Source organism: Agrobacterium deltaense RV3, assembly GCF_900013505.1.
Taxonomy (GTDB): domain Bacteria; phylum Pseudomonadota; class Alphaproteobacteria; order Rhizobiales; family Rhizobiaceae; genus Agrobacterium; species Agrobacterium leguminum.
In genome coordinates, this window is the sequence record NZ_LT009746.1 from 1,211,065 (window position 1) to 1,267,448 (window position 56,384).

A 56,384-nucleotide genomic window follows, 5' to 3' on the forward strand; every position below is an offset into this window, starting at 1 on the left:
ACGGACGACCGACCGGCCGACGACACGACGTAGTCGACGTCCTACGTACGTTACGTTAACGAAAGTAAACGGCGCGTACGTCGTACACGCGCTTTTTTGTTCATGCCCGTTTGATCAGGAAGCGCCGGCGCCGCGTGTGCGGGCAACGCCGTCGAGTGCGGGCTTGTATTTCGGGTCGAGCCGGGCGGCATGTCCATAGGACTTGGCGGCCTTGGCCATCTCGCCGCGACGCTCATAAACAAGCGCCTGGTTGGCCCAGGATTCCGCCACATTGCCATCCAGCGAAATGGCGTGGTTGAAATCGGCAAAGGCGTTCTCATCGTCGTTCAAGGCGACATAGGAAAGGCCGCGGCCGTTATAGGGTTCCGGCGAGGTCGACGACAGCGAGATTGCCTTGGAGAAGTCCTCGATGGCCTGGGCATGCTGGTTGCGCAGCTGGTAGATCAGGCCGCGATTGTGCCAGGCGCGTCCATCGGTGGTTTCAAGCTCGATGGCGCGGGAGAAATCGTTGAAGGCTTCGTTCACACGCCCGGACTGGCGGTAAAGATTGCCGCGGCCGATCAGCGCCACATCGTAGCTCGGATTGATTTGCAGGGCGGCGTTGTAGTCCTGCAGGGCCTGCTGCTGCTGCCCGGAGTTGCGATAGACCAGCGCGCGGTTGGCATAGGCCTGATAAAAGCGCGGGTTGAGCTGCAGCGCCTTGTTGAAATCCTCGATGGCGCGGCGCGAATCGCCGGCGCGGCCGTAAGCCGAACCGCGGACGTTATAGCCTTCGGGATCCTGCGGATTGGCGTTGATGACCGAGGTAAGCGAGGCGATGTTTTCCTGCGAACCCTGGGCACGGTCGATCCTGAACACATCTTCCGTCTGGTTGGATGTCGCGCAGCCGGAAAGACCGGCAAGGACGGTACAGACGACCAGAGAAGCGCGGAACCCTCTGTTGTTTTTCAATGGCACCCGGCGCGTTGAGGCATCGGAGTTTTTCACAACACAGGCGTCGACAGCGATCATTCGGTGTGGGTTCCCTCGCAGGCCGGTCTCACGGTCGTTTTCAAGAGCGTTCTCCGGCCACAAACACAAAGAGCGGCGGCGAATTGATCGCCCCCGCCCAACAAGCATTCAAAAACGTCCAAAAGACGGCCTATTAACGGCCTGCGCGGGGGCCTGCAACCAGACCTTCGCGCTGTGCACGCTTGCGTGCCAGCTTGCGAACGCGGCGAACGGCTTCAGCCTTTTCGCGAGCGCGCTTCTGGGAGGGCTTTTCGTAGTAATCGCGCATTTTCATTTCACGGAAAATGCCTTCGCGCTGCATCTTTTTCTTCAGGGCGCGGAGCGCCTGATCAACGTTATTGTCGCGGACTAGTACCTGCACGTGAATCCCGTTCCTTTGGTTTGGTTAATTTGCTATGTGAATAAGGCATTCGCACGCAAATAAAAAATCGTTCGTTCGGCTGTCGAGCCGGGCGATTGGTGACGTGCAATAACAGATCATTTGAGCCAAGTCCAGCCGGTAGCGCATAATCACCCAGCAAAATGCGGCTTGCCCGGAATTCTGCCTGCGATGTCGAAACAAAATCATTGCGGCGTCGCAAAATGGATATTGCCTCCCATCCCGATTTGCCATGTGTATGATAAGGGCCGGAGCCATGTTTCCGGCTTCTGGCCGGTTCTTGAGGAGCAGATTGCGAATGCGCAAATATTCCGTTTTTGCCGTGGCGCGTGAGGCGCTCAGGGGTCATAAGGGGTGGGATGCGCAATGGGCCTCGCCCGAGCCGCGCAAGGATTACGATGTCATCATCATCGGCGGCGGCGGCCATGGGCTGGGGGCTGCCTATTATCTTGCCAAGGAACACGGCATTACCAATGTCGCGGTTCTGGAAAAAGGCTGGCTTGGCGGCGGCAATACCGGCCGCAACACCACCATCATCCGCTCCAACTATCTCTATGAAGAGAGCATGGATATTTACGAGCATTCCCTGAAACTGTGGGAAGGCCTGAGCCAGGATCTCAATTACAACGTCATGTATTCGGCGCGCGGCGTGATGATGCTGTCGCACAATATTCATGACCGGCAGTCCTTCAGCCGCCATATCAATGCCAACCGTCTTTACGGCATCGACAATGAGTGGCTGACGCCGGAGCAGGCGAAAGCCTATTGCCCGCCGCTCGATATATCAGGCAATGCGCGTTATCCGATCAACGGCGCTGCCCTCCAGCGCCGCGGCGGCACGGCGCGCCACGATGCTGTGGCCTGGGGTTATGCCCGCGCGGCCTCCGACCGCGGCGTGCACATCATTCAGAACTGCGAGGTCACGGGCATTCGCCGCGGGCCGGACGGGGCGGTGACGGGTGTGGAAACCAATCGCGGTTTCATCGGTGCGAAGAAGATCGGCGTTTCCGCCGCCGGTCATTCCTCCGTCATCATGAAAATGGCGGATGTGCGCGTTCCGCTGCATTCCAACCCGCTGCAGGCGCTGGTTTCGGAACCGCTGAAGCCGATTTTCCCCTGCGTGGTGATGTCCAACACGGTCCACGCCTATATTTCGCAATCCGACAAGGGCGAGCTGGTCATCGGCGCGGGCACTGATCAATATAACTCCTATTCCCAGACCGGCGGCCTGCAGATCATCACCCACACACTCGACGCGATCTGCGAGCTGTTCCCGATCTTCCGCCGCGTCAAGATGATGCGCCAATGGGGCGGCATTACCGACAACACGCCCGACCGCTCGGCGATCCAGAGCGTGACGCCGGTGCAGAACCTCTTCGTCAATTGCGGCTGGGGCACGGGCGGCTTCAAGGCGACGCCGGGTTCGGCCAATCTTTTCGCGCATCTCATCGCGCGGGGTGAACCGCATCGTCTGGCGGCGGGGCTGACGCTCGACCGGTTCCGCACCGGCCGTCTTATCGATGAGGCTGCCGCTGCCGCGGTGGCGCATTGATGCTGGCGGCGGCCATGCTTGCGATCAACATATCAGGCGCGGCCGTGCCCGTGCCCGTCGGCCGCGTCATTCCCGAGGCCAGGGATTTTCGCAGCCAGAAGATTGCGAAGATGCAGGGGGAGAAAGACTGGCCCTTCATGGCGGAAAAAGGCCTGCTTCTCTGTGCTCCAAGTCTCGCGAACAAGATGGTTTATTTTGTCGGCGAGAAGGAGGATGGCGGGCAGGATTACCCCTTCGCGATCGACACCGACATGATGGCGGTTGCCATCGTCAATATGGGCCGGGCCTCGGCGCTACGCCCTTTCGATAATTTCGAGCAGCTTTTAAAGCGGCTTTCCCCTTTCGTAGCCATGGGAAAGCGGCTGTGTGACCAACCCGCCGGAACGATCCTTCCGGAAAATTCTCTCTAGGTGGAGCGACGATGCTTCTGATCCATTGCCCCTATTGCGGGGAAGACCGTTCCGAACTGGAATTCCGCTGGGCGGGCGAAGCCCATATCGCCCGGCCGGAAAACATCGCCGATATTTCCGACGAGGCCTTCGCCGAATATTTCTTCATTCGCGACAATGACAAGGGCCTCGTTTTCGAGCGCTGGCGTCACATTCACGGCTGCGGCCGCTTCTTCAACGCCGCCCGCGATTCGGTCAGCGACAAATTCCTGATGACCTACAAGGCGGGTGAGCCGAAACCCGATACTGAGACGGTCCTTTCCGCAGAAAAGGGAGCCGGGCAATGAGCGGCGATTATCGTATCAAGGGGGCCGGTCGTCTCACCCCGGCCAGAACCGCGCGCTTCACCTTCGATGGCAAGATTTATCAGGCGCTGGAGGGGGACACGGTCGCCTCCGCGCTTCTGGCGAATGGCGTGCATCTGATCGGCCGCTCGTTCAAATATCACCGGCCGCGCGGCTTCCTTTCCGCCGGGCCGGAAGAGCCGAATGCGCTGATCGACGTTTCCCGCGACAGTCTGCGCAAGCAGCCCAATGTGCGTGCCACGGTGCAGGAAGTGTTCGACGGCGCGATCATCGCCTCGCAGAACCGCTTTCCGTCGCTATCCTTCGATCTAAGCGCCATCAACGATCTCCTGTCGCCGATGTTCGCGGCCGGTTTTTATTATAAGACCTTCATGTGGCCGAAGGCCGCCTGGCACAGGATTTACGAACCGCTGATCCGCCGCGCCGCCGGTCTCGGCAGGGCGCCGAGCGAGCCGGATGCGGATCATTATTCCGGTCGTTATGCCCATTGCGATGTGCTGGTGGCCGGTGCCGGCGTCGCTGGTCTGACGGCGGCGCTTGCTGCCGCGAAAACCGGCGTCAGCGTCATTATGGTCGATGAAAATGCCGAAGTCGGCGGCGCGCTGCGTTTCGACACTGGCACGGTTATCGACGGTCTGCCCGGTTACGAATGGGCGCAGAAGGTTTTTGCCGAACTGAAGTCCCTGCCCAATGTGCGGGTTCTCACCCGCACCACCGCTTTTGGTTATTACAACCACAATTTCGTGGCGCTGGCCGAGCGGGTGACCGATCATCTCGCCACGCCCGCCAGACACCAGCCGCGCGAGCGGCTGTGGCAGGTGCGCGCCAAAAAGGTCGTGCTGGCGGCGGGTGCGATCGAACGTCACATGGTCTTTGCCAATAATGACCGCCCCGGCATCATGCTGGCCTCGGCCGCACGTACCTATCTCAACCATTACGGCGTCGCCGTGGGTCAAAATGTCGGGGTCTACACCGCCCATGATTCGGCCTATGAGACGGCCTTCGATCTGAAGAAGGTCGGGGTGAAAATCGCTGCCATCGTCGATTGCCGCGAGAACCCGGATCAGCGCCTGCTGGATGAGGCGCGGGCGCTCGGCATCGAAGTGCTGGCGGGCCATAGCGTTTACAATACCGCCGGCCGCCTGCGTGTGTCTTCCATGACAGTTGGCCGCAATGGCGGCTCCAACAAGCGCAAGATCGCCATCGATGCGCTTGTGGTTTCGGCCGGCTGGACGCCATCGGTGCATCTCTTCTCGCAATCGCGCGGCAAGCTGAAGTTTGACGCGGCTAACCAGCGTTTCCTGCCGGATATCCATGTGCAGAACGGCGTCTCCATCGGCGCCTGCAACGGCACGGACGATCTTTCCGCGCTGATTGCCGAGGCTGCGGCTGCCGGTGGCGGCGGCGTCGAGTTTTCCGGCGAGAATGCCAGGACCTGGACCGGTGGCATGATCGGTGCGGCCGAAGGCGCGGGTGAGGGCACCGGCGTCAAGGCCTTCATCGATTTCCAGCACGATGTCTGCGCCAAGGATATCCGCCTTGCCGTGCGCGAGGGCATGCATTCCGTCGAGCATATCAAGCGCTTCACCACCAATGGCATGGCGTCCGATCAGGGCAAGATGTCCAATATGCACGGCCTTGCCATCGCATCGGAGGCGCTTGGCCGGGATTTGCCCAAGGTCGGTCTCACCACCTTCCGTCAGCCCTATACGCCGGTCACCTTCGGCACGCTCATCAACCATTCGCGCGGCGCGCTGTTCGACCCGGCCCGCAAGACGCCGATGCACGAGGAAGAGCTGGCTGCAGGTGCGGTGTTCGAGGATGTCGGCAACTGGAAGCGCGCCTGGTTTTTCCCGCGGGCGGGTGAAGACATGCATGAGGCGATCAACCGCGAATGCAAGACGGTTCGGACAAGCGTCGGCGTGTTCGATGCCTCGACGCTTGGCAAGATCGAGGTGGTCGGCCCGGATGCGGCGAAGTTCCTGAACCTCATCTACACCAATGCCTGGGACACGCTGAAACCCGGCCGTTGCCGTTACGGCATCATGACCCGCGAAGACGGTTTCGTTTACGACGACGGCGTCGTCGGGCGTCTTGCCGAAGACCGTTTCCACGTGACGACCACCACGGGCGGCGCGCCGCGCGTTCTCCAGCACATGGAAGATTATCTCCAGACCGAATTCCCCGATCTCAATGTCTGGCTCACCTCGGCCACCGAACAATGGGCCGTGATTGCCGTGCAGGGGCCAAAGGCGCGCGAGGTTATCGCTCCCTTCGTCGAGGGCATCGATCTCTCGCCGGAGGCCTTCCCGCATATGGCGGTGGCCGAAGGCACCTTCTGCGGTGTGCCGACACGGCTCTTCCGCGTGTCCTTTACCGGTGAACTGGGTTTCGAAATCAACGTTCCGGCCGATTACGGCGCGGCCGTCTGGACCGCGATCCGCGAAAGGGCGGAAGCCGTCGGCGGCTGCCTTTATGGCACCGAGACCATGCACATTCTGCGTGCGGAAAAGGGCTATATCATCGTCGGGCAGGATACGGACGGCACGGTGACGCCAGACGATGCCGGGCTTGCCTGGGCCGTTTCCAAAAAGAAGACGGATTTCGTCGGCATTCGCGGTCTGAAACGTCCCGATCTCACGCGCTCCGGCCGCAAACAGCTTGTCGGCCTGAAGACGAAAGACCGGCTGACCGTTCCGGACGAGGGCGGCCAGATCGTTGTCGATCCAAACCAGCCGAAACCCATGACCATGCTCGGTCATGTCACCTCCGCCTACTGGTCGGAAAATCTCGGCCATTCCATCGCTTTCGCGCTGGTGGCGGATGGCAGGGCGCGCATGGGCGAAACGCTCTACATTCCGCTCGCCGATAAAACCATTGCCGTCGAAGTGACCGACATGGTCTTCCTCGACAAGGAAGGAGCCCGTCTCAATGGCTGACAAACTTCACGCAAAACGCAAATCCGTGCTCGAGGATTTTCACGGCGGCTCTCCCTTCGTTTCGCTGAAACCCGCTGCTTCCGCCTCGCGGCTGTCGCTGCGCGCCCGGGAAAGCGCCCTGCCGGCACTTTCGGAAGCGCTCGGTCTTGCCCTGCCTGCCCGCCCGAAAAGCTCCGTCACCTCGGGCCTGCGGTCCGCTTTGTGGCTCGGCCCGGATGAATGGCTGGTGATCGATCAGGGCGAAAGCGACCTGGTGGCGGCTCTCGCCGGCGTTTCCGGCCTGTTTTCTGCAACCGATATTTCCCACCGCAATACGGCCGTCATCGTCTCCGGTGCCGGTGCGGAAGCGGCACTCAATGCCGGCTGCCCGCAGGATCTTTCTCTCGCAAAGTTCCCGGTCGGCGCGTGCTCGCGCACCGTTTTCGGCAAGGCGGAAGTCGTGCTGCTGCGCACGGCGGACGATACGTTCCGGGTGGAATGCTGGCGTTCCTTTGCCGAATATGTCGGCGGGCTGTTGCAGGAGGCGGCTGAGGACGTGGCGGTTTAACCCGCCATCCACCCCCGCCATTCCACCCACCGCCCATGGAAATCGGCCCGGCCGATTTCCTGTTTCTCGCCGGTCGGCCAGATCTGCAGGGTAATGGCGGCACCGCCCGGCGTCGCATCCGCCTCCATTTGCAGCCGGGCAAGCGGGGCATCCGGCGTGGCGCGGGTTCCAGCTTCGGCAATCACAACCTCGCCTTCCTGTTTCAGTCCATCGGGCAGATATTGCCAGGCGACCGAGTGATAGACGACATGGACAGCACCCGCATATTGCGTGGCGAGGCGGCATTTCAGCCAGTCGACCGCGTCCGCCTTCTCGACATGCAGACCATGCTCCACCGCTATCCGCAGGGCGGCGGCGGTTCGCTCCAGCCTGTCTGTCTGGTCGGCCCAGACATAGGACATCAGCCGCAGGTGATCTTCGGCGGATGACGGGTCGAGCGGGTTGAGATCGCAGCCGGCGCGCTCGATAACCTCGATCCGCTCATGGGCGGGCGTGTCGCCGCGCCATTCCGGTGACAGGAAAACATCGGATTGCTCACCCCAGGCGAGATCGCCGAGGCGATATCGGTAACGGTCGAATTGCAGGTTGAGGCCAGCGCTGGCTCCAACTTCGGAAAGCACCAGCGGCTTGCCGGTCAGTGCCGCAATCGAAAGAAAGCCCGGCAGCAGAACGGCGGAACGCCGAACCTCGTTGGTCTGCGGCGGTGATTTCAACCTTTCGAGGATGAAGGGGGAATGAAAACGCAGGGCGCTGGCGCAGGCCTGCCAGAGCGCTTCTTCGTCTTCCGGCGGGATATCGGCAAGCGGCGCGATCTTTTCCTCTATGGCGAGCGCATGCAGGGCGCCCGCCAGCCGGAGGGGAACGGAATCGCCCGAGGGGCCGACATCGCCGGGCCAGGACAAGATCCGCTCGCCCACCTCGGTATGGCGGTCGAGTCGTCCTGCCATGGCGCGGCAGAGCCGTGCGGTAAAGGGCGAGCCGAGGCTGTCGCAGGCTCTTGCCTGCACGAGAAACGCATTCTTTACGGCTTCGTCATGCATGCGGTCTCTCCCTTGCGGCAGTTTCAGGCGTCTTCCGGCCTGTCCTCCGGGTTGAACTGGCTGATGGTGGTCCAGCGGGCGGTAAGCGCCGGCTTTTTCTCGTTTTCGATGTCCACCGTCACGTCATAGGTCGTCATCAACATGGCCGCGCCGCGAAAACGCGCCTCCGCCAGTGTGAAGCGGCCGCGCACCCGCGCACCGCTTTTGACCGGCGTAACGAAACGAACGGCATCGAAGCCGTAATTGATGCCCATGGTCTGTTCGCGGATGCGGGGCAGGGCATCGTAATTCAGCGCCGAAAGCAGAGACAGCGTCAGGAATCCATGCGCGATGGTGCCGCCAAAGGGGCTTTCCGCTTTGGCGCGTTCCGGGTCGGTGTGGATGAACTGTTCATCCAGCGTCGCCTTTCCGAAAGCGTCAATCATCGTCTGGTCGACGGTGATCCAGTCGGAGACGCCCATTTCCGTGCCGACCAGATGTTTCATCTCCGCCAGCGCAATTTCTTTTGTCATGTTACCTCGTCCGCATTGTTTCGAGGGACTTATACGGCTGGCGACGCGAAGGGATCAACTGCGCAGATAAAACACCACGGAACGGGCGGGCAGGAAGGCGGGATTGCCGAAATCCGTGCCGATGGCGCACCAGCCATCACCGGGCAGCGTGAAAGGAACGATCTCGCGACCGCGATTGATGAGAACCGCAAGCTCGACCTCGACGCCCGTTTCGCGGTCCGACGTTGAAAGCACCATGGCGAAGGCGGGTCCATTCGGGCTTTCCCAGTCCGCAATCGTCATGGGCTCCCCGCCCGGGGCAAGCCATGTCACATCGCCGCTGCCGGAAAAGAAGCCGGTCTCGGAAAAGACGCCGAAGCGTTTGCGAAGCACTGCGAGAAATGCCGTGTGATCGATCAGTTCGGGCACAAGCGAAGACCAGTCGACCCAGGTGATGTCATTGTCCTGACAATAGGCGTTGTTGTTGCCATGCTGGCTGCGGCCGCCCTCATCGCCGGCGGTCAACATCAAGACGCCGCGGCTGACGAACAGGGTGGAAAGCAGCGCCTTCACATCCGCAATGCGGGCGTCGACAATGGCAGGGTCATCCGTCAGGCCTTCGAAACCATTGTTCCAGGAGTGATTTTCATTGTGGCCGTCGCGATTGTTCTCGCCGTTTTTCTCATTGTGCTTGTGTTCGTGGCTGACGAGGTCGAACAGGGTGAAGCCGTCATGGGCGGCGAGAAAGTTGACGCTGCGGCTGTTCGCTCGGCCATGGCGGGAAAAGATCGGCGAAGACCCGGAAAGCGCATCGGCCAGCGCCCCGGTGGTGCCGGCGTCGCCGCGCCAGAAGCGGCGCATATCGTCGCGGGCGCGGTCGTTCCACTCCAGAAAGCTTTCGGGGAAATTGCCGAGCTGATATCCACCGGGGCCGATATCCCATGGTTCGGCGATCAGCAGGCGGTCGTAAAGTGCCGGGTCCGAATGCATGGCCGCGAGCGTTTCGCTTGCCATGTCAAAGCCATTGGCCGTTCGCCCGAGCACGGGCGCGAGGTCGAAACGGAAGCCGTCCACCCCGGCGTTCAGAACGAAATGCCTGAGGGAATCGACGATGAGCTGGCGAATATAGGGATGGTCGCAGGCAACCGTATTGCCGGTGCCGGTATCGTTGACCAGCACGCCCGGTTTTCCCGGCGGGTGGCGAAAGGCAGTGAGGTTATCGAGCCCGCGCAACGACAGGATCGAACCTTCGATATCGCTTTCGCCCGTATGGTTGAAGACCAGATCGAGAATGACGCCGATGCCCTCCGCGTGCAGCACGGCAATAGTGTCGCGCAATTCCCGCACGCCGCCGGGGCAGAGGCGCGGATCGAGCGCCATGAAGCCGACGGGATTATAACCCCAGGCGTTGGAAAGGCCGAGCGGCGGCAGGTGGCGCTCGTCGATCCAGGCGGTGATCGGCATCAATTCCACCGCGTCGACGCCGATCTTTTTCAGGTGCGCGATAATGGCGGGATGGGCAAGTGCGGCAACGGTGCCCCTGATCTCTTCCGGCACTTCAGGATGCAGCTGGGTGAAGGATTTGACGGCGAGTTCGTAAATCAGCCCGCCTTCGGCAAAAAACGGCGGTTGACGCCGGACCGGCTCATGCTGCGAAAGGATCGCCTTCGGCATGATCCCGCCGGTATCCGCACCAAAGGCGTAAAGCGCGGGATCGTGCCGGAAGGGGCGGTCGATCTCCGTGGCATAGGGGTCGAGCAGCAGCTTTGCAGGATCGAACCAGAGGCCGTGTTCGGGAGCGTAAATGCCGTGAGCGCGAAAGCCATATCGCGTGCCGGGGCCGGCATCGGAGACGGTCAACCGGTGAACGTCATCTTCACCGCGCGTCATCGGCAAACGCGCCGTTTCTTTTTCGCCGTTCGCATCGAAAAGGCAGAGATCGATCTGCGAGGCGTGCCGGGAATAGACCGTGAATTCCGTTCCGTTTTCCGTCTGGATTGCGCCTTTGGGGAAAACGGAAGGTGTCTGCATGGTCTGTCTCTCCGTGAATAGTTGTTTCTTCTTCGTGAGGGTAGAAGGTGGCCGGTAATGGAAGGCGGGTATGCGTCCGCCTGTGATCGATGGCGAACCCAAAACCTCTCCTCCGTCATGCTCGGGCCTGTCCCACTGCTGTCCGGTTTAAATTTGGTGGACATGGCGCACGGTGTTGCTCCTCTTTCGTGTCCGAGATCGTCGCCAAACGCTCGAATACGAGTAGAATCAACACCGTGCGCCATGTCCACCAAATTTAAACCGGACAGCAGTGGCACAAGGCCGAGGATGACGTCGAGTTTGGAGAGAGGTCTGTTACTACTCTCAGACGGCCTTGTGGCCGCCTCCCGTCTTTTCGATTCTGCGCCTCTCCAGCAGCAACGGCGGATGCAACTGAACAAAACCTCAGGTAATAACGCTCGGCTCGCTACGGCCGGTATGGGCCTTGATGCCGGCGATCGTATCGGCAACGGAAATCAGGTCGGCAAGCGCCTCCTGCGTTTCGATGCCGTGGCGGGCCGCATCCGGCTCGTAACGCTCGACATAAAGGCGAAGTGTGGCGCCCGCAGTGCCCGTGCCGGAAAGGCGCAGCACGATGCGCGAACCGCCTTCGAACAGGATGCGGATGCCCTGATTTTTGCTGACCGACTGATCGACCGGATCGTGATAGGCAAAATCATCCGCCGCCGCGACCTTCAGATTGCCGTAGCTGGTGCCGGGAAGCGTGGCGAGTTTTTCGCGCAGGGTTGCGACCAGCGTGTTGGCGGCGTCCGAATCCACTTCCTCATAGTCATGGCGGGAATAATAGTTGCGGCCATATTCGGCCCAGTGTTTTGTGACGATGTCCTTCACGCTTTCCTTGCGCGCGGCGACAATGTTCAGCCAGTAGAGCACGGCCCATAGGCCGTCCTTTTCGCGCACATGGTTGGAGCCGGTGCCGAAGCTTTCTTCGCCGCAGATCGTCACCTTGCCGGCATCCATGAGATTACCAAAGAATTTCCAGCCGGTCGGCGTTTCATACATGCCAAGGCCAAGCTTTTCGGCCACACGGTCCGCTGCCGCACTCGTCGGCATCGAACGGGCAATGCCGGAAATGCCGGCGGCATAACCCGGGGCCAGTTTGGCATTGGCCGCGATGATGGCGAGGCTGTCGGACGGGGTGACGAACATGCCCTTGCCGACCACCATGTTGCGGTCGCCATCGCCATCGGAGGCCGCGCCGAAATCGGGGCCTTCCGGGCTCATGACGTCGTCATAAAGCTCCTTGGCGTGGACAAGGTTCGGGTCGGGATGATGGCCGCCGAAATCCGGCAGCGGCGTTGCGTTGCGGACGGAGCCCTTCGGCGCGCCGAGGCGCTTTTCGATGATTTCCACGGCATAGGGCCCGGTGACGGCGCTCATGGAATCGACCACGACCTTGAAACCGCCGGCGATCAGCGCGCGGATGGCGGCGAAATCGAACAGTTCTTCCATCAGGGCGGCGTAATCGGCAACCGGATCGATCACCTCGACCGTCAGTTCGTCCACCTTGAAGCTGCCCACCTTGTCGAGATCGATATCGGCGGCGTCGGAGATTTTATAGCTGTCGATAACCTTCGAGCGGGCATAGATCGCATCGGTGATCTTTTCCGGTGCGGGGCCGCCATTGCCGATATTGTATTTGATGCCGAAATCTTCGTTCGGGCCGCCGGGATTGTGGCTGGCGGAAAGCACGATGCCGCCAAACGCCTTGTATTTGCGGATGACGTTGGAGGCGGCAGGCGTCGAGAGAATGCCACCCTGACCGACCAGAACCTTGCCGAAACCGGCAGCGGCGGCCATTTTGATCGCCTTCTGGATGACTTCGCGGTTGTAATAACGGCCGTCGCCGCCGATCACCAGCGTCTGGCCCTGAAAGCCCTCAAGCGCGTCGAAGATCGACTGGATGAAATTCTCGGCGTAATTTTCCTGTGCGAAGACTGGCACCTTCTTGCGCAGGCCGGATGTGCCCGGCTTCTGGTCCTGATAGGGCTTCGTCTGAACGGTCTTGATCATTGTTTCAATGGCCTTTCGAAATAAGCTGGCTGTAAAGCGCGGCGTAAAGACCGGCGCTCTTTTCCCAGGAAACATCGGATTTCATTCCGAGTTTCTGCATTTGTGTCCATAGTTTCGGGTCGTGGTAATAACGGACGGTCCGGCGGATCGCCTGTTTCAGACCATCGAGCGTAACGGGTGAAAACTGCACGCCGGTCGCCGATTTATTGGCGATGGCGGCGTGGTTGGCGTCGATCACCGTGTCGGCAAGGCCGCCGGTGCGGGCGACGACCGGAATGCAGCCATAGCGTAGCGCATAAAGCTGGGTGAGGCCGCAGGGTTCGAAACGCGAGGGAATGATGATCGCATCGCAGCCCGCCTGCATCAGATGCGACAGCGGCTCGTTGTAACCGACAGCAACGCCGACGCGGCCATGGTGGCGGGATGCCGCCGCCAGAAGCGCGCCTTCCAGCGCCACTTCGCCGGCGCCCAGCACCACCAGACGGCCGCCGAGGGAAACGATCTCGTCCACGGCTTCCGCCATGAGGTCGATGCCCTTCTGCCAGGTGAGGCGGGAGATGATGCAGAAAAGCGGGCTGTCATCATCGTCGATGCGGAAATGTTCGGCGACAGCCTTCTTGTTCAGCGCGCGGTTCTTGAGATTGGTGGCCGAATAATTGTCGTGGATCAGATGGTCCGTCGCCGGGTTCCAGACATCGGCATCGATGCCGTTGACGATGCCGTGCAGCACATGGGCGCGGCTGCCGATGACGCCGTGCAGGCCCATGCCGAATTGCGGGGTGAGGATTTCCTCGGCATAGGAGGGGCTGACGGTGCTGAGCGCTGTTGCCGTCTGCAGCCCGCCCTTCAGGAAGCTCACATCGTTGTAATATTCTATGCCTTCCATGCCGAAGGCATGGGCGGGCAATGCAAGCTTGCTGAAGATATTCGCGCCGAACTGGCCCTGAAAAGCGATGTTGTGGATGGTGAGAAGGCTCGGAATCTCGGGCGTTTCGGCATAACGCATATAGACCGGCGCCATGGCGGCCTGCCAGTCATGGGCATGCACCATATCCGGCCGCCAGCCGGGAAGCGCGCCGGCGGCAATGCGGGCCGCAGCCAGCGAAAGCGCCGCGAAACGCTTCCAGTTGTCAGGGTAATCCTTGCCGGTCTGGTCGAGATAAGGGCCGCCGGAGCGCTCGTAATAGGCCGGCGCATCGAGAATGAGGAGGTTAAGCCCCTCATGCCGCACTTCGAGCACATCGGCGTTTTCGCCGAGCAGATCGGTAAATTCGAAACATTTGACGGGGTCCGTCACGGCGGCTTTCACCGCCGGATATCCGGGTATCAATGTGCGCGTCGTGACACCATGGGCTTCCAGCGCGATGGGGAGCGCGCCGGCAACGTCGGCGAGCCCTCCGGTCTTGATCAGGGGATAGATTTCGGATGAAACCGAAAGGACATTCATGGGCTCTACAGGTCCAGCTTGTCGATCATCGATTGGGTGATAAGGCAAATGCCGTTTTCGGTGCGGCGGAAACGTTTGGCATCCAGTTCTGGGTCTTCTCCTACAATCAGTCCTTCCGGAATGACCACGCCATGGTCGATGACGACATTGCTGAGCTGGGCGTGACGCCCGATCTTCACACTCGGCAGTACTACGGCATTCTCAAGGCGGGAGTATGAATTTGCGCGCACCCCGGTAAACAGCAGGCTGCGCTGCAGGGAGGCGCCGGAAATGATGCAATCGCCGGAGACGACCGAAGACACGGCCGAGCCGCGGCGATTCTCGTCATCGTGCACGAATTTCGCCGGCGGGGTGATTTCCGCATAGGTCCAGATCGGCCAGGACTTGTCGTAGATGTCGAGGTCCGGCACCACATCCGTCAGGTCGATATTGGCCTGCCAATAGGCGTCGATGGTGCCGACATCGCGCCAGTAAGGGCCATGCTCGAAATCCGAACGAACGCAACTATCGGCGAAGCGATGGGCGACGGCTTTGCCGTGTTCGACGATATAGGGAATGATGTCCTTGCCGAAGTCGCGGCTGGAAGTCGGGTCGGCGGCGTCGCGGCGCAGGGCTTCCATCAGGAATTTCGTGTGGAAGACATAGATGCCCATGGAGGCGAGCGCGAATCCTTCATTGCCCGGAATGCCCGGCGGATCGGCCGGCTTTTCAATGAAATCGATGATTTCGTCTTTTTCATTCACATGCATCACGCCGAAGCCGGTCGCTTCCATGCGCGGCACTTCAAGGCAGCCGATCGTCACGTCCGCACCGGAATCGACATGCTGCTGCAGCATGTATTCGTAATCCATTTTGTAAATATGGTCGCCGGCGAGGATGACCATATATTCCGGCGCATAGGGCTCGATGATGTCGATGTTCTGGTAGACGGCGTCGGCCGTGCCTTCATACCATTGCGTTTCGGAAACGCGCTGGGAGGCCGGCAGAATATCGAAGCTTTCGTTACGTTCAGGGCGGAAGAAGTCCCAGCCGCGCTGCAGGTGCCGAATGAGCGAGTGCGCCTTGTATTGCGTGGCGACGCCGATGCGGCGAATGCCGGAATTGAGCGCGTTGGAGAGCGCAAAATCGATGATGCGCGCCTTGCCGCCGAAATAGACGGCGGGTTTTGCCCGGCGGTCCGTCAGCTCCTTCAGGCGGCTTCCTCTGCCGCCTGCGAGGACATAGGCCATTGCATCGCGTGCCAAAGGCTGAACTCTTTTTTCCGACATGGTGTCCTCCCTCTCTGTCTGTCAGTTTTCCGGCTCGAGCATGATCGTTGCGAGTGGCGGCAGGACGAGCATTGTCCCGATGTCTCCCCCGGCATCGACCGCCTGAACGCGTCCGCCATTTCCCTTGCCGCTGCCGCCATAAATTTCGGCGTCGGTGTTGAGAATCTCCCTCCACCGCCCCGCAAGCGGAAGCGGCACATAATAGTTTTCCCGATAGACCGGCGTGAGATTGCAGATGACCGCCACCGGCTTTTCACCCGGCGCCATGCGCAGCCAGGCGAAGACGGAATTGTCGTGGTCATCCACCACAAGCCAGCGGAAACCTTCCGGTTCGCAGTCGCGGGCGTGCAAAGCGGGTTTTGAACGGTAGGTGAGGTTGAGATCGCGCACGAGGCGGCGCATGCCCTCATGCATCGGATATTGGCGCAGGTTCCAGTCGAGCGAGCCCTTTTCGCTCCATTCGCTCCATTGTGCGAATTCCTGTCCCATGAACAGCAGCTTCTTGCCGGGATAACCCCACATGAAGGCGTAATAGGACCGCAGATTGGCGAATTTCTGCCAGTCGTCGCCGGACATCTTGGCGATCAGCGATCCCTTGCCGTGCACCACCTCGTCATGGGAAAGCGGCAGCACGAAATTTTCGCTGAAGGCGTAAAGCAGGCCGAAGGTCAGCTCCTGATGGTGGAACTTGCGATGCACCGGCTCGCGCGAGAAATAACTCAGCGTATCGTGCATGAAGCCCATATTCCATTTGAAGCCGAAGCCGAGGCCGCCCTCGTGGACCGGCTGCGACACTTTCGGCCAGGAGGTGGATTCCTCGGCAATGGTCATGACGCCCGGATGGGTGCCGTAGACGAGGGAATTCATCTTCTGCAGGAAGCGGACGGATTCGAGATTTTCCCGCCCGCCATATTCGTTGGGGATCCACTCGCCTTCCTTGCGGGAATAATCGAGATAGAGCATCGAGGCGACCGCATCCACGCGCAGGCCGTCGAGATGGAATTTTTCGGCCCAATAAAGCGCATTGTTGATGAGGTAGGACATCACCTCGATGCGGCCGAAATTATAGATGGCCGTGTTCCAGTCGGGATGAAAACCCTGACGCGGATCGGCATGTTCGTAAAGCGCCGTGCCATCGAACCAGCGCAAGCCGTGCTCGTCGGTTGGAAAATGCGCCGGAACCCAGTCGAGCAGGATGCCTATGCCGACCTTGTGAGCGCCATTGACGAAACGCGCGAAGCCCTCCGGATCGCCGAAACGGGCGGATGGCGCATAAAGCCCGGTCGTCTGGTAACCCCATGAAGGGTCATAGGGATGTTCGGTGATGGGCAGGAACTCGATATGGGTGAAGCCCATATCGGTACAATAGGGAATGAGCTGGGCGGCCAGTTCATCCCAGCTCAGGAACGTGCCGTCCTCGCGCCGCCGCCAGGAGCCGGCATGCACCTCGTAAATGCTGATCGGCTGGCGGCGCTGGTCCACCTTCGCCCAATGTTCCCGGTGTGCCTGATCTTCCCATTTCTGGGTAAGTTCCGGCGCGGTAACAGAGGCGTTCTTCGGCCGCAACTCGGCGCGCCGCGCATAGGGGTCTGCCTTCAACGGCAGAAGCTCGCCGTTTGCGCCGAGGATTTCGAACTTGTAGGCGCAGCCGGCATAGACGTCAGGCGCGAAGATTTCCCAGATGCCGGTATCCTTGCGGAACCGCATGACATGCCGGCGGCCATCCCAATTGTTGAAATCGCCGACGACGGAAACGCGCCGCGCATTGGGAGCCCAGACGGCGAAGTGGAAGCCCTCGACGCCCTCGAGCTTCAGAGGATGTGCGCCCATCCTGTCGAAGAGCCGCAGATGCGATCCTTCGCGGACGAAATAATCGTCCATGGGGCCGAGAACTGGGCCGAAACTGTAGGGGTCGGTCACCGCCCATTCGGCGTCGTCGCGGCTGGCGCGATACCGCACAGGCTGTCGCTTCGAAAGATCGATCCGGCCTTCGAAAAAGCCATCCGGATCGAGCCGCTTCAATTCGCCCACGAAATTTCCGTCCAGCGTCAGGACGGAAACCTCCTCTGCGCCCGGAATGAAACAGCGGGCGGAAAACCCTTCCGGCGTTTCGTGAACGCCGAGAAGGGCAAAGGGATTGGAATGCAAACCGCTCTTGATCGCCTCGATTTCAGCCTTCGTGATGTCGCCAGTCTTTTTCTCTTCGGCCGAATTGAGCGGTTTTTTCATCAGGCTCTCCAGATCTCGGTGGCATATTGGCGGATTGTCCGGTCGGACGAGAACCAGCCCATACGCGCCGTGTTGCGCACTGTCTTGGCATACCAGCTGTCCGGATCGCTCCAGATCGCGTCCACTTCCCGCTGCGCATTTGCATAGGCGTCGAAGTCGGCGGCGACCATGAACCAGTCGCTGTTGTAGATACCGTCGATCAGGCCGGCGAAACGGGAGCGGTCATCGGGCGAGAAGACGCCGGAGGCGATGGAAGACAGCGCCTGCGACAGCTCGGCCGATCCTTCGATGATCGCGCGGGGATTGTGGCCTTCGGCGCGCGCATTGGCCACTTCATCCGCCGTCATTCCGAAGATGACGATATTCTCCGCGCCGACATGATCGCGCATTTCGACGTTGGCGCCATCGAGCGTGCCGATGGTGAGCGCGCCGTTGAGTGCGAATTTCATGTTGCCGGTGCCGGAAGCTTCCATGCCGGCCGTCGATATCTGTTCGGAAAGATCGGCGGCGGGAACCATGATTTCCGCAAGCGAGACGTTATAGTTCGGAACAAACACCACTTTCAGAAGCCCGCGCACGGCCGGATCGTTGTTGATGACCCGGGCAATATCGTTGGCAAGCTTTATGATCAGCTTCGCGTTGTGATAACTCGGCGCCGCCTTGCCTGCGAAGAACTTAACGCGCGGCACCCAATCCAGTTCCGGGTGAGAACGGATCTGATCGTAAAGCGCGACCGTTTCCACGAGGTTCAGAAGCTGACGCTTATATTCATGGATACGCTTGATCTGGATGTCGAACATGGCCGAGGGATCGACGCGGATGCCCATGCGCTGCGCGACAGTATTGGCAAGCCGCACCTTGTTCAGACGCTTTACCTCGGCAAACTTCTCGCGGAACCCGGCATCGTCGGCGAAACGGTCAAGTGCTGTCAGCTTTTCCGCATCGTCGAGGAAATCGTCGCCGATTGCTTCGCGCAGCAGGCTGGTGAGGCCCGGATTGCACTGCATCAGCCAGCGGCGCGGTGTGATGCCATTGGTCTTGTTGTTGATACGGTCAGGATAAAGGCTGTGAAGGTCGGCAAAGACCGTTTCCTTCATCAGGTCGGTATGAAGGGCGGAAACGCCGTTGATGGAATGCGAGCCGATGAAGGCGAGGTTGCCCATGCGCACGCGGCGTTCGCCGCCTTCATCGATCAGCGAGATCGAACGGATCTGCTGATCCGCCATCTTCTTTTCCTTGCGGGCGTAAACCAGCGTGTTGGCGTTTATCGCATAGACGATCTGCATATGTCTTGGCAGAAGACGCTCGAGCAGCGGCACCGGCCAGCTTTCCAGCGCCTCCGGCAGAAGCGTATGGTTGGTATAGGAGAACGTGCCCTGCGTGATCTTCCACGCTTCCTCGAATTCCAGACCGTGCACATCGCACAGAAGACGCATCATTTCGGCGATGGAAATGGCCGGATGCGTATCGTTGAGCTGGATCGAGACCTTCTCGGGCAGCGAGGTGAAATCGGGATATTGCTGCAAATGGCGGCGCAGAATGTCCTGCAGCGAGGCGGAGGAGAAGAAGAACTCCTGGCGCAGGCGCAGTTCCTGACCGGCCGGCGTCGCATCGGCGGGGTAGAGAACCCGCGTCAGGCTTTCCGCCTTGTTGCTTTCTCGCAAGGCGCCGATATAGTCGCCGGCGTTGAAGGCGGCCAGCAGAATGGGGTCGATAGGCTGCGCCGACCACAGGCGAAGCGTATTGACGCGGGTGCCGCGCCAGCCGACGACCGGTGTGTCGTAAGCCATGGCGATCACGCGTTCTGCCGGTTTCCAGACGAAACGCTGCGGATCTTCATAACCGCCGATGGTTTCCACCGAGCCGCCGAAGCCAACCTCATAGGAGCTTTCGCGGCGCTCGAATTCCCAGGGGTTGCCGTGTGCCAGCCAGGTTTCCGGCAGTTCCACCTGCCAGCCATCTGCCATCTGCTGGCGGAACAGGCCATGCACGTAACGGATGCCGTAGCCATAGGCGGGAATGTCCACGGTCGCCATGGATTCCATGAAACAGGCCGCAAGCCGGCCGAGACCGCCATTGCCGAGCGCCGCATCCGGCTCCAGACCGGCGATGACATCCAGATCGACGCCGAGCGAGGACAGGGCATCGCGGATTTCGTGCATCAGGCCGATATTGGAGATGGCGTCGCGCATCAGGCGGCCGATCAGGAATTCGAGCGACAGATAATAAACGCGCTTGGAATTATTGGCATAGGCCTTGCGGGTGGATTCCATCCACTTGTCGATGATGCGGTCGCGGACGACGAGGATGGTTGCGGTCAGCCAGTCATGCGGCTTGGCAACCTTGACGTCCTTGCCGATACGGTAGGTGAGGCGTTCGATGATTTCCGACGCCATGATTTCCGGGTTGGAACTGCGCGGGGCGGGACGGGGAAGATCGGCGGCGTTAAGATTATTGATCATTGGTCGGTCAGCACCTTGGTGGGAGGAGAGGGTCTGAGAGGTTGATCCGGCTTGCCTTTGCTGATGCCAGTTTATGCATCGATATGGAGGCGTGGCAACAGCATTTTTTTCGGAAAATTGAACAGCTTAGCGCAATGAAAAATAAGTGTTTTTCTCGGCGCCCAAAGGATCGCCGAAGGCATCGATCGCCCTGTCTGCGCCGTTCTTCAGCGAATTTTCTTGGTCCTTGCGATGCCGGGCATCGCTCGTAAAAGGGGAAGAGGCTGCAATACTTCTGAAATGGTTCACCGGTCCTGAAATCTGTTTCGAACTATCGGATCACACACTAGCCTTCGCGGTTGCGAAAATTCAATGAAAATAAACAGGGCAGCGCTGCCGCCGCGCCGACCTGTCGTGGCGCGGGTGTAAAAACCGGCTGCGATCGTCGCCAATGGCGCTGTTTACGGCAGGAGAAAAGGCTCCATCGCCATCTCGCCAGCGCGGATCGTCACCCTGGTATTGGGGGGAACGGCGCACCAGGGCGCGCAATCGAAGGAAAAGGGTTCGGAACTCAATGCGATGCCGTCATCAAGCCCGCGCCAGTAGAGTGTCGGCGGCTTGTCGTCGCTCGACCAGCGGAAGGCATGCAGGCAATCGCCATCCATAAGAACTGCGCTGAATCGCAGTGCGGAAGAAACACCTGCCGCCATCATCTTTTCCTGGCAAAGCTGCAGCGCGGTGGAAATGGCGCGAACCGGCTCGGTATCGAGGCCATGCCCGGCGGCGATGAGGAAGATCGCTTCGCTGTCGCCGGTGCCGCGTCGCGACGCATAGATATCGTCGGGGATGAGGGAATCGATGTCGCGCCTGATCTGCTCGTAACCGCCGATCTGGCCGTTATGCATGAACAGGTATCGCCCATGCGCAAAGGGATGGCAGTTGGCGCGGGACACTTCGCCTGACGTGGCAGAGCGGACATGGGCCATGAACATGCCCGAGCGGAGCTGGTGGCAAAGCGCTGCCAGATTGGCGTCGGACCAGGCGGGCCTCGTATCGCGAAAAACGCCGGGCGTTCCGCGTTCGCCATACCAGCCAAGACCGCAGCCATCGCCATTGACGACGGTTTTCGCTTCCCTTGCGGCCATGGACTGGCTGACCAGCGATGCTTCCGGCTCGATCAGCAGACTGTCGAGCCAGACCGGCTTACCGGAATAGGCAAAGAGGCGGCACATTCATGCGGCTCTGTTCAGGGCCTTGTTTCCGAGCGCGAAGCCGACGGCGGCCTTCGCGTGAATGGCGGTCGAATCGTAACCCGGCAGCGGCAGGGTATCGGGATCGATCAGCAGCGAAATCTCGGTGCAGCCGAGAATGACGGAATCGACGCCGAGTGCGCGGGCCTTCTCGATGACCGCGAGATAACGCTCTCGCGAGCAGGACTTGATTTCGCCCTGGCAGAGTTCGCCGAAAATAATGTCGTGGATCGCGGCGCGGTCTTCCGCATCGGGCACAACCACCTCGACGCCATGGCGGCGCATGCGGTCGGTGTAGAAACCATGTTCCATCGTGTAGCGGGTGGCGAGCAGCAGCGGCTTGCGGCGTCCATCCGCCTTCAGGGCTGCGGCGGTTTCATCGATGATATCGATCAGCGCCACGCCGGACATCTTCTCCACGGTGTCCGCGACCAGATGCATGGTGTTGGTGCAGATCAGCACGCAATCGGCGCCCGCATTGGCAAGCCGCGCGCCGGCAGCGCCCAGAAGGGCACCGGCCTCATCCCAGCGATCGGCCTTCTGAAGGGCGACGACCTCTGAAAAATCGAGCGAATGCATGACGATGTCGGCCGAAACCAGCCCGCCGCGGCTGTCACGCACGGCCTCGTTGATCATGCGGTAATAGGTTGCGGTAGATTCCCAGCTCATGCCGCCAATCAGGCCGATCCGTTTCATAAGAGTTCCCTTATCAAGTTTGATTGAAATTATAATGCCATCCTCTGGGCGAAAACGGCATGCGTTTTTGCAGGGATTTCGCGGCGTAGATGCAAAATTGGGGCGCACTTTATCTAAATATCGCAAATTTCTTGCGCTGTTGCGCTAACCTGTGCATCCTTCGCCGATGATTGATGACCGTGACCGCCGAATCCTTGCGATTCTCCAGGAAAACGCAGAAACGCCGCTCGCCGATATCGCGGAGGAAGTGTCGCTGTCGCTATCCGCCTGTTCGCGGCGCATTACGCGGTTGCGGGCGGAAGGTTATGTAACGGGTACGATGGCGCTGCTCGACCGACGCAAGATCAACCTGCCGACCACGGTTTTCCTGCTGGTGAGAACCGGCCTGCATGCGGAGGACTGGCTGGACCGGTTCCATGCCGCCGTCAGCACGATACCGGAAATTGTCGAGGTTCACCGGCTGACCGGCAATTTCGACTATATTCTGAAACTCGTGCTGCCGAATGTTGAATATTACGACACGATCTACAAACAGATCCTGCGCCGCGTCGAGCTTTACGACATGTCCGCCTATATCTCGATGGAAACGGTGAAGCTGTCGTCTTCGCTGCCGACGACACATATCTGAGCGATCATCGAGCCTTGATCAGCGCCCCGTCTCGAAACGAACTCCGAAGCGGAAGCTTCGCGTCTCGCCCGGTTGCAGCGCAATCGCATCCGCGAGTTCCGGCTGGTTGAAGGCGTTGGTCGGCGTTTCCACCGGTTCGAGCGCGATGGATTGGCGCCTGTCGCGGGCCAGCGTATCGCCGGTGAAGACATGCATGTGCCCGCGCTCCTGCCATACCGTCAGGCTCGAACCGTCGTGCCGGTTTTCCAGCCTCGTCTCGTAAAGCCCGTTTTCGGATGCGATGAGGTCGGTGAAGCAGACATCGAGCACATGGCCGGCCAGCGGCGCATGGAGAAAGCGGGTGCCGTCCCGTTTGACCATCCCGCCCTGTGGGTCCCGCAGGGGGATCAGGTCTTCGTCTGTTTCAATCGCCGTTCGCGAGGGCAGCGTGAGGAGAAGATCGTCGATAGACGTCGTGCCGGACAGCCGGAAATAGGGATGCCAGCCGGCGGCGAAAGGCAGGGGCCGGTCATCGCGATTGATGCCGCGTATGTCGATGGTGACCCCATGGCCGGCGAAACGATATTCCACCTCGATGGCAAGCCGATAGGGATAACTCTTGAAATCCGCAGGCGCTATTTCGGCGCGGAAGACGAGAATGTGAGCGCCGTTTTCCTCGAAAGACTGGGCAAGTGCGAAGGGCAGGGCTCTCGCAAATCCGTGGAAGACGAGGGCTTCATGGGCAAGCACCGGCTCAATGCGGTGCATCTGCCCGCCAAAACTGAACCGACCATCCGGGATGCGATTGGTAAAGGGGGCGAGAATGCCGTTTCTCACGCCATTTTGCGACTGCATTTCGGCAGGCGTCGAATATCCGTCGACAAGATTTTCACTTTTGCCGCCATCGGCAGAGACCGGCCGCCAGCTTAAAAGCGTCGCGCCCTCGTAAGCGATTTCGGCAGTGAAACCGTTTCCAGAAACGGTCAGACCGGCAATCCCCGTGCCTGTGGTGGAGGGTGTCATCGGGAAATTGTCCTTTGCATGCATGCGTCTGCGGTCATCGGGGCAGCTGCCGTGCCGATTCGCCCGATCATCATCGCTGAAGGACAATTTCGCAATGGCCGTTAAGGGCCCGCAAGGGCTGTATCAACAGGCTCCTGCCATCCATGTCTGCCGGGCAATCAGTCGGGAAAGGTGCGTTTCGCGCCGGTGAAATATTCCATCAGCGCGGCCTGATCCTCCCCACCCAGCCCGGCCGCCGTCAGCATGCGGTGCACCTCGGCGCAAACCGCCGTCAGCGGCATAGCCGTGTTGGTGCGCCGGGCGAGATCCTGCGCGCCGTTGAGGTCTTTTACCATATTGTCGATGCGGCCGGTGCGGCGGTAATCCTTCGCCACGTAGCGCGGCATATATTCCTGCAGGATAGCGCTGTCGGCGCGGCCGCCCTTCAGCGCCTGCGGTATTTTGGCGGCATCGACGCCGGCATCCAGCGCAAGCTGCGTTGCTTCCGCCACCGCAAGGAAGTTCAGCCCGCACAGAACCTGGTTGATAAGTTTTGTCGTCTGCCCCGCGCCGCAGGGTCCCATGTGGGTATAATTGCTGGCCACATGCCGCAGCACGCGGTGGGCATCGGCCACATCCGTTTCGCTGCCGCCGGCCATCAGCGTCAATTGCCCGATGAGCGCCTTGGGCGCGCCGCCCGAAAGCGGGCTGTCCACCCAGCGCAGGCCTTTTTCGGCGGCATCGGCCGCCAGTTCCTTCGTCGCTTCCGGATCGATGGAGGACATGTCGATGATGAGCGTGCCGGGCTTCGCCCCCGCCGCGACGCCATCCTTGCCGAAGACGGCGATGCGAACGATTTTCGGCGAATTGAGGCTGAGGATGACCACATCGGAAACCGAAGCCGCTTCCGCCGCCGTACCCGCGCTCTGTGCGCCAAGGCTCGTCAGCGCCGCCACCTTTTCCGCATCCAGATCGAAAACCGTCAGCTGATTTCCGGTCTCGGTGAGCCGTGTGCCGATTGCCCCGCCCATGGCGCCGGCGCCGATGAGGGCGACTTTGTTCTTCTCGGTCATGGTGTTCACGGCCTCCTCCCAAAGTGTCGTGGTATCGTCGGTTCAAAACCGGATGGCGGCCGCAGCCGGCCATCCGATTTCGGTGTTTTTAAAGCGAAGCGGTGATGCCGCCGTCGACATAGAGAATATGTCCGTTCACGAAGGACGAGGCATCGGACGACAGGAAGATGCAGGCGCCGACAAGCTCTTCGACCTTGCCCCAGCGACCGGCGGGCGTGCGCTTTTCAAGCCATGCCGAGAAGGTCTCGTCCGCCACCAGTGCCGCGTTGAGCGGCGTGTCGAAATAACCGGGTGCGATGGCGTTGCATTGCAGGCCGTATTTGGCCCAGTCCGTCGCCATGCCTTTCGTCAGGTTGCCGACGGCGCCCTTGGTGGCGGTGTAGGGCGCGATGCCGGGGCGGGCAAGGGCGGTCTGAACGCTGGCGATGTTGATGATCTTGCCACGGCCGCGGCTGATCATGTGGCGCGCGGCCGCCTGTCCGGCATGGAACACCGAGGCGATGTTGGTCTGCAACAGGCGCTCGAAGGCATCTGCCGGAAAATCCTCGAGCGGCGTGCGGTGCTGCATGCCGGCATTGTTGACCAGAATATCGATGGGACCGACTTCCGCCTCGAAACCGTCGATGGCCTTGCGCACCGCTTCATGATCGGTGGCGTCGAAGGCAAGCGTTTTCGCGCTCTTGATGCCGGCTGCGGCAGCTTTCAGCTTCGCCTCGTCGCGCCCGTTCAGCACCACTTCCGCTCCTGCTTCCGCCAGCCCTTGCGCCAGCGCGAAGCCGATGCCCTGGGACGAACCCGTGATCAGGGCGCGGCGGCCGGAAAGATCGAACAATTTAAGGCCCACTGTTTCCTCCAGTCTCTCGACATTGCATTCATACAGGTTTATGTTATCGATAACATTCATCCCTTTCAGACGTGGATGTCAAGGCTTAAACGCCCGGTTTCGGTACGGATCGGGCGGGCGGGGAGGCGGCACGACGTGCAAATGCACGGCAGGCGGCGGTGACAGGGATGCGGATTATTTTGTCGCGCCGCTCAGGCGCGATGTCGAACGGGAGATATTTATGAGAGCGATTGTTGCCCATGGGGCGAAGGATGTGCGCATCGAGGAGCGGCCCGAGGAAGCGCCGGGACCGGGAGAAGTGCGGCTTCGTCTGGTCCGGGGCGGAATATGCGGCAGCGATCTGCATTATTACAACCATGGCGGCTTCGGCGCGGTGCGGCTTCGTGAACCTATGGTGCTCGGCCATGAGGTCTCGGCCGTCATCGAAGAACTGGGCGAGGGCGTGGAAGGGTTGAAGGTCGGCGGTCTGGTTGCCGTTTCGCCTTCCCGCCCATGCCGAACCTGCCGCTTCTGCCAGGAAGGCTTGCACAACCAGTGCCTCAACATGCGCTTTTATGGCAGCGCCATGCCTTTCCCGCATATTCAAGGCGCTTTCCGTGAGGTTCTGGTGGCCGACGCCCTGCAATGCGTGCCGGCCGATGGGCTTAGCGCTGGCGAGGCGGCCATGGCGGAGCCGCTGGCGGTAACGCTGCATGCCACGCGCCGCGCTGGCGATTTGCTGGGGAAACGCGTGCTCGTCACCGGCTGCGGCCCTATCGGCATTCTGTCCATTCTGGCCGCGCGCCGCGCCGGCGCCGCTGAAATCGTCGCCACAGACCTTTCGGATTTCACGCTCGCCAAGGCGAAAGAAGCGGGTGCGGATCGTGTTATCAACAGCAAGGATGAGCCCGACGCACTTGCCGCTTACGGCGCGAACAAGGGCACTTTCGACGTTCTTTACGAATGCTCGGGCGCGGCCGTGGCGCTTGCCGGCGGCATTGCGGCGCTTCGTCCGCGCGGCATCATCGTCCAGCTCGGCCTTGGCGGCGATATGAGCCTGCCGATGATGGCGATCACCGCCAAGGAACTGGATCTACGCGGCTCTTTCCGCTTCCACGAGGAATTCGCCACCGGGGTCGAATTGATGCGCAAGGGCCTGATCGACGTCAAGCCGTTCATCACCCAGACCGTCGATCTCGCCGACGCCATCTCGGCCTTCGAATTCGCCTCGGACCGCAGCCGTGCGATGAAGGTGCAGATCGCTTTTTCGTAAGTAAGGTTTCTACGCGCGAATGCGCCGACGTTTTGATCGGCGGCGGGTCATCCCGCCGCCGATTTTTTCGACGGGTTCTTGCCCGTGGAGACTCGTGATGATGTTATCGATATCATCAACTGCTTTAGGTACGTCATTCCGGCCTTGAGCCGGAATCTAGTCGACGCGCGTCTGCGCGGCGAGAGAGTCCTTTCAGCCCAAGGACTTGGGCTGGCTGGATTCCGGCTCAAAGCCGGAATGACGGTGGGAAAGTGACGGACGCCAGCAAACGCCCCAGCCTGTCATACCCCTAACGCCACTGCCGCATATTTTGCCCCGGGCTGCACCCACGACCGTCTTTACCGAGGTCGTCTCTGCCCGTTTGCACATTTTGACGCAGGTCAAAAAGGTGATTTGCTGCTCGTCGTTTTTTGCGTTATCGAAATTTCAGAAATTACTGAAAATTCAGGAAACGTAAAAATGCCAACCAGCCTGTCCCCGCTCGTTCAGTCCTTCGTGCTGCATTTCGGTGAGATGGGCAGCCGCTGGGGCATTAACCGCACCGTCGGCCAAGTCTATGCTTTGCTTTATATTTCGCCGCAGCCATTGTGTGCGGACGAGATTGTGGAGGCGCTCGGCATCTCCCGTTCCAACGTGTCGATGAGTCTGAAGGAGTTGCAGGCGTGGAACCTTGCAATTCTCAAGCATTTTCCCGGCGACCGGCGCGATTTTTTCACGACGCCTGACGATGTCTGGCAAATTCTCCGCACCCTTGCCGAAGAGCGCAAGAAGCGCGAGATCGATCCCACGCTCAGCGTGCTGCGCGAAATTCTGATGGAGACGCCGGAAAACGAAGATGAGCGGCATGCGCAAAAGCGCATCGACGAGATGAAGACGCTGATCGAGCAGCTGACCGGCTGGTATGACGATGTGAAGCGGCTGGAGACGGAAAGGCTGGCTTCGCTTCTGGCGCTCGGTTCGAAGGTTACGAAGCTTCTGGAGGCCAAGGACAAGATCGTCTCCCTCGCCAGACCCCGTGGCGCTAAGAAGGACGGGTGAGGAGATCGGCCGTGAGCATGTCCGTGGAAATACGCCAGGGGACCAATGGTGACGGGTCAGTCTGTCCCGCTCCGGTTGGCGTCTCGCCCGACGCGACGCGGCGGCGCTTCTTCAGCAAGGCCAATCGCAAAACCTCTCGCGACAGAGCGGCCGGGCGGGCGAAAATGACAGGCGCGCCGGCGGTTGGGAGATCCGTTGCCTTGCTGCATGTGCTGGCGGCTTTGCTCTGGCTGCCGCAGGCAGGTTTGCTTGCCTTTTCAGTCGGAAGAATTGCCGATGGCGCGCCGATGATGGCGATTGTGCCGGCTGCGGCTGCGGTTCTCATCCTCGGCCTCATCAAGGCATGGCTGGAAAAGATCGCGGCGCGGCTGTCGTTTCGCGCTGCCCGTACCGTGCTGTCGCAGCGGCGGCTGGAAGCGCTGCAGGCTGTGGCGAAGGTTTCCCCGCTCGATCTGTCGCGCACTGCCTCCGGTGAGGCGGCAGGCGTCGTGGCCGAGGCGGCGGAAGCGCTGGTGCCTTATCTTTCCCGTTTCCAGCCGGCGCGGATGAAGGCGACCATCGTGCCGCTGGTTTTCGTGCTGGCGATCCTGCCCTTTACCTGGATTGCGGCGCTGGTGCTGCTGCTCGCCATGCCAACCATCCCGCTTTTCATGGCGCTCATCGGCTGGCAGGCCAAGGCTGCCAGCGAAAAGCAGCTTGCCGAGACGGGCAATATGAATGCCTTCCTGCTCGACCGCCTGCGCGGACTGGAAACGATCCGCACGCTGAAAGCCGTCGATCTGACGGCGGAACGTCTCAGCGCCGATGCGCAGAACCTGAAGACGCGGACGATGGCGGTGCTCAGGATCGCCTTTCTCTCCTCGGCGGTGCTGGAGCTTTTCGCAGCGCTCGGCGTTGCCATGACCGCCGTTTATATCGGTTTTCATCTGCTCGGTTTTCTCAATTTCGGCGCCTGGGGCGAGAAGCTGACACTTGCCGAAGGTCTTTTCATCCTGCTGCTGGCGCCGGCCTTTTTCGAGCCGCTGCGGGAACTCTCCGCCGTCTGGCACGACCGTGCGGCCGGTGAAGCAGCGCTTGATGCGCTCGGCAAATTGACGGCCGGCGGTGCGGCCATCGCCGGCGAGGGCGCGGATATGGCGTCTGTCCCATCCCCGACGCCCGGTCTGCTGGAGATCGACGATCTCTCCTTCGCTTATCCGAATGCTCCACCTGTCATCCAAAATCTCAACCTGACGGTTCAGCAGGGTGAGAGAGTTGCGATTCTCGGGCCTTCCGGTTGTGGCAAATCCACTGTACTCTCGTTGATTGCCGGGTTGGCCGAGGCTGGAGAAGGCTCGATCAGGATCGGCGGCGTCAAGCTCGATAATGCGACGGCGGATGGGCTGCGCAGGACCATCGGCTGGGTCAGCCAGAAGCCGTTCTTTTTTGCCGGTTCGCTGAAGGCGAATATTCGCTTCGGCCGTTCGGTTGTCAGTGACGGTATGGTGGAAGAGACGCTGCGCCGCACCGGGCTCGATGGCTTGTCGCATGCACGCCGGTATCTGCAGATCGGCGATGGCGGATATGGAGTCTCGGGCGGGGAGGCGGTGCGGCTTGCCATTGCGCGTGCTTTCGCAGACCCCGCAACGCAGCTTGTTCTGGCCGATGAGCCGACAGCCCATCTCGACCGGGAAACGGCTGCTCTCGTCACGGAAAACCTGCTGCAACTGGCAAATGGCAGGACATTGATCGTCGCGACCCATGATCCGGTGCTTGCGGCGCGCATGGACAGGATCGTGGATATGACGGCGATCCATTCGAGGGGGCAGCCATGATCGCGCGTTTTGCGATATTGAGACCCATTATCGGCCTGTTCTGGTCGGCACGGCGCGGCATGCTGCTGGCGGGCGCGGCTCTGGCGGTGACGACGGTGCTGGCGGGCATCGGCCTTCTCGGCGTTTCCGGCTGGTTCATCACCGCAACGGCAATTGCCGGTCTTCTGCCGGCAACGGCCTATGCTTTCGATGTCTTTGCGCCTTCGGCCGCCATTCGTCTTCTGGCGCTGGCGCGCACCGCCGCCCGTTACGGCGAACGCATGACGACCCATGACGCCACGCTTTCCGTGCTTGCAGCACTTCGGGAAAAGCTGTTTCGCGGGTTTGCCGCGCCGCAGGCTGCGAAATCCCTGGAGGCGAGGCCCGCGCGCCTGCTGAACCGGCTGACGGCGGATATCGATGCGCTGGATTCGCTTTATCTGCGCGTGCTGGTTCCCGCTGCCGTGGCGATCCTTGCCGCAATCGCGACAGGTCTCGGGCTTGCTTTTCTCCATCCTCTGGCGGGCATTCTGGCGGCGGTTTTCCTCGTCGCGGCGGGGCTTGGAATTTCGCTGCGCGCCGCCTTGCGGGCGGAAACATTCTCGCGCCGCCGGGCAATCGGGCTGGGAGCCCTTCGCGCCCGCACGGCCGATCTCGTGAGCGGGCAGACGGAGCTCTTGACCACCGGCCGCCTTTCCGCGCAGGTCGTGGCGGTGAAACGGGCGGATGATTACCTCTCTGCCTGCGATGATACCCTGAACCGCATCGAGACCAGTGCCGGTTTTTCCTTCGGGGTTTCCGCGGCCGTTCTTTTGAGCGCCGCCCTTCTCGGCATGGCCTGGCTTGCGGAACAGGGGGCGGTGAACGCGCCGACCGCGGCTCTCGGGCTGCTCGTCTGTTTTGCCGCGCTGGAGCCTTTTACGGCGCTGCGTCGTGGAGCGATGGAACTTGGGCGCACGCTGTTTTCCGCAAGGCGCATTGCGCCGCGTCTTTCGGCAACGTCTGAAGGCCGCTGTCCCGTCTCGCCGGTCGACGGCATGGCGGCAGAGCTAAAAAACGTGCGTCTGGAGCGGGAAGGGAACGACAATCCGGTCCTGACGAATATCAACCTTGCAATCGCCTCCGGGGAACGGGTTGCCATCATCGGCCAGAGCGGTGCGGGTAAGACAAGCCTCATCCAGCTTCTGGCGGGTGAATTGCGGCCGGCTGCGGGCACGGTCAGCGCCCTGCCGTCCACCCTGATGACGCAGCGAAGCCAGCTTTTCCGCGACAGTATCGCCGACAATTTGCGGCTGGCGAAGCCCACCGCAACCGGGGCCGAATTATGGGACGCGCTCGAGGCGGCAGGCCTTGCCGAACACGTCAAATCCCTGGCCGCCGGGCTGGAGACAAGGCTTGGCGAGGCGGGGCAGGGGCTTTCCGGCGGTCAGTCGCGCCGGCTGGCGCTCGCCCGTTTCCTGCTCGCTGATCGGCCGCTCTGGCTTCTTGACGAGGTGACGGAAGGGCTGGATGGCGAAACCGCCCGCGACGTGCTCACCCGGCTGTTTGCGGGGGCGCAGCGAAAGACTGTCGTGATGATCACCCATAATCGCCGCGAGGCGGAATTTGCCGATCGCATCATCGTGCTGAAAGAGGGGCGTCAATTTGATGAATGTCAAAGCGGCACCCCGGAATACGGCGTAGTGCTGGAGACACTGCGCCCGGACTGAGATTTTTTGAGAGCCGGCGTCGTCTTTGAAATGGAAGGCCGGCCTTCCGGAAAAGGTGGATAGGACTATGGAACTCGACATAGTGGCGCTGTCGCGCCTGCAATTTGCAGTGACGGCTTTATATCACTTTCTGTTCGTTCCCCTGACGATCGGACTATCGGTAGTGATCGCCATCATGGAAACGGTCTATGTCATGACCGGCCGCACGGTCTGGCGGCAGATGACGAAATTCTGGGGCACCTTGTTCGGCATCAACTTCGTGCTCGGCGTTTCCACCGGCATTGTCATGGAATTCCAGTTCGGCATGAACTGGAGTTACTACAGCCATTATGTCGGCGATATTTTCGGTGCGCCGCTGGCGATCGAAGGCATGATGGCCTTCTTCCTGGAAGCCACCTTCGTCGGCCTGTTCTTTTTCGGCTGGGACAAGCTGTCGAAACTCGGCCATCTCGTCGCGACATGGTGCGTGGCGCTCGGTTCGAATTTCTCGGCGCTATGGATATTGATCGCCAATGGCTGGATGCAGAACCCCACGGGCTCCGCTTTCAATCCCCAGACCATGCGCATGGAAGTGACTGACTTCTTCGAGGTCCTGTTCAACCCGGTGGCGCAGGCGAAGTTCGTCCACACGGTGTCTGCGGGTTACGTGACGGCCTCCATCTTCGTGCTCGGCGTTTCGGCCTGGTATGTGCTGAAAGGCCGTCATGTCGATCTCGCCAAGCGCTCGATGACGGTCGCCGCCTCCTTCGGTCTGGCGTCCGCGCTGTCGGTCGTCGTGCTGGGTGATGAAAGCGGCTATCTCTCCACCGAACACCAGAAGATGAAGCTCGCCTCCATCGAGGCCATGTGGGAAACCGAGCCGGCACCGGCGCCCTTCACGGCCATCGGTTTTCCCGATCAGGAAGCACGCGAAACGCATTTCGCGGTTAAGATCCCGTGGGTGATGGGCCTCATCGGCACCCGCTCGCTCGACACGCAAATTCCGGGCATCAACGATCTGATGGAGCAGGCCAAGACCCGCATCCGCGACGGTATCAAGGCCTATGACGCGTTGATGCAGATGAGGGCCACCGGCAAAGGCGCGGAGTTGCCGGAAGAGGTGCGAGGCACCTTTGCCGAACTCGGCCATGAGCTCGGTTATGCCCTGCTGCTGAAACGATATGTCGACGATCCGCGCCAGGCGAATGAAGAGCAGATCGCCAAGGCGGCGGCGGATACGATTCCGCATGTGCCGACCCTGTTCTGGTCGTTCCGCATCATGGTTGGTCTTGGCATCTTCTTCATCCTTCTGACGGCGACATTCTTTTATCTTTCGGCCCGCCGCCGGCTGGATCATTATCCGTTGCTGCTGAAAGTGGCGGTCTTCGCCATTCCCCTGCCGTGGATCGCGGCGGAAATGGGCTGGGTGGTGGCCGAATTCGGCCGCCAGCCATGGATCATCGAGGGCGTGCTGCCCACGGCCGCGGCCGTCTCCAGCCTCAGCGCCTCCACGGTCCTCATCACGCTCCTGTGTTTCATCGCCATCTACACGGTGCTGTTCATCGTCGAAATGGGGCTGATGCTGAAGGCGATCCGCAAGGGGCCCGAGCCGGACCATGAGCCGGAAGCGCCGCTCGTTCCTGAAAAACTCGTCGCTGCGGAGTAAACGATCATGATATTGCACCAACTCATCGACTACGAAATCCTCCGCGTCATCTGGTGGCTGCTGCTTGGCGTGGTGCTGATCGGTTTTGCCGTGACCGGCGGTTTCGATCTCGGTACCGGCGCGTTGCTGCCCTTCGTGGCGAAAACGGATATCGAGCGGCGTGTCGTCATAAATTCCATCGGCCCCGTCTGGGAAGGCAATCAGGTCTGGCTCATCCTTGGCGGCGGCGCGATCTTCGCCGCGTGGCCGCCGCTTTATGCAGTGTCGTTTTCAGGGTTTTACCTGGCGATGTTCGCCACCCTGTTTGCGCTGATCCTGCGGCCGGTCGGTTTCAAATATCGCTCCAAGCGGGAAAGCGCCGCCTGGCGCACCGGCTGGGACTGGGCGCTCTTCATCGGCGGCTTCGTTCCGGCGCTAATCTTCGGCGTGGCCATCGGCAATGTGCTGCAGGGCGTTCCCTTCCACCTCAATGACGACCTCAGGATTTTCTACGATGGCACGACGCTGTTCGAGCTTCTGAACCCTTACGCCATCCTCTGCGGCCTCGTATCCGTCGCCATGCTCGTCATGCACGGTGCCGCATGGCTGGTGCTGAAGACGGATGGTCCAGTCGCGGCCCGTGCCCGCGGTTTCGGCAGCATCGCGGCGCTTGCCACCACCGTTCTTTTTGCGCTCGGCGGCGTCTTTCTGTGGCTCGGTGTCGATGGTTATCGCTTCACCTCGGAGGTCGTCACCGACGGTCCGTCCAATCCGCTGTCGAAGACGGTAGAGGTTGCGGGCGGTGTCTGGTTTGCCAATTATGCGGCGCATCCCTGGATGATGCTGGCGCCGGCGCTCGGTCTTGTCTTTCCGCTCGTCGCTTTCGTCTTGCTCCGCGCCCGCAGGGAAGTGCTGGCGCTGCTTTCCAGCTCGCTCGCGATTTTCGGCATCATCGCAACTGTCGGGCTGACGATGTTTCCCTTCATCCTTCCGTCTTCGGTCGATCCGAAATCGAGCCTGACGGTGTGGGATGCATCTTCCAGCCATATGACGCTGTTCATCATGCTGGTCGTCGCCCTCATCTTCATCCCGATCATCGTTGCCTATACGTCATGGGTCTATCGCGTGCTGTGGGGCAAGGTGGATGAAAAGGCGATCCGCGACGACAGCGGTCATGCTTATTGATTGAGAAAGAAGGAGATCGAACATGTGGTATTTCGCCTGGCTGCTCGGCCTGCCTCTCGCCGCCATCTTCGCCGTCATGAACGCCATGTGGTATGAGCTGATGGAAGAAAACGCGAAAAAGGCCGAAGCGAAGCTGGATAAATAGGGCTTTGGCGGAATCCTCTCCCCCGTCATGCCGGACTAGATCCGGCATCCAGCCACGGCGCGTCTGCGCCGTGAAAAGAGTTTCTCGCGATCAAGGCCTTGATCGCGCTGGACCCCGGATCTGGTCCGGGGTGACGGAGTGCGGATGATGCAACTCCGCCAAATATACAAGGGCGGCATCCGGTTTGGATACCGCCCCTTTTGCTATAACTGCCGTGCCTGCGACGCGCGGCGTCAGTGGATCGCGATGCCGCGCTTGTCCGCTTCTTCCTTGATGATGTCTTCGACGATGGCCCTCTTGAGATTTGGATTTCCCAGAAGATAGTCGTCGGCGATCTCGAAGATCGATTTCGGATTCTCGGTCCTGTGCAGGGTGTCGAGGTCCTGGCCGATCTGCTCTCGAAGGCTGGAATAGTCGTCCATCACGGCGCTCCCGTTTATCGGTTCAATCCAGAAGGTCGGCCGGAACCTTGCCGCCGTTTTCGGACAGTTTCTTGATGACGGCCTTGTGCAGCCAGATGTTCATGGTCGCGGAATCCGAGGTGTCGCCGGTATAGCCGAGTTCGCCGGCCAGTTCCTTTCGGGCGCTGAGGCTGCTGTCCAGATTGAGCGCTTTCAGAAGGTCGACGATCGAATGTTTCCAGTCGAGTTTCTGGCCGTTCTGCTTGACCGCCGCATCCAGGATTGAAGCGACGTCGACATTGCCGGTGGGAGCCGGAGCCGCGGCTGTCGGAGCGGGTGCGGCCGGTGCGGCCGGGCTTGCCGTGGCTGCCGGCGTGCCGGCCGGAGCCGAAGTCTGCGGTGCGGCTTCGGCCTTGCCGAAAATAGCGTTCTTGATCTTGTCGAAAAAGCTCATGGTGTCCTCCCCTTAGCGGCGAAATGCCCGCCCGACGGCGATGAGAATGCAGGCGCCGATGAAGCCGGCGATGAGATAGCCAATCCAGCCTCCGAGCGAAATGCCCACGAGCCCCAGAAGGAAATTGGCGACGATGGCGCCGACAATGCCGAGGATAATGTTCATGAAAAGACCCATATTGCTTTTCATGAACTGTTCGGCCAGCCAACCGGCTACGCCGCCGATGATGATTGCTGCAATCCAGCCAACTTGTGCGTCTTCCATAACAAGCCTTTCCTTTGTAAGAGAGGTCCGCAGGCATATGGACAGGCTTTTGCGCGCACTGATCCCCCCGCCTTGAATAGACCCCAGGCGGAGCAATAACGGCGATATGGGCGATTGGTTCCGTGCGGCGAACTATGCGCCGCATATTCTTTAGCTCTGGCTTTGAAAGTCGAGGCCGATATCGAGAACCGGCGCGCTGTGGGTCAGCCAGCCGACGGAGATGAGATCGATGCCGGTTGCGGCGATGGCTGCGGCCGTCTGTGGATTGATGCGGCCCGACGCTTCGGTAATGGCGCGACCGGCGACGATCCCCACCGCCTCGCGCAGCTGTTCGGGTGTCATATTGTCGAGAAGGACCGCATCGACGCCCTCATCCATGACCTCGCGCAACTGCGCTAGCGTATCGACCTCCACCTCGATCTTGACGAGATGTCCCACGCCCTGCCGGGCCCGGCGGATGGCGTCGCGCACGCCGCCCGCCACGGCAATATGGTTGTCCTTGATGAGAACGGCGTCATAAAGCGCAAAACGGTGGTTCATGCCGCCGCCGGCGCGCACGGCATATTTTTCCAGCGCTCTCAGCCCCGGCGTCGTCTTGCGGGTGCAGGCGACCGAGGCCTTGGTGCCGGCAATGGCGGCAGCGATTTTTGCGGTGACGGAAGCGATGCCCGACAGGTGGCCGAGGAAATTCAGCGCCGTGCGCTCCGCCGTCAGAAGGCCGCGTGAGGGACCTTCGATCGTTGCGATGATATCGCCAGGCGTCACGGCGGCCCCATCCTGCACATGCCGTTTCATCGCGATGGCCGGATCCACGAGCTGGAAAGCGAGTTCTGCCGCGTCGAGACCGGCGATAACGCCCGGTTCGCGCGCGGCCATGACGACGACCGAGCGATGATCGGCGGGAATGACGGCGACGGACGTGATGTCGCCCGCCAGTCCGAGGTCTTCCAGAAGAGCATTGCGCACGAGCGGTTCGATGATGAGGCGTGGCAGGGGTGAAAGGATCATGTCAGGCGCTCCGCGCAAGGCTGGCCGAAGAATGGCTGGAAGAGGAAAATTCATGGGCGATGGTGAGAACGTCGCTGAGGTTCAGCCTGCGCCTCGTGGCCGTCGCATGTTTTTCAGGGAAATCGTCGCGGAAATGCGCGCCGCGCGATTCCGTGCGCAGCGCCGCAAAGACGGCGATGGCCAGCGCGACAAGGGCAGGATCGCATGCCGGGCCGTTCCGCTCAGCCAGTGGCAGAAGATCGCGGATCGCGCCCGTCAGCCCTTCCGCATGTCTTGCGATGCCGAGATGGCGGGAAACGATGTGCCGGACGGGTGAGAGGTCGGCTGCCGGGACATCGGGCATCGGGAGTGTTGCGATATCCACTGCCCGTTTTTCCGCATATGCCTGCCTGCCTGCAATGTCTTCTGCGGCACGCATGCCCATGGCCGCCGCTTCCAGCAGGGAATTGCTGGCAAGCCGGTTCGCGCCATGCAGACCCGTGCAGGCGGTTTCGCCGGCGACCCACAGGCCCGGCACCGAGCTTCGGCCTCTGCCATCGGTGGCGACGCCGCCCATATGGTAATGCACCGCCGGGCGCACCGGCACGAGTTCACGGGCCGGGTCTATCCCGGCTTCGCGGCAGAGCAGGTCGATCGAGGGGAAGCGAGCGGAAAAGCCGGAGCCGAGCGCCTTGCGGGCATCGAGAAAGACCTTGCCGCCACGCAGTATTTCGCGGTCGATGGCGCGGGCGACAATATCGCGGGAGGCGAGTTCCGCACCCGGAACGGCCGCCATGAAACGTTCGCCGTTTTCATTGAGAAGCAGCGCGCCTTCACCCCGCACCGCTTCGCTCACCAGCGCCAGCGGCCGTCGGGGCGAGGAAAGCGCCGTTGGGTGGAATTGCACGAATTCCATATCGGCGAGGATGGCGCCGGCGCGGGCGGCGAGCACGATGCCCTGCCCGAAATTGCCGGCGGGATTGGTCGTCGCCTCATAAAGCCCGCCGAGGCCGCCGGTGGCGAGAACGACCTGGCTTGCCGGCAAAGTGAAGCAGCCTTTTGGCCCGATGCAGGCGAGACCAACGACGACGCCGTCTTCCGTCAGCAGGCGGCGAACCTCCGTGCCTTCCAGAACGGTTATGGACGGCGTGCGAAGAACGGCGGCGGCGAGAGCCCTGACGATGGCCGCGCCTGACCCGTCCCCTTCGGCATGCAGGATGCGCCTTCTGCCATGGGCGGCCTCCAGCCCGAAAACGAGCCTGCCTTCGACATCCCGGTCGAAGCGCACCCCGGCCCGCTCCAGCGCCTCGATGACGGCGGGGGCGGCGGAAACGATCTCTGCGGCCATTTCCGCGTCGCAGAGGCCGTCGCCTGCGGCGAGCGTATCGGCAAGATGCAGCGCGGCGCTATCGTCCGGACCGAGGCTGGCGGCAATGCCGCCCTGCGCCCAGGCGCTGGAGGTCTCGCCGCCCAGAACGCCGCGTGTGAGAAGCAGCACGGGCTGCGGCGCAAGCGTCAGCGCCGCCATCAGGCCCGCAATGCCGCTGCCGACAATGACCGTCCAGCCCGTATGCGACGGGAGGCGTTCGCTCATACTTCCAGCATCCTTTCCACGGCGCGGCGGGCGGCGACAGCGATGGCCGGGTCGACCGTCACTTCGTGGCGGTTTTCCTCCAGCGCCGTGCGGATATTGCCAAGCGTGATGCGCTTCATATGCGGGCAGAGATTGCAGGGGCGGATGAATTCGACATCGGGGTGATGCACGGCGACATTGTCGCTCATCGAGCATTCCGTCAAAAGCACCACGCGGGCGGGGCGCTCGCGGCCGACATAATCCGACATGACGGCGGTGGAGCCGGAAAAATCCGCAGCCTCGACGACATCGGGCGGACATTCCGGATGCGCGAGTACGGTGACACCCGGATGGCTTTCGCGCAATTCGCGAATATCATCGGCGGTGAAAAGCTCGTGCACCTCGCAATGGCCGCGCCAGGCGATCAGCTCGACATTGGTTTCCCGCGCTACGTTTTTCGCCAGATATTCATCCGGCAACATCAGCACGCGCGGCACGCCGAGCGATTCCACCACCTGACGGGCATTGCCGGAGGTGCAGCAGATATCGGATGCCGCCTTCACCGCGGCGGAGGTGTTCACGTAGGTCACGACCGGAACGCCGGGATAGGCCTTGCGCAGGAGCGCGATGTCCTCGGGCGTGATGGAATCGGCCAGCGAACAACCGGCGGCCATATCCGGAATGAGCACGGTTTTCTCCGGATTGAGCAGTTTCGCCGTCTCGGCCATGAAATGCACGCCGGCCAGAACGATGACATCCGCTTCCACCTCCATCGCCTTGCGGGCAAGGGCAAGGCTGTCGCCAACGATATCGGCGACGCCGTGGAAGATTTCCGGTGTCTGATAATTATGGGCGAGGATAACGGCATTGCGCTTGCGCTTCAGCTCGAGGATCGCCTCCACATCGTCCTGAAAGCTCATCCATTCGGCCTTGGGAATGACGCGGGCAACGCGGTCGTAAAGGCTTGCGGCGGAAATCTGCTCGTTCACGGTGCTCTCCCATTTATACTCTTTTTGAGTATATCTAGGGTAAAGACATATTCTCATTGTGAGCATATGTCAATTGCGGGAGAGTGGCAGTTTCGTTCCGGAAAGGGCGCGTTCATCGAGAACGGTCTGGCGGAAGCGGAAGAGCTTTGCCGGGCGGCCGCCGGTTTCGGTCGCCATCTCGCCGGTCTCCTCCACCAGTTGCTGCTGTTCGATAAGCCGGCGGAAGTTCTGCTTGTGCAACGTCAGCCCGGCCAGTGCCTCGATGGCGCGCTGTAGCTGCAGGAGTGTGAAGGCGTCGGCCATCAGTTCGAACACCACGGGACGATATTTGATCTTGGCCCGCAGACGCGCGATGCCGGTGGCAAGGATGCGGCGGTGATCGGCAAACATTGGCCTGCCGAAATTGATCCGCGGTTCGCCCTGCGCCTCTTCGACCAGCCCGGCTTCATACAGCAACTCGTAACGCTGCAGGGTCAATTCCTCGTTCCAGCCTCCGCCATCGAGGCCGAAGGTGAAATCCGCCCGCAAATGGCGCTGGCTTTTGGAGGCGGGATCGGAATCCGCCCAGGCGCGCAGCCTGTCGATGATGCTGTCCAGAACTTCCGGGCGTCCCTGACGGTGATCCTCCCAGGGGAAATATTCGTACCAGCCGTGCCAGAGCGGGCGTTTGCCGCCGGAGGCTTCCTGTTCGCGAACCAGCCCGAGATAACCGATGGAGATGGTTCTGCCGCCTAAAATGTCGTTGTTCCGGTCGCGATCGGCGAAAGTATAGAGCTGTTCGAGATAACCGACGGGGTGATGGGTCTGTTCGTGAATCCATTCCCGCAAGCCGCTCTGAAGCGTTCTGTGCCCGAATTCGAACGGTCCCGACGGAAGCGCTGCGCCTTCCCGAACGGTCATGACCCGCGGCTCATCCGTGGTGATGGCGGTGACGACGGCGATGAGTTCGGCATGGGCAAGCCCGATGGTCACGGCGGCTCCTCTGGTCGTTGGCGCAAGATCAATCTTCTTTGGCACAGGAAGGTTGCTTCGCCAACATGGCGGCAGAAAAGGGCTGTCGATAAATAGTCTCACTGAAAACGGGGCGCCATCAGACAAAAGGATGAATTCTTGTGGTTAGTCGTCCGTCATCTGATATGTTACAGACCCGCACGAGCATTTCAGACTGTAGAAGGCCGATGTTGGAGAATATATCTCTCGAAGAGACACTTGTGGGTTATTACACCTGGAACATCGGGCAAAACCTGATTTACCTCGATGCCGTGGCGGCCCGCCTGCGCGAATTCTCCGCGGAAAAAGCCGCTTGCGGCATTCCGGTCGAGGATTTCATCGCGCAGATAGAAAGCGGCTCGCGCGCACGCGTCGCCAAGGCGGTTTACAATTCGCTGACAAATGGCGTGTTCTATGATCAGGAATATCGCATTCAGCTCAAATCTGGCGGCTTCCGCTGGTTGCGGACAACCGGACGGGGGATCCTCGACAGGGACCAGCTTCCGATCATGGCCATGGGCACGGTGCGGGATGTCAGTGCGGGCAAGGTTTTATTGATGTGATATGCGGCGGACCTCTTCGCGAGGCGGCGGCCGATCGATTTTTAATTTGTTCATTGTTTTGATGTTGCGGTGACATGGTCCGGCAGATCGCAATTTTGCTGTTTCAGATCGTCCTGGCCATTGGCCTCGGCATAGCCGGCATCCGCATCGCCTCGCTCGTCAATGGCGAGGCAACCCCGGCGCCAGCAGGCCTTGCGGCCAATACGGAACTACTTTGGACGACCTCGCCGGTGCGGGTCGATCCGCGTAGCCAAAACTACGAGCGCATTCCGACGCCTCCCGATCTTTATCCGCTGAAGATGCATGCGGACCAGCGCCTGCGCGTGATTTCCAGCAGCCGCTTCACTTTCAAGGGTAACGAATTCCGCCTCGCCGGCGTGGAAGATGTTGAGCGCAACCGCGTCTGCACCGGCCCCGACGGCCGCCGTTTCGCCTGCGGCCTCAACGCCTTCAAAGCGCTGGAGAACCGGCTGCGCGGCAGATATCTGGAATGTCGGACGGTGGAGGAAGGTGGTGCCGGCGGTTCCGTGGAGTGCCGGATCAACGGGCAGGATGTGCGAGCGCTGCTGCAATAGGCGATCGGGTCGAAGGACTAGCGAGATGCGCAAGAGCGACTGGCCGAAGGGAAGATATTTTTTGTCTGGGAAGGTTTGGTGGAGCTAAGCGGGATCGAACCGCTGACCTCTTGCATGCCATGCAAGCGCTCTCCCAGCTGAGCTATAGCCCCATAAGGGTTCCGGCATTTCTTCCGGTTCCGGGAACCGAAGCGGTTGTTGTTCCGTTCGGTGGCGGCTTACTACTGCGGCTTTCCGACGAGTGCAAGCATAAAAAACGGCCCGGCGTCATTTTTTTGTCGTCGGGCCGAATTATCAAGTAAAATCAAGCTTCTTCGTCGTCGCCCGATACGCCGATGATGCCGGACATGTCGTCGTCGTCATCTTCGTCGTCGGTTTCGAGGAAGGTGTCGTCGTCGTCATCGATTTCGACGTCATCGTCGTCGCCGAGATCCGGGATATCGTCGCCGTTGTTGTCGCCATCGGCATCTTCCAGCGAGACGAGTTCGACTTCCGTGTTTTCGGTATCGACTTCCGCCACTTCCTCTTCTTCAGCCTGCTCCATCTTGGCCTGGGCGGTGCTTTCCTCGAAGAAGGAGAGCGGCCAGGACTTGCCGGTGTAGGGAGAAACGACCGGATCGCGGTTCAGATCGTAGAACTTCTTGCCGGTATCGGGGTCTGTGCGCTTGGTACCAAGTTCCGCTTTTGCCACTGTCTAAGCCTCAAATTGTCGAATGAGTTTCGGTGTGTACGCCGTAAAACCGGCATAGACGGTAAAATTTATAGCCGGTCCCCTTAATCGTTGCGCTCTTTCGTGTCAAAGACAAACTTCGGGTGCCGCCTGCCTTGGCGCAACCCCTATGCGGGGATGCTGATATAAATAGGAAGGTGTTGCGCACTCTATTATATGAATGACGAATGCACAGGCGGAAAGCTTCATGACCTTCACGATCGCCATAGACGGGCCGGCTGCGGCGGGCAAAGGAACCCTGTCGCGCAGGATTGCCGAGACCTATGGTTTCCACCATCTCGATACCGGGCTGACCTACAGGGCGACCGCCAAGGCGCTTCTGGATGCCGGCCTGCCGCTCGATGATGAGGCCGTGGCGGAAAAGATCGCGCTGGAAGTCGATCTTGCGGGGCTCGATCGCGCCGTTCTTTCCCGGCACGATATTGGCGAGGCCGCATCCAAAATCGCGGTGATGACGCCGGTGAGGCGCGCGCTCGTGAAGGCGCAGCAGCGTTTTGCCGCAAAGGAGCCGGGCACGGTGCTCGACGGCCGTGACATCGGCACGGTTGTATGCCCTGAGGCGCCGGTGAAGCTTTATGTCACGGCCTCTGCGGACGTGCGGGCGCGACGCCGTTACGATGAAATTCTGGCCAATGGCGGCAGCGGCGATTATGATGCCATTTTCGCTGAAGTGAAAAAACGCGACGAGCGCGACATGGGCCGCGCCGACAGCCCGTTGAAGCCGGCTGAAGACGCGCACTTGCTAGATACGTCGGAAATGAGTATAGAGGCGGCGTTTCAGGCCGCGCGGACGATCATCGACGCCGCCCTGAAGAGATAGGTTTCTCGCGGAACGGCTTCCTGCCGTCCGCGTTTAGTCCGGAATTGCCCGAAGACATGTCCTTGCGCCGGAAAGCCTTTTGAAAAGGCGGGCATGGGGTCGGGTATCAACAACACTAGCCCACCGGCGCTTTTGTATTCGCCATTGCGCGGATGCAATCAGGAGATTTCATGTCAGTATCTACCCCCACGCGCGAAGATTTCGCCGCGCTTCTCGAAGAATCCTTTGCCTCCAACGATCTTGCCGAAGGCTATGTTGCCAAGGGTATCGTAACGGCAATCGAGAAGGACGTTGCCATCGTCGACGTCGGCCTCAAGGTTGAAGGCCGCGTACCGTTGAAGGAATTCGGCGCGAAGTCCAAGGACGGCACGCTGAAGGTCGGCGACGAAGTGGAAGTTTACGTCGAGCGCATCGAAAACGCTCTCGGCGAAGCCGTTCTGTCGCGCGAGAAGGCTCGCCGCGAAGAAAGCTGGGTCAAGCTCGAAGCCAAGTTCGAAGCTGGCGAGCGCGTCGAAGGTGTTATCTTCAACCAGGTCAAGGGTGGTTTCACCGTCGATCTGGACGGCGCTGTTGCCTTCCTTCCGCGTTCGCAGGTCGACATCCGTCCGATCCGCGACGTTACCCCGCTGATGCACAACCCGCAGCCCTTCGAAATCCTCAAGATGGACAAGCGTCGCGGCAACATCGTTGTATCGCGCCGCACGGTTCTCGAAGAGTCGCGTGCCGAGCAGCGTTCTGAAATCGTTCAGAACCTCGAAGAAGGCCAGGTTGTTGACGGCGTCGTCAAGAACATCACCGATTACGGTGCGTTCGTTGACCTCGGCGGCATCGACGGCCTGCTGCACGTTACCGACATGGCATGGCGCCGCGTCAACCATCCTTCGGAAATCCTCAACATTGGCCAGCAGGTCAAGGTTCAGATCATCCGCATCAACCAGGAAACCCACCGTATCTCGCTCGGCATGAAGCAGCTCGAGTCGGATCCGTGGGATGGCATCTCCGCCAAGTACCCGGTTGGCAAGAAGATCTCCGGTACGGTCACGAACATCACCGACTACGGTGCATTCGTTGAGCTGGAGCCGGGCATCGAAGGCCTGATCCACATTTCCGAAATGTCCTGGACCAAGAAGAACGTACATCCCGGCAAGATCCTGTCCACGAGCCAGGAAGTCGACGTTGTCGTTCTCGAAGTCGATCCGTCCAAGCGCCGTATCTCGCTCGGCCTCAAGCAGACGCTGGAAAACCCGTGGCAGGCATTTGCCTACAGCCACCCGGCCGGCACTGAAGTTGAAGGTGAAGTCAAGAACAAGACCGAATTCGGTCTGTTCATCGGCCTCGAAGGCGATGTCGACGGCATGGTTCACCTGTCGGACCTCGACTGGAACCGTCCGGGCGAGCAGGTCATCGAAGAGTACAACAAGGGTGACGTCGTCAAGGCTGTCGTTCTCGACGTTGACGTCGAGAAGGAACGCATCTCGCTCGGCATCAAGCAGCTCGGCAAGGATGCTGTCGGCGAAGCCGCTTCTTCCGGCGACCTGCGCAAGAATGCAGTCGTTTCCGCTGAAGTCACTGCGGTCAACGATGGCGGCATCGAAGTGAAGCTCGTCAACCACGAAGACCTCACCTCGTTCATCCGTCGCGCTGACCTTTCCCGTGACCGCGACGAGCAGCGCCCCGAGCGCTTCTCGGTTGGCCAGGTTGTCGACGCCCGCGTCGTCAACTTCTCGAAGAAGGACCGCAAGGTCATGCTTTCGATCAAGGCTCTGGAAATCGCTGAAGAGAAGGAAGCCGTCGCACAGTTCGGTTCATCCGACTCGGGCGCTTCGCTCGGCGACATCCTCGGCGCGGCTCTGAAGAACCGCGGCGAATAATCGCTCCGATCTTTGAAATGGAGAACCCGCCGGAATTTCCGGCGGGTTTTTTGTTGCTTCGAGCTCGCGCCGGCGAGCGCGCAGCGGCGCGTTCCTCAGAGCATGCCGCTCATCTTCAGATAATAATTTTCCGCGCTGTCGTCGGAAGCCACCGCCGTCGGGCTTTCCTGCGTGTCGATCCCGTCATTGGCGGCGATGCGCTCTTCTTTTTCGTCCTGACCGTCGGAATTATCAGCACCGGCTTCGGCCTCGTCATTTGCCTCATCATCGGAAAACGGGCCGCCGCCGCGCGGCGGCGTTTCCGATTCATAGTCCTCATCCGCCGGCGGATAGGCGACGAGCGGCAGCGGTGTGCCGTCTTTTACCAGAGCCGCGGCGATCAACGATTGCGAAGCCGATTGCTCCAGCATCGCCATCCTCGCTTCCGGGTCCAGCATGGCCCGAGGCAGCGGCGGGGCTTCGGGGCGATGGGTCGCCGTTTCCGTTTCCTCACCCGAGGGGCGGGCTGCGGCTGTTGCGAGGGTCGATTTTTCGGCGGGCTGATCGTCGGACGGTTGCTGCGCAACACCCTGCGGCGTGGGCGGAGGCTCCTGCGTGCCGGTCGGCTTGAGCGGAAGTTTGCCGGCGGTGGCGGCAAGCAGCAGGCTGTTCACGGTCTCCGCGTCGTCTGCGAACAAACCGGATGGCGGGGTAAGGCCCGTGCGGATTTCTTTCTGCTCCGGCTTCATCGTCTCCCGATGCGGAAGGGCAGGGGAGGCTTCGCCGGTTTCGGCGCGGGGCGGATTTGCCGGGCGGGCCTCGGCCGATACTTCCTTCATCACGCTGCCGGTTTGTGGCGGAAGCGGACGTGCCGTGTTTTCGGCTCTTCCATCCGGCTTTACGGCAACGGTCGGCATATCATGTGTGTCGGCAGGCGGGGTGGAAAGCGTGGGCCGGGGGTCCAGTTGCGCCGTTAGCACCGCCACTGTGGCTTTCATCGCTGCGCCACTGAGGGCGAGCGGCCCGATGAGCAGCGGCAGGAGCCGGCTGACGGTGGCGGAATTTGCCGTCTGCGCTGTCGCGGACGAAGAAGGGCGCGCTTCCGCATTCTGGCTCTGTGCGTTCTGCTGTTTCGGCTGGGCCGATTGTGCGGGGGCGGGGTTGGAGGAATTGTTCTGCTGATAGGAGGAAACCACCGCCTTTGCCGCAAGGTCCGTTCCCTTGTAACGGGAAAGCTCGATCAGCAGCGCGAGGCGGGCAGCATCCGGCCCGGTCGGCTGTTTCAGGATTTCGGCAAGCATCGAAAGGGTCAGGCCCTGCAGGGCCTTGCCGACCTGCTGTTCCAGCGCTAGGCGTTGTGGCGTCGGCAGGGTGCGGAGCGCCTCCGTCAGCCGCGTCACATAGGTCTCTATGGCTTCGCCATCCCGCCGGGGCAGGTTCATCAGCTTGCCGAGCGCTTCCGCCAGAACGGCGGTGCTGCGCGAGAGCTGAAATTCGCTGGTGAGGGAGGCGATTGCCGCGCGGGCAAAAAGGCTGCTGTTTTCAGGGGCGGGAATGTTCGGTTGCGGCGGTGCAGCCTCTTTCACCTGCTCGCGCGGTGTCAGTGAAACCGTGGTTCCATAGGCGGCATCGGTTGCCGCAATTTTCGGTACAGGCGGTAACATGCTGCGCTCCGTTTCTATCGGTGACCGCCGCTGGCTGCGAAAGAGCCAATCCCCATTGGCTCTGTGATCCGCATCTGGCTTGAATGTTGAAAAATCGCCGCGCCGGTGATGGACAGGTGTCATCTCGCCCGCTCATGCGGGAGCGCCGTATACGCCTCTGGCCGCAATACCGGTTGCAGCGCATACAGAATCATCGAGCTCAATCTTGGCTTGCAGATGTTAAGATTTGGCTAACCAACGAATTGCGCGCCCGGTCAGGGCGAAATGCCGATGAACATGCGGTAAAGGCCGTTATCGTCGGAATTGACCGAGGAAATATGGTCGGGATCGCTGGGCGCCGTCTCAAAAGCTTCCGGCGGCATGGCATCGAGCCAGCTTGCCTTGGGAAGATTTCGTTCCGGTTGAATGTTGACGGGGTCGATGAGGCGGTCTTCCTCAGCGGGCGTGGTGAAGGCCTCATCATCCGGAACGAGCGACGGGGCGGCCATGGATAGCAGCGCCTGCGCGGCATTCGGTTCTGTGTCGTAAACGGCGCTGCCGGATAGGCCGGAAATATCGGTCATGTCTGAACTCACATCATGTTTCGCTCAAGTGACGATCGGAAGCGGCAATCATGCCGCCTTTTTCTTCAGCAGTTCATAAAGGCCATTGTCGTCGATCGAGATCGGCAAAATGGCGTTGCGGGTGTCTTCGACAAGCGCCTGCGCATCGAGCAGTTTTTCGCCGTCGTCTTCCGCATCGGCCGGATCGGTGACCGCGTCTGTCTCCGCCGGCTCATTTTCGTTTTCCGCCGGGGCGGCTTGCTCAGCCGGCACAGCCGCAAGCACGGCGATCAGCGCCGTTTCCGACGATGTGTCGGCTGGCGCCTGCGGGTCGACGCCTTCCGTTTTGTCGTCGCCGGAAGCATCGATATGCTCCTTTACGACGTCCTGAAGCTCCTGCACGTCTTCAAGCTTGCCCTGCGCATCGCGCGCCTGGATATCCTGTTCCCGCTCGGCCTTCACCTCGGCATCGTTGATTTCGCCGATACGATCCTTGCCGCGTTCGGCCTGCAACTCTTCCCTGGTTTTCGGATCGGCGACATCTTCGAGACGCTGAATGACTTTCAGGGTTTCACGCGTCATGAAGCGGGTGCCCTGCGCCTGTTCGTCCAGGGCCTCCTTCACGGCGCGCGCCTCATCGCCATAGGGGTTGGCGATGGCGGAGATCATCTGCCGGGCGGAGACGCCGAGTTGTTTGAGGCCGGTCGATTCTTCCAGATCGTCGACGCTTTTCGGCAGGGTCGCGCGCGCCGCCATGATGGCTTTCGACATCTGCTCGCCGAAATCCTCTTCCGTGCCTGTGAGGCCTGCGCCCTTTGCGATGCGGGCGGCAAGGGCGGCCATGGGATCGGTCTTGCTGTTGACGCCATTGTTCAGCACGTCCACGACCTCAGCCTCCGAAACGCCGAAGGATTTCAGGGAAATCTTCGTGGCTTTCCCCTGCGAATCGGTTTTTTCGAAGCCGTCGGTCAGGGTCAGCGCATCCTGAAGTCTTCGCGCGAAGGAAAAGCTCGATTCGTCTTTTTCCTGTGTGATGCCCAGCGCGGAGGAAAAGCGGGAGACGAGCGAGGCGAACGCATCGGCATCCGGTTTCATGACGCCGAAGAGATAGGCGCTTATCTTCTCATTGGCGGCGCGCTGGCTTTCGTCCGGCTGCGGGTTTGTCTTGACCGCATCGTCCTTTTTGGTGCCGTTGGCCTTTTCCTGCTCTTCGCGCTGGCGTTCCTCGATGGTTTGGACCATCGAGCGCATGAGGTCGCTGACTGCAATGCCCGCCGTCTGCTGTAGCGGAGTAATCATCCCTCAAAGTCCCCGACCGCCAAAGTTGCGGCCGAGAATAGGCAATTCTGGTAAATCAGTGCTTAAGCCAGATGCGGGCGCGCTCAGCTATGGGCGAAAATATCGGTTTCTTCCCAGCCGAGGAGGTCGAGCTTCGCGCGGGTCGGCAGAAAGGCGAAACAGGCGTCGGCATGGTCGAGGCGGCCGTCACGCACGAGGCGCCCTGTCAGCTTGTCGCGCAGCGCGTGCAGGTGCAGCACGTCGGAGGCGGCATATTCGAGCTGCGCTGGCGACAGGGTCTCGGCAGCCCAGTCGGAAGATTGCTGGGCCTTGGAAATATCGACTTCCAGCATTTCTTTGAGGTTATCCTTCAGCCCGTGCCGGTCCGTATAGGTTCGGGTCAGTCGCGAGGCGATCTTGGTGCAGAAGACCGGTGTGGTCGTCACGCCGAAGGTGTGGAACAGAACGGCGATATCGAAACGGCCATAGTGAAAAATCTTCTGGCGGGCAGGGTCGGCAAGCATCCGGACGAGGTTCGGCGCTTCCTTTTGACCGGCGGCGATGCGAATGACGTCCGCCGTGCCGTCGCCCGGTGAAAGCTGAACGACACAGAGGCGGTCGCGGCGCGGCACCAGTCCCAGCGTTTCCGTATCGATTGCGATGGCGCCGGTGTAACGCGCGGCATCTTCGGCGGAAATATCGCCTTCGTGGTAACGGATGGGTGCTGCCATGTCCTGCTCCAGAAATTCCAGTTTCCTGCTCCGGCTATAACGGAAAGAGCGGCGGGACGATACCGTTTTATCGGCTCGTACAGTGCGTCACGCCGCATGGCCTTGGCACTTGCCTTTGCGAAAGCCCCCGGGTTAGGGTCGGGAAATCCTTTCCTGACAAATCGCATGAATTCCCGATGACAAAGAAAATCTATCTCGCCGGACCGGAAGTCTTCCTCCCGAACGCGCGCGAAATGCTCGACCTCAAGGCCTCGCTGGCGCGGGACGCCGGTTTCACGCCGCTTTCGCCGGGCGATTTGCAAATTCCGCCGGCGGATACCAGGGTCGGTCACGGCTGCAACATCAATGCCGTCGATGAGCGGATGATGCTGGAAGCGGATGCGGTGATCGCCAATCTCACGCCGTTTCGCGGCATCGCCGCCGATACGGGAACCAGCTATGAGCTGGGCTTCATGTGCGCGCTGGGCAAGCCGGTTTTCGCCTATACCAATGTCGCGGCCAATCACTTCACCCGCATCAAGGCGCATTATGGCGGCGTCGCCACCCTGGATGAAACGGGCCGTTATCGCGGGCCGGACGGGCTGTCGATCGAGAATTTTGACATGGTCGACAATCTCATGCTGCATGGCGGGATTTTGCGGCGCGGCGGCGTCATCATCGTTGGCGATGCTCCCGAAGAGGCTTTGTATACGGATCTCGAGGCCTACAGGCGCTGTCTTACGGCGGCGGCCGAAAAGTTACTGACACCGATTGACCCTGAAAAAACCAATAGAGTGGAGGCATCATCATGAGCGGAACCATCCTCATCACCGGCGCGACATCCGGCTTCGGACAGGCCACGGCGCGGCGCTTCGTCAAGGAGGGCTGGAAGGTCATCGGCACGGGCCGGCGGGCGGAACGGCTGGAGGCGCTTTCAGCCGAGCTCGGTTCCGCCTTTCATGGCCTCGCCTTCGACATCACCGACGAGGAGGCGACAGGCAAGGCGCTGTCCGGATTGCCGGAAGGCTTCCGGGATATCGACGTTCTCGTCAACAATGCCGGCCTCGCACTCGGCACCGCGCCCGCACCGCAGGTGCCCTTGAAAGACTGGCAGACCATGGTGGACACCAACATCACCGGTCTCCTGAACATCACCCACCATCTGCTGCCGACGCTGATCGGGCGCAAGGGTATTGTCGTCAACCTCTCGTCTGTGGCTGCGCATTACCCCTATACGGGCGGCAATGTGTATGGGGGTACCAAAGCGTTCCTGCGGCAGTTTTCGCTCGGCCTGCGTTCCGACCTGCATGGCAAGGGTGTGCGGGTGACATCCATCGAGCCCGGCATGTGCGAAACGGAATTTACGCTGGTGCGCACCGGCGGCAATCAGGAAGCCTCGGACAATCTCTACAAGGGCGTCAATCCGATCACGGCGGACGATATTGCCAACACCATCCACTGGGTCGCCTCGCAGCCCAAGCATATCAACATCAACAGCCTCGAACTCATGCCGGTCAACCAGTCCTTCGCCGGTTTCCAGGTCTATCGGGAAAGCTGATTTTCCCGCGATTTTGGGGAGTGCTGAAAAACCGGGCAGGAATTTTCGAGTTATGCAGAAATGCAATGCTGCATTGCGAGACTTGCTCTGTTAAAAATCACGGATACCGCTATATTCAAATCATCGAAGCGACGCACTCCTCCTCCCAGCGTCGCTCGATGTGGATCGGTGGTACTCCTCCTCCCAATCACCGATCAAGTTTGAAGCCTGCCGCACCTCCTCCCGCGGCAGGCTTTTTCCTTTTCTGGGCGTCTATTCCTTGAATATTTTGGGCTGTCGACTTTCAGCGCACCGGCTTAGTGCTGAAGACGGTCCGCGATCTCCCCTTGGATTTCCGGGGGATTTTGAATTTCTGCGTCAAGGCAATGAGCGTTGAAATCAGGCGTGCGTCGATCACATTTTCGTTATGTCTAGATAAATTTGCACAGTTTTGTGGTGGCGTGCCCTGCCGGGCCATTGCTTACCCCCGGCCCTGTGTTTAAGCATGAGCAAAAGAACGCTTGGGAGGTTGCCGGCACGCCTGTGTCTGCGGCCCGAAAGCGGCGGGGAGAGAATGGCAGACTTTCAAGAGGCGCTGAAGCGGTTTCAGCCGATCGCGGTTTCATCGATCGCTGAAGACGAGCTCAGGTTGCGACTACGCGGCCTGCAGGCGCGAATGATCCAGCAAAATATCAAGGCGGTCTGGCTCGATGCATCATCGTCGCTGACCTATTATACCGGCCTGTCGCTTGGTCTTTCCGAGCGCATTCACGGCGCCCTGGTGCCGGCGGAAGGCGTGCCGGTCTATGTCAGCCCGACCTTCGAGGAGCCGAAGCTTCAGACGCTCATCCGCATTGCGGGTGAGGTTGCCGTCTGGGAAGAGGATGAAAGTCCCTTCGACCTGATGGCAAGACGTATCGGTGCCTTGACCTGTCCCGGTCATCTTGTCGCCATCGATCCCGCCACCCCCTTTGTTTTCGCATCGGCCCTCATGCAGCGCCTTGAAGGGCGCATCATTTCCGCCCAGCCGATGATCGTCGCCCAGCGGCAGGTCAAATCCGCAGCCGAGATCGCCATCATCCAGACGGCGATGGACGCGAGTTACGGCGTGCAGAAGGCCGTGTTCGAAGGTCTGCGTCCCGGCGTTTCCACCACGGAAGTCGCTGATTTCGTTAATGCGGCGCATATTGCCCTTGGCCTGAAGCCGCTTTTCGTGGCGGTGCAGTTTGGCGAGGCGACGGCCTATCCGCATGGCGTGCCCCATGCGCAGACGCTCAGCGAAGGCGATATGGTGCTGGTCGATCTCGGCGGCATTCTTCATGGCTATCGTTCCGATATCACCCGCACCTATGTCTTTGGCAAACCGACGGAACGGCAGCGTTTCCTCTGGAACGCCGAGCGCGACGCGCAGGCGGCGGCCTTTGCCGCCGCCAAAGTCGGCGCTGCCTGCTCGGATGTGGACAGGGCCGCGCGCGACAGCCTGAAAGCGGCCGGCTTCGGCCCGGATTATCAGCTTCCCGGCCTGCCGCACCGCACCGGCCACGGGCTTGGGCTGGATATTCACGAAGAACCCTATATCGTTGCAGGAAATGCCACGGCGCTGGAGCCGGGCATGTGTTTTTCCATCGAGCCGATGCTGTGCGTTTATGGCGAATGCGGCGTCCGTCTTGAGGACATTGTTTATATGACGGAGGCGGGACCGCGCTGGTTCTGCCCACCGGAGAAGAACCTCGACCGGTTGTTTCAGCCGGTCGCCGGGTAATTGGTCGGGAGGCAAAGGACCGAACGGCGATAGGGGTGATCCCATGTCGCTGCTGACCAGAAGAGGTAGGCCCCCGGACGGGGCCGCAGGAACTCAGAAAAAGAGGGAAAGGACCACCAGATGAAAACGCTGACCCGCAGTTTGCTTATCGCCTCTGCGATTGCGATCACTTCCGCCATGCCCGCCATGGCGAAGACCTTCGTTTATTGCTCCGAGGCATCGCCGGAAGGCTTCGATCCGTCGCCTTATACCGCAGGCGGCACCTTCGATGCCTCCGCGCATCCGGTCTATAACCGTCTGACCGAGTTCAAGAAGGGCACGACCGAAGTAGAGCCTGGCCTTGCGGAAAAATGGGACGTTTCCAAGGATGGTCTCGAATACACTTTTCACCTGCGCAAGGGCGTCAAGTGGCACTCCAACGACAAGTTCACGCCGAGCCGCGAATTCAACGCTGACGACGTGATCTTCAGCTACAACCGCCAGGGCGACGCGAAGAACCCGTGGAACCAGTATATCGCAGGCATCACCTACGAATATTACAACTCCATGGAAATGCCGTCGCTGATCAAGGAAATCGTCAAGGTCGACGATTACACGGTCAAGTTCGTGCTGACCCGCCCGGAAGCGCCGTTCCTCGCCAATATCGCCATGCCTTTCGCTTCAATCGTGTCGAAGGAATATGCCGATACACTTGAGAAGGCCGGCACTAAGGAAGACTTCAACAACCTGCCGATCGGCACCGGCCCGTTCAAGTTCGTCGCCTATCAGAAGGACGCGGTCATCCGCTACCAGAAGAATGCCGACTATTGGGGTGAAGCTCCGAAGATCGACGACCTGATCTTCGCGATCACGCCTGACGCCGCCGTTCGCCTGCAGAAGCTGAAAGCTGGCGAATGCCACCTGATGCCATACCCGGCTCCGGCTGATCTGGCGACCATCCGCGCCGACAAGAACCTCAAGCTCGATGAGCAGCCGGGGCTGAACGTCGCTTACTTCGCCTACAACACGACCGTTGCACCTTTCGACAAGCCGGAAGTGCGCAAGGCGCTGAACATGGCGATGAACAAGCAGGCGATCATCGACGCCGTGTTCCAGGGTGCCGGCCAGGTTGCCAAGAACCCGATCCCGCCGACAATGTGGTCCTACAACGACAGCATCAAGGACGATGCTTACGATCCGGAAGCTGCCAAGAAGGCCCTCGAAGCCGCTGGCGTCAAGGATCTGTCGATGAAGATCTGGGCAATGCCGGTGCAGCGTCCTTACATGCCGAACGCCCGTCGTACCGCCGAGCTGATCCAGTCGGATTTTGCGAAGGTCGGCGTCAAGGCCGAGATCGTTTCCTTCGAATGGGGTGAATACCTCAAGAAGTCCACCGAAGTGAAGCGCGACGGCGCTGTCATCCTCGGCTGGACCGGCGACAATGGTGACCCGGACAACTTCCTCAGCGTTCTCCTGTCCTGCGCCGCAACCGGTGAAGGCGGTGCGAACCGTGCACAGTGGTGCAACAAGGAGTTCTCGGACCTGTTGGCCAAGGCAAAGCAGACCACCGACGTTGCCGAGCGCACCAAGCTTTATGAGCAGGCACAGGTGATCTTCAAGGAACAGGCTCCGTGGGCGACGCTTGCGCACTCCACGCAGTTCGTTCCCATGTCCGCCAAGGTTTCCGGCTTCACCATGAGCCCGCTTGGCGACTTCACCTTCGAAAACGTCGACATCGCGGAGTAATCCCCGAACAACCGGACGCGCGGAAGAACCCTGTTCTTCCGCGCGTCTTTTCAGGAAAAAACCATGATCCGGTTCATTCTCGGCAAACTTCTCTATCTCGTTCCGACCTTCCTCGGGATCACCATCGTCGCCTTCGCCTTCGTGCGCGTCCTGCCGGGCGATCCCGTGCTGTTGATGGCGGGCGAACGCGGCATTTCACCCGAACGGCATGCGCAGCTTGCCGAACAGCTCGGTTTTGCTCAGCCCATCTGGCAGCAATATCTACATTTCCTTGGACGGCTGCTTCAGGGCGATCTTGGCAATTCGCTGGTCACCAAGAAGCCGGTTCTCACCGAGTTCCTGTCGCTCTTTCCCGCGACAGTCGAGCTTGGTCTCGTCGCCATCATCATCGCAACGCTGATTGGCGTTCCGGTCGGCGTGATCGCCGCCATTCGTCGTGGCTCCTGGTTCGACCAGATTTCCATGACGACGGCGCTCGTCGGCTTCTCCATGCCGATCTTCTGGTGGGGGCTGCTGCTCATCATCATGTTCTCCGGTATCCTGCAATGGACGCCGGTGTCAGGCCGAATCTCGCTGATGTATTTCTTCCCCTCCGTTACCGGTTTCATGCTGATCGACAGCCTGATTTCGGGACAGAAGGGCGCGTTTGCCTCGGCCCTGTCGCATCTCATCCTGCCCTCGGTGGTGCTTGCCACCATTCCGCTTGCCGTGATTGCGCGCCAGACGCGTTCAGCCATGCTGGAAGTACTCGGTGAGGATTATGTGCGCACGGCCCGTGCCAAGGGCATGTCTCCTTCCCGTGTGGTCGGCATTCATGCGCTGCGCAACGCCATGATCCCTGTTGTCACCACCATCGGTCTTCAGATCGGCGTGCTGATGGCTGGCGCGATCCTGACCGAAACCATCTTTTCCTGGCCGGGCATCGGCAAGTGGATGATCGATTCCATCTCTCGCCGCGACTATCCGGTCGTGCAGAGCGGCCTGCTGTTGATCGCGGGTCTGGTGATGATCGTCAACCTGCTCGTCGATCTGACCTATGGCCTCATCAATCCGAGGATCCGTCACAAATGACCGATGTGATCACCACTCCGGGCGTGCGCCTTTCAGACGCCGCCATCCGCCGCCGGATGATCGCCGATTTCTGGTTTTATTTCCGCCAGAACCGTGGCGCCGTCATCGGGCTTGCCGTGTTCATTCTTCTCGTGCTTGTCGCGGTTTTTGCGCCGCTGATCGCGCCGCATGATCCGACCCAGCAATATCGCGATGCGCTGCTCGTGCCGCCGGTCTGGCAGGAAGGCGGCCGTGCCGGCTTCTTCTTCGGCACGGACGCCGTCGGGCGTGACATGTTGTCCCGCCTGATATACGGCGCGCAATATTCGCTGTTCATCGGTATCGTTGTCGTTTCCATCGCGCTCGTCGGCGGCATCGTCATCGGTCTCATTGCCGGCTTCTTCGGCGGCTGGGTCGATACCGTCATCATGCGTGTGATGGACGTTATCCTGGCGTTTCCGTCGTTGCTGTTGGCGCTGGTGCTGGTCGCCATCCTCGGCCCGGGTCTCACCAATGCCATGATCGCCATCGCCATCGTCTATCAGCCGCATTTTGCACGTCTGACGCGCGCTGCCGTCATGAGCGAGCTCAGGCGTGAATATGTCACGGCCGCGCGCGTGGCCGGTGCGGGCAATCTCCGGCTGATGTTCAAGACCATCCTGCCGAACTGCCTTGCGCCGCTGATCGTCCAGGCAACGCTTTCGTTCTCGTCTGCGGTTCTTGATGCGGCCGCACTCGGCTTCCTCGGCATGGGCGCGCAGCCGCCTGCCTCCGAATGGGGCACGATGCTGGCGGAAGCGCGTGAATTCATCCTGCGCGCCTGGTGGGTCGTGACCCTTCCGGGCCTGACGATCCTGATCTCGGTGCTCGCCATCAACCTCATGGGTGACGGCCTGCGCGATGCGCTCGATCCCAAACTGAAGCGGAGCTGAGCGATGAGCCTGCTGAAAATCAAGAACCTCACCGTCAAATTCGCCACCGCCACCGGCGCCTTCACGGCCGTCAACGGCATCGATGTTTCCGTCGACAAACACGAGGTACTGGCCATCGTCGGCGAGTCCGGTTCCGGCAAGTCGGTATCGATGCTCGCCGTCATGGGGCTTCTGCCCGATACGGCGACGATCACCGCCGACGAGATGACCTTCGACGGCAAGAACCTTTTGGCCATGTCACCGCAGGAGCGCCGCCGGGTGATCGGTCGCGAGATCACCATGATCTTCCAGGAGCCGGTCGCCTCGCTCAACCCGTCCTTCACGGTCGGTTTCCAGATCGAGGAGGTTCTGCGCCTCAATCTCGGCATGAGCGGTGCTGCCGCGCGTGCCCGCGCCCTGGAACTGTTCCGGGCTGTCGGCATTCCCGAGCCGGAAACCAAGCTCAAGGCCTATCCGCACCAGATGTCGGGCGGCCAGTGCCAGCGCGTGATGATCGCGATTGCGATCGCTTCCAAGCCGCGCCTGCTGATCGCCGACGAGCCGACCACTGCGCTCGATGTGACGATCCAAAAGCAGATTCTCGATCTGCTGATGAACCTGCAGGCGG

Annotated in this window: 51 protein-coding genes and 1 tRNA gene (1 of these 52 running past the window's edge); 24 read left to right on the plus strand and 28 right to left on the minus strand. The window is 60.7% G+C overall.

Annotation, left to right across the window (positions count from 1 at the left end; translation table 11 throughout):
• Positions 1–114 precede the first annotated feature (114 nt).
• Positions 115–1,011 (minus strand): tetratricopeptide repeat protein, encoded by an 897-nt coding sequence (locus AGR7B_RS19940; RefSeq protein WP_003508539.1) that lies wholly within the window; start codon positions 1,009–1,011, stop codon positions 115–117.
• 133 nt (positions 1,012–1,144) lie between these two features.
• Positions 1,145–1,372 (minus strand): 30S ribosomal protein S21, encoded by a 228-nt coding sequence (gene rpsU / locus AGR7B_RS19945; RefSeq protein WP_003508541.1) that lies wholly within the window; start codon positions 1,370–1,372, stop codon positions 1,145–1,147.
• Positions 1,373–1,688: 316 nt separating this feature from the next.
• On the opposite strand from rpsU, the gene AGR7B_RS19950 reads away from it, so the two are divergent.
• From AGR7B_RS19950 to AGR7B_RS19970, 5 genes are read left to right on the plus strand one after another with little or no spacing between them, the layout of a single operon-like run.
• Entirely contained in the window at positions 1,689–2,942 is a 1,254-nt protein-coding gene (locus AGR7B_RS19950) for a sarcosine oxidase subunit beta family protein (protein ID WP_059756984.1), read from the plus strand.
• Positions 2,942–3,352: a hypothetical protein gene (locus AGR7B_RS19955; RefSeq protein WP_162934211.1), complete on the plus strand. Its 411-nt coding sequence runs from the start codon at positions 2,942–2,944 to the stop codon at positions 3,350–3,352. The genes AGR7B_RS19950 and AGR7B_RS19955 overlap by 1 nt, the downstream gene beginning before the upstream one ends.
• An 11-nt stretch (positions 3,353–3,363) precedes the next feature.
• On the plus strand, positions 3,364–3,678 hold the full coding sequence (locus tag AGR7B_RS19960) for a sarcosine oxidase subunit delta (protein ID WP_003508553.1): 315 nt from the start codon (positions 3,364–3,366) through the stop codon (positions 3,676–3,678).
• Positions 3,675–6,635, plus strand: coding sequence for a sarcosine oxidase subunit alpha (locus AGR7B_RS19965; RefSeq protein WP_080857675.1), 2,961 nt, complete (start codon positions 3,675–3,677; stop codon positions 6,633–6,635). Before AGR7B_RS19960 ends, AGR7B_RS19965 begins: the two co-directional genes overlap by 4 nt.
• A complete protein-coding gene (locus tag AGR7B_RS19970) occupies positions 6,628–7,182 on the plus strand; it encodes a sarcosine oxidase subunit gamma (RefSeq protein ID WP_080857676.1) in 555 nt (184 codons plus the stop codon). The genes AGR7B_RS19965 and AGR7B_RS19970 overlap by 8 nt, the downstream gene beginning before the upstream one ends.
• Here the strand turns inward: AGR7B_RS19970 and AGR7B_RS19975 are convergent.
• The 10 genes from AGR7B_RS19975 to AGR7B_RS20025 all read right to left on the minus strand — a co-directional run bounded on the left by AGR7B_RS19975 (position 7,179) and on the right by AGR7B_RS20025 (position 22,109).
• Positions 7,179–8,222 (minus strand): DUF2332 domain-containing protein, encoded by a 1,044-nt coding sequence (locus tag AGR7B_RS19975; RefSeq protein ID WP_080857677.1) that lies wholly within the window; start codon positions 8,220–8,222, stop codon positions 7,179–7,181. The genes AGR7B_RS19970 and AGR7B_RS19975 overlap by 4 nt on opposite strands.
• 23 nt (positions 8,223–8,245) lie before the next feature.
• The gene (locus tag AGR7B_RS19980; RefSeq protein WP_065657376.1) at positions 8,246–8,734 is read right to left on the minus strand and encodes a MaoC family dehydratase; all 489 of its coding nucleotides are present in this window, start codon (positions 8,732–8,734) and stop codon (positions 8,246–8,248) included.
• A gap of 54 nt (positions 8,735–8,788) precedes the next feature.
• Positions 8,789–10,744 carry a glycogen debranching protein GlgX gene (glgX, locus tag AGR7B_RS19985; RefSeq protein WP_080857678.1) on the minus strand — a complete coding sequence of 652 codons (1,956 nt, stop codon included), beginning with the start codon at positions 10,742–10,744 and terminating at the stop codon, positions 8,789–8,791.
• Between the two features lie 405 nt (positions 10,745–11,149).
• Positions 11,150–12,778 carry an alpha-D-glucose phosphate-specific phosphoglucomutase gene (locus AGR7B_RS19990; protein ID WP_080857679.1) on the minus strand — a complete coding sequence of 543 codons (1,629 nt, stop codon included), beginning with the start codon at positions 12,776–12,778 and terminating at the stop codon, positions 11,150–11,152.
• 4 nt (positions 12,779–12,782) lie between these two features.
• On the minus strand, positions 12,783–14,225 hold the full coding sequence (gene glgA, locus AGR7B_RS19995; protein ID WP_080857680.1) for a glycogen synthase GlgA: 1,443 nt from the start codon (positions 14,223–14,225) through the stop codon (positions 12,783–12,785).
• A gap of 5 nt (positions 14,226–14,230) precedes the next feature.
• The gene (gene glgC, locus AGR7B_RS20000; protein WP_003522150.1) at positions 14,231–15,493 is read right to left on the minus strand and encodes a glucose-1-phosphate adenylyltransferase; all 1,263 of its coding nucleotides are present in this window, start codon (positions 15,491–15,493) and stop codon (positions 14,231–14,233) included.
• 21 nt (positions 15,494–15,514) lie between these two features.
• Complete coding sequence (gene glgB, locus AGR7B_RS20005) at positions 15,515–17,722, minus strand: 1,4-alpha-glucan branching protein GlgB (protein WP_080857681.1); 2,208 nt, start codon at positions 17,720–17,722, stop codon at positions 15,515–15,517.
• A complete protein-coding gene (locus tag AGR7B_RS20010; protein ID WP_080857682.1) occupies positions 17,722–20,184 on the minus strand; it encodes a glycogen/starch/alpha-glucan phosphorylase in 2,463 nt (820 codons plus the stop codon). The genes glgB and AGR7B_RS20010 overlap by 1 nt, the downstream gene beginning before the upstream one ends.
• A 440-nt stretch (positions 20,185–20,624) precedes the next feature.
• Positions 20,625–21,395: a class II glutamine amidotransferase gene (locus tag AGR7B_RS20020; protein WP_078052614.1), complete on the minus strand. Its 771-nt coding sequence runs from the start codon at positions 21,393–21,395 to the stop codon at positions 20,625–20,627.
• Positions 21,396–22,109, minus strand: coding sequence for an aspartate/glutamate racemase family protein (locus AGR7B_RS20025; RefSeq protein WP_080857683.1), 714 nt, complete (start codon positions 22,107–22,109; stop codon positions 21,396–21,398).
• Between the two features lie 166 nt (positions 22,110–22,275).
• Here AGR7B_RS20025 and AGR7B_RS20030 point away from each other — a divergent pair, with 166 nt between their 5' ends.
• Positions 22,276–22,737 carry an Lrp/AsnC family transcriptional regulator gene (locus AGR7B_RS20030; RefSeq protein WP_003522155.1) on the plus strand — a complete coding sequence of 154 codons (462 nt, stop codon included), beginning with the start codon at positions 22,276–22,278 and terminating at the stop codon, positions 22,735–22,737.
• Positions 22,738–22,755: 18 nt separating this feature from the next.
• On the opposite strand, the gene AGR7B_RS20035 is transcribed toward AGR7B_RS20030, so the two are convergent.
• The 3 genes from AGR7B_RS20035 to AGR7B_RS20045 form a co-directional block, all read right to left on the minus strand.
• Positions 22,756–23,739 (minus strand): aldose 1-epimerase, encoded by a 984-nt coding sequence (locus AGR7B_RS20035; RefSeq protein ID WP_080858184.1) that lies wholly within the window; start codon positions 23,737–23,739, stop codon positions 22,756–22,758.
• Positions 23,740–23,897: 158 nt separating this feature from the next.
• Entirely contained in the window at positions 23,898–24,791 is an 894-nt protein-coding gene (locus AGR7B_RS20040; protein WP_080857684.1) for an NAD(P)-dependent oxidoreductase, read from the minus strand.
• Between the two features lie 88 nt (positions 24,792–24,879).
• Positions 24,880–25,635, minus strand: coding sequence for an SDR family oxidoreductase (locus tag AGR7B_RS20045; RefSeq protein WP_080858185.1), 756 nt, complete (start codon positions 25,633–25,635; stop codon positions 24,880–24,882).
• A 220-nt stretch (positions 25,636–25,855) separates the two neighbouring features.
• On the opposite strand from AGR7B_RS20045, the gene AGR7B_RS20050 reads away from it, so the two are divergent.
• From AGR7B_RS20050 to cydX, 7 genes are all read left to right on the plus strand, one after another.
• Positions 25,856–26,887: an L-idonate 5-dehydrogenase gene (locus AGR7B_RS20050; protein ID WP_080857685.1), complete on the plus strand. Its 1,032-nt coding sequence runs from the start codon at positions 25,856–25,858 to the stop codon at positions 26,885–26,887.
• A 459-nt stretch (positions 26,888–27,346) separates the two neighbouring features.
• Positions 27,347–27,925, plus strand: a complete 579-nt coding sequence (locus tag AGR7B_RS20055) for a GbsR/MarR family transcriptional regulator (RefSeq protein ID WP_003522458.1) — start codon at positions 27,347–27,349, stop codon at positions 27,923–27,925.
• Positions 27,926–27,942: 17 nt separating this feature from the next.
• A complete protein-coding gene (gene cydD / locus AGR7B_RS20060; RefSeq protein ID WP_121490441.1) occupies positions 27,943–29,739 on the plus strand; it encodes a thiol reductant ABC exporter subunit CydD in 1,797 nt (598 codons plus the stop codon).
• The gene (gene cydC / locus AGR7B_RS20065; RefSeq protein ID WP_080857687.1) at positions 29,736–31,427 is read left to right on the plus strand and encodes a thiol reductant ABC exporter subunit CydC; all 1,692 of its coding nucleotides are present in this window, start codon (positions 29,736–29,738) and stop codon (positions 31,425–31,427) included. Before cydD ends, cydC begins: the two co-directional genes overlap by 4 nt.
• Before the next feature lie 67 nt (positions 31,428–31,494).
• Entirely contained in the window at positions 31,495–33,072 is a 1,578-nt protein-coding gene (locus tag AGR7B_RS20070; protein ID WP_078052673.1) for a cytochrome ubiquinol oxidase subunit I, read from the plus strand.
• Positions 33,073–33,078: 6 nt separating this feature from the next.
• Entirely contained in the window at positions 33,079–34,236 is a 1,158-nt protein-coding gene (gene cydB / locus AGR7B_RS20075; RefSeq protein WP_078052618.1) for a cytochrome d ubiquinol oxidase subunit II, read from the plus strand.
• A gap of 22 nt (positions 34,237–34,258) precedes the next feature.
• Positions 34,259–34,381, plus strand: coding sequence for a cytochrome bd-I oxidase subunit CydX (gene cydX, locus AGR7B_RS20080; RefSeq protein ID WP_003508602.1), 123 nt, complete (start codon positions 34,259–34,261; stop codon positions 34,379–34,381).
• A gap of 233 nt (positions 34,382–34,614) precedes the next feature.
• Here cydX and AGR7B_RS20085 read toward each other — a convergent pair whose 3' ends face one another.
• The 7 genes from AGR7B_RS20085 to AGR7B_RS20115 form a co-directional block, all read right to left on the minus strand.
• Complete coding sequence (locus tag AGR7B_RS20085; RefSeq protein WP_003522463.1) at positions 34,615–34,803, minus strand: hypothetical protein; 189 nt, start codon at positions 34,801–34,803, stop codon at positions 34,615–34,617.
• Between the two features lie 22 nt (positions 34,804–34,825).
• On the minus strand, positions 34,826–35,236 hold the full coding sequence (locus AGR7B_RS20090; protein ID WP_065657363.1) for a DUF3597 domain-containing protein: 411 nt from the start codon (positions 35,234–35,236) through the stop codon (positions 34,826–34,828).
• A gap of 12 nt (positions 35,237–35,248) precedes the next feature.
• Entirely contained in the window at positions 35,249–35,500 is a 252-nt protein-coding gene (locus AGR7B_RS20095) for a GlsB/YeaQ/YmgE family stress response membrane protein (RefSeq protein WP_003522465.1), read from the minus strand.
• Between the two features lie 150 nt (positions 35,501–35,650).
• On the minus strand, positions 35,651–36,508 hold the full coding sequence (nadC, locus tag AGR7B_RS20100; protein ID WP_078052619.1) for a carboxylating nicotinate-nucleotide diphosphorylase: 858 nt from the start codon (positions 36,506–36,508) through the stop codon (positions 35,651–35,653).
• A gap of 1 nt (position 36,509) precedes the next feature.
• A complete protein-coding gene (locus tag AGR7B_RS20105; RefSeq protein ID WP_078052620.1) occupies positions 36,510–38,081 on the minus strand; it encodes an L-aspartate oxidase in 1,572 nt (523 codons plus the stop codon).
• Positions 38,078–39,049, minus strand: a complete 972-nt coding sequence (gene nadA / locus AGR7B_RS20110; protein WP_003522468.1) for a quinolinate synthase NadA — start codon at positions 39,047–39,049, stop codon at positions 38,078–38,080. The genes AGR7B_RS20105 and nadA overlap by 4 nt, the downstream gene beginning before the upstream one ends.
• A 69-nt stretch (positions 39,050–39,118) precedes the next feature.
• Positions 39,119–40,021 carry an NUDIX hydrolase gene (locus AGR7B_RS20115; RefSeq protein WP_003522469.1) on the minus strand — a complete coding sequence of 301 codons (903 nt, stop codon included), beginning with the start codon at positions 40,019–40,021 and terminating at the stop codon, positions 39,119–39,121.
• Between the two features lie 206 nt (positions 40,022–40,227).
• Here AGR7B_RS20115 and AGR7B_RS20120 point away from each other — a divergent pair, with 206 nt between their 5' ends.
• Together AGR7B_RS20120 and AGR7B_RS20125 are read left to right on the plus strand one after the other, a co-directional pair.
• The gene (locus AGR7B_RS20120; RefSeq protein WP_080857688.1) at positions 40,228–40,602 is read left to right on the plus strand and encodes a PAS domain-containing protein; all 375 of its coding nucleotides are present in this window, start codon (positions 40,228–40,230) and stop codon (positions 40,600–40,602) included.
• Positions 40,603–40,676: 74 nt separating this feature from the next.
• Positions 40,677–41,177, plus strand: a complete 501-nt coding sequence (locus tag AGR7B_RS20125) for a hypothetical protein (protein ID WP_080857689.1) — start codon at positions 40,677–40,679, stop codon at positions 41,175–41,177.
• 76 nt (positions 41,178–41,253) lie between these two features.
• On the opposite strand, the gene AGR7B_RS20130 is transcribed toward AGR7B_RS20125, so the two are convergent.
• Positions 41,254–41,329: transfer RNA gene (locus tag AGR7B_RS20130), tRNA-Ala, on the minus strand.
• 152 nt (positions 41,330–41,481) lie between these two features.
• The gene (locus tag AGR7B_RS20135; RefSeq protein ID WP_003522472.1) at positions 41,482–41,868 is read right to left on the minus strand and encodes a TIGR02300 family protein; all 387 of its coding nucleotides are present in this window, start codon (positions 41,866–41,868) and stop codon (positions 41,482–41,484) included.
• Positions 41,869–42,067: 199 nt separating this feature from the next.
• Between AGR7B_RS20135 and cmk the strand changes: the two genes are divergently transcribed.
• Both cmk and rpsA read left to right on the plus strand, forming a co-directional pair.
• Positions 42,068–42,727: a (d)CMP kinase gene (gene cmk / locus AGR7B_RS20140; protein ID WP_035263287.1), complete on the plus strand. Its 660-nt coding sequence runs from the start codon at positions 42,068–42,070 to the stop codon at positions 42,725–42,727.
• A gap of 170 nt (positions 42,728–42,897) precedes the next feature.
• Entirely contained in the window at positions 42,898–44,598 is a 1,701-nt protein-coding gene (rpsA, locus tag AGR7B_RS20145; RefSeq protein ID WP_004437832.1) for a 30S ribosomal protein S1, read from the plus strand.
• 95 nt (positions 44,599–44,693) lie between these two features.
• Here the strand turns inward: rpsA and AGR7B_RS20150 are convergent, their stop codons facing one another.
• The 4 genes from AGR7B_RS20150 to AGR7B_RS20165 form a co-directional block, all read right to left on the minus strand.
• Positions 44,694–46,241 carry a hypothetical protein gene (locus tag AGR7B_RS20150; protein ID WP_078052624.1) on the minus strand — a complete coding sequence of 516 codons (1,548 nt, stop codon included), beginning with the start codon at positions 46,239–46,241 and terminating at the stop codon, positions 44,694–44,696.
• Between the two features lie 254 nt (positions 46,242–46,495).
• Positions 46,496–46,804, minus strand: a complete 309-nt coding sequence (locus AGR7B_RS20155; protein WP_078052625.1) for a hypothetical protein — start codon at positions 46,802–46,804, stop codon at positions 46,496–46,498.
• Between the two features lie 48 nt (positions 46,805–46,852).
• The gene (locus tag AGR7B_RS20160) at positions 46,853–48,082 is read right to left on the minus strand and encodes a hypothetical protein (RefSeq protein ID WP_078052626.1); all 1,230 of its coding nucleotides are present in this window, start codon (positions 48,080–48,082) and stop codon (positions 46,853–46,855) included.
• 83 nt (positions 48,083–48,165) lie between these two features.
• Positions 48,166–48,792 (minus strand): ribonuclease D, encoded by a 627-nt coding sequence (locus AGR7B_RS20165; RefSeq protein WP_003522478.1) that lies wholly within the window; start codon positions 48,790–48,792, stop codon positions 48,166–48,168.
• A gap of 176 nt (positions 48,793–48,968) precedes the next feature.
• Here AGR7B_RS20165 and AGR7B_RS20170 point away from each other — a divergent pair, with 176 nt between their 5' ends.
• From AGR7B_RS20170 to AGR7B_RS20205, 7 genes are all read left to right on the plus strand, one after another.
• Positions 48,969–49,583, plus strand: coding sequence for a nucleoside 2-deoxyribosyltransferase (locus AGR7B_RS20170; RefSeq protein WP_162934212.1), 615 nt, complete (start codon positions 48,969–48,971; stop codon positions 49,581–49,583).
• The gene (locus AGR7B_RS20175) at positions 49,580–50,329 is read left to right on the plus strand and encodes an SDR family oxidoreductase (RefSeq protein ID WP_003522480.1); all 750 of its coding nucleotides are present in this window, start codon (positions 49,580–49,582) and stop codon (positions 50,327–50,329) included. The genes AGR7B_RS20170 and AGR7B_RS20175 overlap by 4 nt, the downstream gene beginning before the upstream one ends.
• Before the next feature lie 553 nt (positions 50,330–50,882).
• A complete protein-coding gene (locus AGR7B_RS20185; protein ID WP_080857690.1) occupies positions 50,883–52,070 on the plus strand; it encodes a M24 family metallopeptidase in 1,188 nt (395 codons plus the stop codon).
• 120 nt (positions 52,071–52,190) lie between these two features.
• Positions 52,191–53,795, plus strand: coding sequence for an ABC transporter substrate-binding protein (locus AGR7B_RS20190; protein WP_065657351.1), 1,605 nt, complete (start codon positions 52,191–52,193; stop codon positions 53,793–53,795).
• Between the two features lie 63 nt (positions 53,796–53,858).
• Positions 53,859–54,866, plus strand: coding sequence for an ABC transporter permease subunit (locus AGR7B_RS20195; protein WP_078052629.1), 1,008 nt, complete (start codon positions 53,859–53,861; stop codon positions 54,864–54,866).
• The gene (locus tag AGR7B_RS20200) at positions 54,863–55,777 is read left to right on the plus strand and encodes an ABC transporter permease subunit (protein WP_078052630.1); all 915 of its coding nucleotides are present in this window, start codon (positions 54,863–54,865) and stop codon (positions 55,775–55,777) included. Before AGR7B_RS20195 ends, AGR7B_RS20200 begins: the two co-directional genes overlap by 4 nt.
• A 3-nt stretch (positions 55,778–55,780) precedes the next feature.
• A protein-coding gene (locus AGR7B_RS20205) for an ABC transporter ATP-binding protein (protein ID WP_003522485.1) crosses the window boundary here: on the plus strand, positions 55,781–56,384 show its 5' portion. It continues 236 nt past the right edge of the window; only the first 604 of its 840 coding nucleotides appear in the window; it begins with the start codon at positions 55,781–55,783; its stop codon lies off the right edge, out of view.

What these genes read in the sequence shown, in the direction of transcription:
- AGR7B_RS20165 (WP_003522478.1), bottom strand. Translation starts at nt 48,792, where the DNA reads ATGGCAGCACCCATCCGTTACCACGAAGGCGATATTTCCGCCGAAGAT.
- AGR7B_RS20085 (WP_003522463.1), bottom strand. Translation starts at nt 34,803, where the DNA reads ATGGACGACTATTCCAGCCTTCGAGAGCAGATCGGCCAGGACCTCGAC.
- AGR7B_RS20170 (WP_162934212.1), top strand. Translation starts at nt 48,969, where the DNA reads ATGACAAAGAAAATCTATCTCGCCGGACCGGAAGTCTTCCTCCCGAAC.
- AGR7B_RS20185 (WP_080857690.1), top strand. Translation starts at nt 50,883, where the DNA reads ATGGCAGACTTTCAAGAGGCGCTGAAGCGGTTTCAGCCGATCGCGGTT.
- AGR7B_RS19965 (WP_080857675.1), top strand. Translation starts at nt 3,675, where the DNA reads ATGAGCGGCGATTATCGTATCAAGGGGGCCGGTCGTCTCACCCCGGCC.
- AGR7B_RS20050 (WP_080857685.1), top strand. Translation starts at nt 25,856, where the DNA reads ATGAGAGCGATTGTTGCCCATGGGGCGAAGGATGTGCGCATCGAGGAG.
- nadC (WP_078052619.1), bottom strand. Translation starts at nt 36,508, where the DNA reads ATGATCCTTTCACCCCTGCCACGCCTCATCATCGAACCGCTCGTGCGC.
- cydC (WP_080857687.1), top strand. Translation starts at nt 29,736, where the DNA reads ATGATCGCGCGTTTTGCGATATTGAGACCCATTATCGGCCTGTTCTGG.
- AGR7B_RS19950 (WP_059756984.1), top strand. Translation starts at nt 1,689, where the DNA reads ATGCGCAAATATTCCGTTTTTGCCGTGGCGCGTGAGGCGCTCAGGGGT.
- cmk (WP_035263287.1), top strand. Translation starts at nt 42,068, where the DNA reads ATGACGAATGCACAGGCGGAAAGCTTCATGACCTTCACGATCGCCATA.
- cydX (WP_003508602.1), top strand. Translation starts at nt 34,259, where the DNA reads ATGTGGTATTTCGCCTGGCTGCTCGGCCTGCCTCTCGCCGCCATCTTC.
- AGR7B_RS20195 (WP_078052629.1), top strand. Translation starts at nt 53,859, where the DNA reads ATGATCCGGTTCATTCTCGGCAAACTTCTCTATCTCGTTCCGACCTTC.
- AGR7B_RS20105 (WP_078052620.1), bottom strand. Translation starts at nt 38,081, where the DNA reads ATGAGCGAACGCCTCCCGTCGCATACGGGCTGGACGGTCATTGTCGGC.
- AGR7B_RS20090 (WP_065657363.1), bottom strand. Translation starts at nt 35,236, where the DNA reads ATGAGCTTTTTCGACAAGATCAAGAACGCTATTTTCGGCAAGGCCGAA.
- AGR7B_RS19970 (WP_080857676.1), top strand. Translation starts at nt 6,628, where the DNA reads ATGGCTGACAAACTTCACGCAAAACGCAAATCCGTGCTCGAGGATTTT.
- AGR7B_RS20040 (WP_080857684.1), bottom strand. Translation starts at nt 24,791, where the DNA reads ATGACCGAGAAGAACAAAGTCGCCCTCATCGGCGCCGGCGCCATGGGC.
- AGR7B_RS19940 (WP_003508539.1), bottom strand. Translation starts at nt 1,011, where the DNA reads ATGATCGCTGTCGACGCCTGTGTTGTGAAAAACTCCGATGCCTCAACG.
- glgC (WP_003522150.1), bottom strand. Translation starts at nt 15,493, where the DNA reads ATGTCGGAAAAAAGAGTTCAGCCTTTGGCACGCGATGCAATGGCCTAT.
- glgX (WP_080857678.1), bottom strand. Translation starts at nt 10,744, where the DNA reads ATGCAGACACCTTCCGTTTTCCCCAAAGGCGCAATCCAGACGGAAAAC.
- AGR7B_RS19955 (WP_162934211.1), top strand. Translation starts at nt 2,942, where the DNA reads ATGCTGGCGGCGGCCATGCTTGCGATCAACATATCAGGCGCGGCCGTG.
- AGR7B_RS20150 (WP_078052624.1), bottom strand. Translation starts at nt 46,241, where the DNA reads ATGTTACCGCCTGTACCGAAAATTGCGGCAACCGATGCCGCCTATGGA.
- glgB (WP_080857681.1), bottom strand. Translation starts at nt 17,722, where the DNA reads ATGAAAAAACCGCTCAATTCGGCCGAAGAGAAAAAGACTGGCGACATC.
- cydB (WP_078052618.1), top strand. Translation starts at nt 33,079, where the DNA reads ATGATATTGCACCAACTCATCGACTACGAAATCCTCCGCGTCATCTGG.
- glgA (WP_080857680.1), bottom strand. Translation starts at nt 14,225, where the DNA reads ATGAATGTCCTTTCGGTTTCATCCGAAATCTATCCCCTGATCAAGACC.
- AGR7B_RS20030 (WP_003522155.1), top strand. Translation starts at nt 22,276, where the DNA reads ATGATTGATGACCGTGACCGCCGAATCCTTGCGATTCTCCAGGAAAAC.
- AGR7B_RS20055 (WP_003522458.1), top strand. Translation starts at nt 27,347, where the DNA reads ATGCCAACCAGCCTGTCCCCGCTCGTTCAGTCCTTCGTGCTGCATTTC.
- AGR7B_RS20120 (WP_080857688.1), top strand. Translation starts at nt 40,228, where the DNA reads ATGTTGGAGAATATATCTCTCGAAGAGACACTTGTGGGTTATTACACC.
- AGR7B_RS19980 (WP_065657376.1), bottom strand. Translation starts at nt 8,734, where the DNA reads ATGACAAAAGAAATTGCGCTGGCGGAGATGAAACATCTGGTCGGCACG.
- AGR7B_RS20160 (WP_078052626.1), bottom strand. Translation starts at nt 48,082, where the DNA reads ATGATTACTCCGCTACAGCAGACGGCGGGCATTGCAGTCAGCGACCTC.
- AGR7B_RS20035 (WP_080858184.1), bottom strand. Translation starts at nt 23,739, where the DNA reads ATGACACCCTCCACCACAGGCACGGGGATTGCCGGTCTGACCGTTTCT.
- AGR7B_RS20020 (WP_078052614.1), bottom strand. Translation starts at nt 21,395, where the DNA reads ATGTGCCGCCTCTTTGCCTATTCCGGTAAGCCGGTCTGGCTCGACAGT.
- cydD (WP_121490441.1), top strand. Translation starts at nt 27,943, where the DNA reads ATGTCCGTGGAAATACGCCAGGGGACCAATGGTGACGGGTCAGTCTGT.
- AGR7B_RS20190 (WP_065657351.1), top strand. Translation starts at nt 52,191, where the DNA reads ATGAAAACGCTGACCCGCAGTTTGCTTATCGCCTCTGCGATTGCGATC.
- AGR7B_RS19975 (WP_080857677.1), bottom strand. Translation starts at nt 8,222, where the DNA reads ATGCATGACGAAGCCGTAAAGAATGCGTTTCTCGTGCAGGCAAGAGCC.
- AGR7B_RS20070 (WP_078052673.1), top strand. Translation starts at nt 31,495, where the DNA reads ATGGAACTCGACATAGTGGCGCTGTCGCGCCTGCAATTTGCAGTGACG.
- AGR7B_RS20025 (WP_080857683.1), bottom strand. Translation starts at nt 22,109, where the DNA reads ATGAAACGGATCGGCCTGATTGGCGGCATGAGCTGGGAATCTACCGCA.
- AGR7B_RS19960 (WP_003508553.1), top strand. Translation starts at nt 3,364, where the DNA reads ATGCTTCTGATCCATTGCCCCTATTGCGGGGAAGACCGTTCCGAACTG.
- AGR7B_RS20010 (WP_080857682.1), bottom strand. Translation starts at nt 20,184, where the DNA reads ATGATCAATAATCTTAACGCCGCCGATCTTCCCCGTCCCGCCCCGCGC.
- AGR7B_RS20200 (WP_078052630.1), top strand. Translation starts at nt 54,863, where the DNA reads ATGACCGATGTGATCACCACTCCGGGCGTGCGCCTTTCAGACGCCGCC.
- AGR7B_RS20125 (WP_080857689.1), top strand. Translation starts at nt 40,677, where the DNA reads ATGGTCCGGCAGATCGCAATTTTGCTGTTTCAGATCGTCCTGGCCATT.
- AGR7B_RS20095 (WP_003522465.1), bottom strand. Translation starts at nt 35,500, where the DNA reads ATGGAAGACGCACAAGTTGGCTGGATTGCAGCAATCATCATCGGCGGC.
- AGR7B_RS19990 (WP_080857679.1), bottom strand. Translation starts at nt 12,778, where the DNA reads ATGATCAAGACCGTTCAGACGAAGCCCTATCAGGACCAGAAGCCGGGC.
- AGR7B_RS20175 (WP_003522480.1), top strand. Translation starts at nt 49,580, where the DNA reads ATGAGCGGAACCATCCTCATCACCGGCGCGACATCCGGCTTCGGACAG.
- AGR7B_RS20155 (WP_078052625.1), bottom strand. Translation starts at nt 46,804, where the DNA reads ATGACCGATATTTCCGGCCTATCCGGCAGCGCCGTTTACGACACAGAA.
- rpsA (WP_004437832.1), top strand. Translation starts at nt 42,898, where the DNA reads ATGTCAGTATCTACCCCCACGCGCGAAGATTTCGCCGCGCTTCTCGAA.